Annotated in this window: 44 protein-coding genes (1 of these 44 cut by a window edge); 23 read left to right on the forward strand and 21 right to left on the reverse strand. The window is 73.9% G+C overall.

Annotation, left to right across the window (positions count from 1 at the left end):
- The 6 genes from LPA42_RS23990 to LPA42_RS24015 all read left to right on the forward strand — a co-directional run.
- Positions 1–711, forward strand: the 3' portion of a protein-coding gene (locus tag LPA42_RS23990) for a Gfo/Idh/MocA family protein (RefSeq protein ID WP_077937787.1). Its footprint begins 618 nt before the window's first position; 711 of the gene's 1,329 nt are visible here — the last part of the coding sequence; its start codon lies off the left edge, out of view; it ends in the stop codon at positions 709–711.
- A 116-nt stretch (positions 712–827) separates the two neighbouring features.
- On the forward strand, positions 828–2,258 hold the full coding sequence (uxaC, locus tag LPA42_RS23995) for a glucuronate isomerase (RefSeq protein WP_077937786.1): 1,431 nt from the start codon (positions 828–830) through the stop codon (positions 2,256–2,258).
- Complete coding sequence (locus LPA42_RS24000) at positions 2,255–3,559, forward strand: enolase C-terminal domain-like protein (RefSeq protein ID WP_077937785.1); 1,305 nt, start codon at positions 2,255–2,257, stop codon at positions 3,557–3,559. The genes uxaC and LPA42_RS24000 overlap by 4 nt, the downstream gene beginning before the upstream one ends.
- Positions 3,550–5,040, forward strand: a complete 1,491-nt coding sequence (locus LPA42_RS24005; protein WP_077937784.1) for a mannitol dehydrogenase family protein — start codon at positions 3,550–3,552, stop codon at positions 5,038–5,040. Before LPA42_RS24000 ends, LPA42_RS24005 begins: the two co-directional genes overlap by 10 nt.
- A 13-nt stretch (positions 5,041–5,053) precedes the next feature.
- Positions 5,054–6,250, forward strand: coding sequence for a Gfo/Idh/MocA family protein (locus LPA42_RS24010; RefSeq protein WP_077937783.1), 1,197 nt, complete (start codon positions 5,054–5,056; stop codon positions 6,248–6,250).
- Positions 6,251–6,503: 253 nt separating this feature from the next.
- Positions 6,504–7,856 carry a polysaccharide lyase family 1 protein gene (locus LPA42_RS24015; protein WP_077937782.1) on the forward strand — a complete coding sequence of 451 codons (1,353 nt, stop codon included), beginning with the start codon at positions 6,504–6,506 and terminating at the stop codon, positions 7,854–7,856.
- A 130-nt stretch (positions 7,857–7,986) separates the two neighbouring features.
- Here LPA42_RS24015 and LPA42_RS24020 read toward each other — a convergent pair whose 3' ends face one another.
- Positions 7,987–8,616, reverse strand: coding sequence for a DedA family protein (locus LPA42_RS24020; RefSeq protein WP_198956566.1), 630 nt, complete (start codon positions 8,614–8,616; stop codon positions 7,987–7,989).
- Between the two features lie 165 nt (positions 8,617–8,781).
- Here LPA42_RS24020 and LPA42_RS24025 point away from each other — a divergent pair, with 165 nt between their 5' ends.
- Together LPA42_RS24025 and LPA42_RS24030 are read left to right on the forward strand one after the other, a co-directional pair.
- Positions 8,782–12,096 (forward strand): ATP-binding protein, encoded by a 3,315-nt coding sequence (locus LPA42_RS24025; RefSeq protein ID WP_144082651.1) that lies wholly within the window; start codon positions 8,782–8,784, stop codon positions 12,094–12,096.
- A gap of 72 nt (positions 12,097–12,168) precedes the next feature.
- Positions 12,169–12,927: an HD domain-containing protein gene (locus LPA42_RS24030; protein WP_077937780.1), complete on the forward strand. Its 759-nt coding sequence runs from the start codon at positions 12,169–12,171 to the stop codon at positions 12,925–12,927.
- Between the two features lie 98 nt (positions 12,928–13,025).
- Here LPA42_RS24030 and LPA42_RS24035 read toward each other — a convergent pair whose 3' ends face one another.
- On the reverse strand, positions 13,026–13,499 hold the full coding sequence (locus LPA42_RS24035) for a barstar family protein (protein ID WP_228986878.1): 474 nt from the start codon (positions 13,497–13,499) through the stop codon (positions 13,026–13,028).
- A gap of 108 nt (positions 13,500–13,607) precedes the next feature.
- The gene (locus LPA42_RS24040) at positions 13,608–14,849 is read right to left on the reverse strand and encodes a cellulose-binding domain-containing protein (protein WP_091277634.1); all 1,242 of its coding nucleotides are present in this window, start codon (positions 14,847–14,849) and stop codon (positions 13,608–13,610) included.
- A 429-nt stretch (positions 14,850–15,278) separates the two neighbouring features.
- On the opposite strand from LPA42_RS24040, the gene LPA42_RS24045 reads away from it, so the two are divergent.
- The gene (locus tag LPA42_RS24045; protein ID WP_077937777.1) at positions 15,279–16,508 is read left to right on the forward strand and encodes an MFS transporter; all 1,230 of its coding nucleotides are present in this window, start codon (positions 15,279–15,281) and stop codon (positions 16,506–16,508) included.
- A 43-nt stretch (positions 16,509–16,551) separates the two neighbouring features.
- The gene (locus tag LPA42_RS24050) at positions 16,552–18,468 is read left to right on the forward strand and encodes a glycosyltransferase (RefSeq protein ID WP_077937776.1); all 1,917 of its coding nucleotides are present in this window, start codon (positions 16,552–16,554) and stop codon (positions 18,466–18,468) included.
- A 50-nt stretch (positions 18,469–18,518) separates the two neighbouring features.
- Here the strand turns inward: LPA42_RS24050 and LPA42_RS24055 are convergent, their stop codons facing one another.
- The 9 genes from LPA42_RS24055 to LPA42_RS24095 form a co-directional block, all read right to left on the reverse strand.
- A complete protein-coding gene (locus tag LPA42_RS24055) occupies positions 18,519–19,493 on the reverse strand; it encodes an isopenicillin N synthase family oxygenase (RefSeq protein WP_043963385.1) in 975 nt (324 codons plus the stop codon).
- 14 nt (positions 19,494–19,507) lie between these two features.
- Positions 19,508–20,776: a glycosyltransferase family 2 protein gene (locus LPA42_RS24060; protein ID WP_077937775.1), complete on the reverse strand. Its 1,269-nt coding sequence runs from the start codon at positions 20,774–20,776 to the stop codon at positions 19,508–19,510.
- Positions 20,777–20,876: 100 nt separating this feature from the next.
- Positions 20,877–21,941 (reverse strand): VOC family protein, encoded by a 1,065-nt coding sequence (locus tag LPA42_RS24065; RefSeq protein WP_077937774.1) that lies wholly within the window; start codon positions 21,939–21,941, stop codon positions 20,877–20,879.
- Complete coding sequence (locus LPA42_RS24070) at positions 21,938–22,492, reverse strand: NUDIX hydrolase (RefSeq protein WP_228986879.1); 555 nt, start codon at positions 22,490–22,492, stop codon at positions 21,938–21,940. Before LPA42_RS24070 ends, LPA42_RS24065 begins: the two co-directional genes overlap by 4 nt.
- Positions 22,489–23,385 (reverse strand): sugar nucleotide-binding protein, encoded by an 897-nt coding sequence (locus LPA42_RS24075; protein ID WP_077937779.1) that lies wholly within the window; start codon positions 23,383–23,385, stop codon positions 22,489–22,491. Before LPA42_RS24075 ends, LPA42_RS24070 begins: the two co-directional genes overlap by 4 nt.
- Entirely contained in the window at positions 23,363–24,430 is a 1,068-nt protein-coding gene (locus LPA42_RS24080; RefSeq protein ID WP_077937773.1) for an ROK family protein, read from the reverse strand. The genes LPA42_RS24075 and LPA42_RS24080 overlap by 23 nt, the downstream gene beginning before the upstream one ends.
- Positions 24,427–25,548: a sugar phosphate nucleotidyltransferase gene (locus LPA42_RS24085; protein WP_077937772.1), complete on the reverse strand. Its 1,122-nt coding sequence runs from the start codon at positions 25,546–25,548 to the stop codon at positions 24,427–24,429. The genes LPA42_RS24080 and LPA42_RS24085 overlap by 4 nt, the downstream gene beginning before the upstream one ends.
- A complete protein-coding gene (locus LPA42_RS24090; RefSeq protein WP_228986880.1) occupies positions 25,545–26,825 on the reverse strand; it encodes a sedoheptulose 7-phosphate cyclase in 1,281 nt (426 codons plus the stop codon). Before LPA42_RS24090 ends, LPA42_RS24085 begins: the two co-directional genes overlap by 4 nt.
- On the reverse strand, positions 26,822–27,163 hold the full coding sequence (locus tag LPA42_RS24095; protein WP_077937771.1) for a DUF4286 family protein: 342 nt from the start codon (positions 27,161–27,163) through the stop codon (positions 26,822–26,824). Before LPA42_RS24095 ends, LPA42_RS24090 begins: the two co-directional genes overlap by 4 nt.
- A gap of 342 nt (positions 27,164–27,505) precedes the next feature.
- Between LPA42_RS24095 and LPA42_RS24100 the strand changes: the two genes are divergently transcribed.
- Positions 27,506–28,987 (forward strand): S8 family peptidase, encoded by a 1,482-nt coding sequence (locus LPA42_RS24100; protein ID WP_228986881.1) that lies wholly within the window; start codon positions 27,506–27,508, stop codon positions 28,985–28,987.
- A 116-nt stretch (positions 28,988–29,103) separates the two neighbouring features.
- Entirely contained in the window at positions 29,104–31,830 is a 2,727-nt protein-coding gene (locus tag LPA42_RS24105) for a hypothetical protein (RefSeq protein ID WP_077937765.1), read from the forward strand.
- Positions 31,831–31,994: 164 nt separating this feature from the next.
- On the opposite strand, the gene LPA42_RS24110 is transcribed toward LPA42_RS24105, so the two are convergent.
- From LPA42_RS24110 to LPA42_RS24120, 3 genes are all read right to left on the reverse strand, one after another.
- On the reverse strand, positions 31,995–32,408 hold the full coding sequence (locus LPA42_RS24110) for a hypothetical protein (RefSeq protein WP_077937764.1): 414 nt from the start codon (positions 32,406–32,408) through the stop codon (positions 31,995–31,997).
- Positions 32,371–33,018, reverse strand: a complete 648-nt coding sequence (locus LPA42_RS24115) for a DUF433 domain-containing protein (RefSeq protein ID WP_077937769.1) — start codon at positions 33,016–33,018, stop codon at positions 32,371–32,373. Before LPA42_RS24115 ends, LPA42_RS24110 begins: the two co-directional genes overlap by 38 nt.
- Before the next feature lie 90 nt (positions 33,019–33,108).
- Positions 33,109–33,348 carry a winged helix-turn-helix domain-containing protein gene (locus tag LPA42_RS24120; RefSeq protein ID WP_077937763.1) on the reverse strand — a complete coding sequence of 80 codons (240 nt, stop codon included), beginning with the start codon at positions 33,346–33,348 and terminating at the stop codon, positions 33,109–33,111.
- A 215-nt stretch (positions 33,349–33,563) separates the two neighbouring features.
- Between LPA42_RS24120 and LPA42_RS24125 the strand changes: the two genes are divergently transcribed.
- The 3 genes from LPA42_RS24125 to LPA42_RS24135 all read left to right on the forward strand — a co-directional run bounded on the left by LPA42_RS24125 (position 33,564) and on the right by LPA42_RS24135 (position 34,800).
- Entirely contained in the window at positions 33,564–33,857 is a 294-nt protein-coding gene (locus LPA42_RS24125; protein WP_228986882.1) for a cell division protein DivIVA, read from the forward strand.
- Positions 33,858–33,859: 2 nt separating this feature from the next.
- Complete coding sequence (locus tag LPA42_RS24130) at positions 33,860–34,123, forward strand: hypothetical protein (RefSeq protein ID WP_077937762.1); 264 nt, start codon at positions 33,860–33,862, stop codon at positions 34,121–34,123.
- Positions 34,124–34,236: 113 nt separating this feature from the next.
- Positions 34,237–34,800, forward strand: coding sequence for a GNAT family N-acetyltransferase (locus LPA42_RS24135; RefSeq protein WP_077937761.1), 564 nt, complete (start codon positions 34,237–34,239; stop codon positions 34,798–34,800).
- Between the two features lie 6 nt (positions 34,801–34,806).
- Here the strand turns inward: LPA42_RS24135 and LPA42_RS24140 are convergent, their stop codons facing one another.
- Positions 34,807–37,512 carry an ABC transporter substrate-binding protein gene (locus LPA42_RS24140; RefSeq protein ID WP_077937760.1) on the reverse strand — a complete coding sequence of 902 codons (2,706 nt, stop codon included), beginning with the start codon at positions 37,510–37,512 and terminating at the stop codon, positions 34,807–34,809.
- Positions 37,513–37,813: 301 nt separating this feature from the next.
- The gene (locus LPA42_RS24145) at positions 37,814–39,613 is read right to left on the reverse strand and encodes an ABC transporter ATP-binding protein (RefSeq protein WP_077937759.1); all 1,800 of its coding nucleotides are present in this window, start codon (positions 39,611–39,613) and stop codon (positions 37,814–37,816) included.
- Positions 39,614–39,692: 79 nt separating this feature from the next.
- Between LPA42_RS24145 and LPA42_RS24150 the strand changes: the two genes are divergently transcribed.
- Entirely contained in the window at positions 39,693–40,142 is a 450-nt protein-coding gene (locus LPA42_RS24150; protein ID WP_228986883.1) for a MarR family winged helix-turn-helix transcriptional regulator, read from the forward strand.
- A 28-nt stretch (positions 40,143–40,170) separates the two neighbouring features.
- Here LPA42_RS24150 and LPA42_RS24155 read toward each other — a convergent pair whose 3' ends face one another.
- The 3 genes from LPA42_RS24155 to LPA42_RS24165 all read right to left on the reverse strand — a co-directional run bounded on the left by LPA42_RS24155 (position 40,171) and on the right by LPA42_RS24165 (position 42,982).
- Positions 40,171–41,202: a DUF559 domain-containing protein gene (locus LPA42_RS24155; protein ID WP_077937758.1), complete on the reverse strand. Its 1,032-nt coding sequence runs from the start codon at positions 41,200–41,202 to the stop codon at positions 40,171–40,173.
- Positions 41,203–41,378: 176 nt separating this feature from the next.
- Positions 41,379–42,626, reverse strand: coding sequence for an RNA polymerase sigma factor (locus tag LPA42_RS24160; RefSeq protein ID WP_077937757.1), 1,248 nt, complete (start codon positions 42,624–42,626; stop codon positions 41,379–41,381).
- 5 nt (positions 42,627–42,631) lie between these two features.
- The gene (locus LPA42_RS24165) at positions 42,632–42,982 is read right to left on the reverse strand and encodes a YciI family protein (protein ID WP_077937756.1); all 351 of its coding nucleotides are present in this window, start codon (positions 42,980–42,982) and stop codon (positions 42,632–42,634) included.
- 153 nt (positions 42,983–43,135) lie between these two features.
- Here LPA42_RS24165 and LPA42_RS24170 point away from each other — a divergent pair, with 153 nt between their 5' ends.
- The 7 genes from LPA42_RS24170 to LPA42_RS24200 all read left to right on the forward strand — a co-directional run bounded on the left by LPA42_RS24170 (position 43,136) and on the right by LPA42_RS24200 (position 49,219).
- Complete coding sequence (locus tag LPA42_RS24170; protein ID WP_077937755.1) at positions 43,136–43,573, forward strand: helix-turn-helix transcriptional regulator; 438 nt, start codon at positions 43,136–43,138, stop codon at positions 43,571–43,573.
- Positions 43,570–44,217, forward strand: a complete 648-nt coding sequence (locus LPA42_RS24175) for an SRPBCC family protein (protein ID WP_077937754.1) — start codon at positions 43,570–43,572, stop codon at positions 44,215–44,217. The genes LPA42_RS24170 and LPA42_RS24175 overlap by 4 nt, the downstream gene beginning before the upstream one ends.
- A 173-nt stretch (positions 44,218–44,390) precedes the next feature.
- Positions 44,391–44,942, forward strand: coding sequence for an NADAR family protein (locus tag LPA42_RS24180; protein WP_198956563.1), 552 nt, complete (start codon positions 44,391–44,393; stop codon positions 44,940–44,942).
- Between the two features lie 100 nt (positions 44,943–45,042).
- Positions 45,043–45,558, forward strand: a complete 516-nt coding sequence (locus tag LPA42_RS24185; protein ID WP_077937752.1) for an NUDIX domain-containing protein — start codon at positions 45,043–45,045, stop codon at positions 45,556–45,558.
- Between the two features lie 152 nt (positions 45,559–45,710).
- Positions 45,711–47,117, forward strand: a complete 1,407-nt coding sequence (locus LPA42_RS24190; protein WP_077937751.1) for a selenium-binding family protein — start codon at positions 45,711–45,713, stop codon at positions 47,115–47,117.
- A complete protein-coding gene (locus tag LPA42_RS24195) occupies positions 47,114–47,770 on the forward strand; it encodes a hypothetical protein (RefSeq protein WP_077937750.1) in 657 nt (218 codons plus the stop codon). The genes LPA42_RS24190 and LPA42_RS24195 overlap by 4 nt, the downstream gene beginning before the upstream one ends.
- A gap of 78 nt (positions 47,771–47,848) precedes the next feature.
- On the forward strand, positions 47,849–49,219 hold the full coding sequence (locus tag LPA42_RS24200; RefSeq protein ID WP_077937749.1) for a molybdopterin-dependent oxidoreductase: 1,371 nt from the start codon (positions 47,849–47,851) through the stop codon (positions 49,217–49,219).
- A gap of 103 nt (positions 49,220–49,322) precedes the next feature.
- On the opposite strand, the gene LPA42_RS24205 is transcribed toward LPA42_RS24200, so the two are convergent.
- On the reverse strand, positions 49,323–51,176 hold the full coding sequence (locus LPA42_RS24205) for an ABC transporter ATP-binding protein (RefSeq protein ID WP_077937766.1): 1,854 nt from the start codon (positions 51,174–51,176) through the stop codon (positions 49,323–49,325).
- Positions 51,177–51,324: the final 148 nt, after the last annotated feature.

Here is a 51,324-nt window from a genome sequence, read left to right on the forward strand (position 1 = left end):
CTCGACGCCACCCCGGTCGAGGTCTACGCCGCCGGCCGGCTGTTCTTCTACGGCGACGCCGGCCGCCGGCACGGCTACGCCCGCGACTACGCCCGCGCGCACGACGCCCCAGCCGCCGCCGACGACCCGTTCGCGCTGCGAATGGCCGAGCACCCCCGGCTGCGCGAGCTGTACCTCGACGCCGAGGCCGAGGACGGTTACCACCGCGACCAGAACGTCTTCGCCCCCGGCGTCACCATCGAGGACGACATGGCCGTGCTGGCCCGCTACTCCACGGGCGCGACGATGACCTACCACCTCACCGCGTACGCCCCCTGGGAGGGCTACCGGGTGATGGTCAACGGCAGCCGGGGCCGCCTCGAACTGGAGGTCGTGGAGAGCGAGTTCGTCAGCCCGCAGGCCGCCGGCGCGCTCAAGGGCGCGGCGCTGCACGGCACCGAGGCCGCCGCCGAGGGCGGCTCGGCCACGCTCACGCTGCGCCCCTACTGGCAGCCGCCGCAGCGCATCGAGGTCGAGGGCTACACCCGGCAGGGCCACGGCGGCGCGGACGCCCGCATGACGCAGGTGCTCTTCGGCGGCGCGACGGACCCGCTGCGCCGGGCGGCCACCGCCCGCGACGGCGCCCTCGCGCTGCTCACCGGCCTGGCCGCCAACCGGTCCTTCGAGACCGGCCAGGCCGTCCGGGTGGCCGACCTGCTCTCCCTGCCCTGACCGACCGCGCCCGGGGCGCGCCGCCTCAGCGGCCCGCCCCGCCGGGGCCGGCCGGCGCTGCCCGGCCCCGCCGGCCCGTCCCCGCACCATCGACCGCATCCGAGGAGCCATCCGACGTGCCGACCACCTCCCGACCCGACCTGCTCCTCCCCGCCGACCCGGGCCTGCGCGCGCTGGCCCGGCAGCTGTACGCGCTGGCGGCGGAGCAACCGATCATCTCCCCGCACGGGCACGTCGACCCGGCCCTGCTGGCCGAGGACCGGCCCTTCCCGGACCCCTCCCGGCTGATCATCGTGCCCGACCACTACCTGACCCGGATGCTGCTCAGCCAGGGCGTGCCCCCGGCCGAGCTGGGCGTCCCCACGGTGGACGGCAGCCCGGTGGAGACCGACGGCAGGAAGATCTGGCGGCGCTTCGTCGACGGCTGGCACCTGTTCCGGGGCACCCCGTCGCGGCTGTGGCTGGAGCAGACCCTCACCGAGGTCTTCGGGGTCGACACCCCCCTGTCGCCCGCCACCGCCGACGCCGTGTACGACCAGGTCGCGGCCCGCCTCGCCGAGCCCGAGTTCCGGCCCCGGGCCCTGTTCGACCGGTTCAACATCGAGGTGCTGGCCACCACCGAGTCGCCCCTGGACGACCTGGCCCAGCACGCGAAGCTCGCCGCCGACGGCTGGGGCGGCCCCGGCGGCAAGGTGGTCACCACCTTCCGCCCGGACAACGTGGTCGACATGGAGTTCGACAACTGGGCCGGCAACGTCGAGCGGCTCGGCGCGGTCGCCGGGGAGGACACCGGCACGTACGCCGGATTCCTGGCCGCCCTGCGGCGGCGCCGGGAGGCGTTCATCGCCGCCGGCGCGACCTGCTCCGACCACGGCCACCCGACCGCGCAGACCCTGGACCTCGACGCCCGGGAGGCCGCGGCGCTGTACGAGCGGGGCCTGCGCGGCACGGCCGACGCCGCCGACGCGGAGGCGTTCCGGGCGCACATGCTGCTGGAGTTCGCCCGGATGTCGCTCGACGACGGCCTGGTGATGCAGCTGCACCCCGGCTCGGTGCGCAACCACAACCGCTGGCTGTACGCCCGGCACGGCCGCGACGTCGGCGGGGACATCCCGCAGGCCACCGAGTACCTGCACGCGCTCACCCCGCTGCTGGACGCCCACGGCAACGACCCCCGGCTGCGGGTGGTGGTCTACACCCTCGACGAGTACACCTTCACCCGGGAGCTGGCCCCGCTCGCCGGCGGCTACGCGGCCCTCTACCTGGGCGCGCCCTGGTGGTTCCTGGACTCCCCCGAGGTGCTGCGCCGGTTCCGGGAGGCGGTCACCGAGACCGCCGGCTTCTACAACACGGCCGGGTTCGTCGACGACACCCGGGCGTTCTGCTCCATCCCGGTGCGCCACGACGTGGCCCGCCGCGTCGACGCCGGCTTCCTCGCCCGGCTGGTCGCCGAACACCGGCTGACCGAGGACGAGGCCGCGGAAACCATCGTCGACCTCGCCTACCGCCTGCCCAAGAGGGTCTACAAGATCGGGGAACAGCTGTGAGTGTCAGGATCACCTCCGTCGACGTGCACGACGTGCGCTTCCCGACCGCGGCGGCCGGCGACGGCTCGGACGCGATCAACAAGGGCGACTACTCGGCGACGTACGTCGAGCTGGGCACCGACGCCGGGGTGGTCGGCGCGGGCTTCACCTTCACCAACGGGCGGGGCAACGAGATCACCTGCGCCGCCGTGCGGGCCCTGGCCCACCACGTGCGGGGCCGCACGATCGAGGAGATCGTCGCCGAGCCGGTGGCGTTCTGGCGCTCGCTCAGCGCCGACGTGCAGCTGCGCTGGCTGGGCCCGGAGAAGGGCGTCATCCACATGGCCACCGGCGCGCTGGTCAACGCCGTGTGGGACCTGCGGGCCAAGCTCGCCGGCAAGCCGATGTGGCGGTTCCTCGCCGAGCTGCCCACCGAGGAGCTCGTGGCCAGCATCGACTTCCACCACATCACCGACGCCCTCACCCCCGACGAGGCGGCCACCATCCTCGACAAGGGATTGATCGGATGGGACGAACGGCTCGCGGTGCTAGAGCAGAGTGGCTTTCCCTCGTACACCACGTCGGTAGGATGGCTCGGCTATCCCGACGAGAAGGTCCGGGCGCTGACCCGCGAGGCGTACGCGGCGGGCTGGCGGGCGATGAAGATGAAGGTGGGCGGCCCACCGGCCGACGACCTGCGCCGGGCGCGGATCATCCGCGCCGAGATCGGCCCGGACGCGCTGCTGATGATGGACGCCAACCAGGTGTGGGACGTCGACGAGGCGATCACCAACATGACGGCGCTGGCGGAGGTCGACCCGTACTGGATCGAGGAGCCGACGCACGCCGACGACATCCTCGGCCACGCCCGGATCGCCCGCGCGGTGACCGAGCTGACCGGCGGCCGGTGCCGGGTGGCCACCGGCGAGGTGGCCGCCAACCGGGTGATCTTCAAGCAGCTGCTCCAGGCCGAGGCGATCGGCGTCATGCAGATCGACGCCTGCCGCGTCGGCGGGGTCAACGAGGTGCTCGCGGAGATCGTCATGGCGGCGAAGTTCGGCGTGCCGATCTGCCCGCACGCCGGCGGCGTCGGCCTCTGCGAGTACGTCCAGCACCTGGCCATCTTCGACTTCCTGCGCGTCGGCACCAGCCTCGACGGCCGGATGGTCGAGTACGTCGACCACCTGCACGAGCACTTCGTCGACCCGGTCCGCACCCGGGACGGGCGCTACCTGCTGCCTGCCGCGCCCGGCTACAGCGCCACCATGCGCCCCGAGTCGATCGTCGAGTTCCGCTTCCCGGACGGCCCGGCATGGCGGTGACCGTGGGCGCGTCCCGCCTCGGGCTGGCCGCGCTGCGCCGGCTGCCCGAGGCCAGCCGACCGCTGCTGCGCCCCGGCACCGTGCCGGCCGGCATCGTGCACCTGGGCCTCGGCGCGTTCCACCGCGCCCACCAGGCCGTCTACACGGAGGAGGCGGTCGGCGCGGCCGGCGGCGACTGGGGCATCGTCGGCGTCGCCCCGCGCAGCACCGACCTCGTCGAGACGCTCGCCGCACAGGACAACCTGTTCAGCGTGACCACCCTGTCCGGCGAGGGCGACAGCACCCGGGTGATCGGGGCCCTGGCCGGGGTCCGGCACGCGGCGAGCGACCCGAACGCGGTGGTCGCGCTGCTGGCCGACCCGGCGATCCGGGTGGTCACCCTGACCGTGACGGAGAAGGCGTACCAGCTCGACCCGGTGACCGGGCGGCTGAGTCCCGACGCGGCGCTCGCCGCCGACCTGGCCGGCGACGCGCCGCCGACGACGGTGCCCGGCCTGCTGGTGCGCGGGCTGGCCGCCCGGGCGGCGGCCGACGCTGGGCCGGTCGCGCTGGTCAGCTGCGACAACCTGCCCGCCAACGGCGCCCGGCTGCGCGGGCTGGTCGAGCAGGCGCTGGCCCGCTCCGGCGCGTCCGACCGGGTGCTGTCCTGGGTGTCCGAGCAGGTCACGTTCCCCGGCACGATGGTGGACCGGATCGTGCCGGCCAGCACGGCGCAGACCCTCGCCGCGGCCCGTGACGCGCTGGGCTTCGCCGACCTGGCGGCCGTGGCCGCCGAGCCGTACCGCCAGTGGGTGATCGAGGACGACTTCCCGGGCGGTCGGCCGGCGTGGGAGGCGGCCGGGGCGGTGCTCACCGACGACGCCGGGCAGTGGGAGCGGGTGAAGCTGCGCGGCCTCAACGGGCTGCACTCGGCCACCGCCTACCTGGGCGCCCTCGCCGGGCGGGAGACCGTCGCCGACGCGCTGGGCGTGCCCGGGCTGACCGGGATGCTGCGCCGGCTGGTCGCCGAGGAGGTGGCGGTCAGCTTCACCCCGCCGGACGGGGTGTCGATGGTCGCGTACGGTGACGAGGTGCTGGCGCGGTTCGCCAACCCGGCGATCCGCCACCGCACGCTCCAGATCGCCATGGACGGCTCGCAGAAGCTGCCCCAACGGGTGCTGCACACCATCGTGGACCTGCGCGCGGCGGGCCGGTCGGCCCGCTGGTCGGCGCTGGTGGTGGCCGCGTGGATGCGGTTCGTGTGCGGGACCGCCGACGACGGCACGGCGCTGCCGCTGGCCGACCCGCTCGCCGAGCGGATCACCGGCGCGCTGGCCACCGCGGGCGGCACCCCGGCCGGGGTGGTCGAGGCGCTGTTCGGGCTGCGGGAGGTCTTCCCCGCCGAGGTGGCCGGCGATGACGAGGTCCGCGCCGACGTCACCGACTGGCTGACCGCCCTGCAGCGGCACGGGGTCACGGCGACCCTCGCGGGGGCGGCATGAGGGCGGGGCCGGCGTGAGCGCGGGGGCGACCGGCGCGCCGCCCCGGGTGGCGGTCATCGGCGCGAACGGACACGGCCGCTGGCACCGCCGGGTGATCGCGCCGCTGCACGACGCCGGCCGGGTGCGCCTGGTCGCGCTTGTCGACGTACGCCCGATCGAGCCGGAGCCGGCGGCGCCGCTGCCGGTCGACGCGGCGGTCTTCACCGACCACGCGGCGATGCTCGCGGCGGCGAGGCCGGACGTGGTGGTGGTCTGCACCCCGCCGCACACCCACCTGCCGATCGCCCGGGACGTGCTGGCCGCCGGGGCGGACGTGCTGCTGGAGAAGCCGCCGGTGCTGTCGATGGCCGAGCACCGGCTGCTGGCCGCCGCCGTGGCCGAGACGGGCCGGGCCTGCCAGGTCGGCTTCCAGGCCCTCGGCTCGGCGGCGCTGGCCGAGCTGACGGCGGCGGTGACGGCGGGGCGGCTCGGCACCGTCACCGGCATCGCCACGGTGGCCGCCTGGCAGCGCTCGGACGGCTACTACGCGCGGGCCCCCTGGGCGGGCCGGCGCACGCTGCACGGCCGGCCGGTGCTCGACGGGGCGCTGGCCAACCCGCTCGCCCACGCCGTGATGCAGTGCCTCGCCGTGGCCGAGGCCGTCACCGGCGCGCCGGTGCGGCCGGCGACGATCGAGCTGGAGCGCTACCGGGTGCGCCCCATCGAGGTGGACGACACGGCGGCCCTGCGGGTCGTGCCGCGCTCCGGGCCGCCGATCGTGGCGGCGGTGACCCTGGCCGGCGAGGACTTCGTCGCCGGGGAGGTGATCGTGACCGGCACGGCCGGGCGGGCGGTGCTGGAATATCCGACGGACCGGCTGCTGCTGCCCGGCGACGACGCGCCCCGCGAGGTGCCGGGGCGACGCGGCCTGCTGGAGAACCTGCTGGCGCACCGGGCCGACCCGGCCGGGACGCCGCTGATCGCCCCGCTGGCCCGCACGGCGCCGTTCACGGCCGTGCTGGAGGCGGTCCAGGCAGCGCCCGAGCCGACGCTGCTCGGCGGCGACCTGGTGACCGTCACCGGCCAGGGGCCGGACCGGGTGCTGACCGTGCGCGGCGTCAACGCGGCGCTGCGGGAGGCGGCCGGGTCCGGGGCGCTGCTGTCGGAGCTGGGCGTGCCGTGGGCGGTGCCGCCGGTGCGCACCGAGCTGACGAGGGAGGAGGACGCCTGAGGCGGGCCCGGTGCCGGGCCAGTGAAAACGCACTGCAAACGACGGGCGACTGCCGCACCCGCAAATCGGGCGCAACCACCGCGTTCGCGACCGCGACCGGTCGGGCAAATGCCGCCTGTCACGATTTGATGCAACATAGCTGCATATAGAAATTATTGACTCACTTGAGTGATTTTCCTTACGGTCAGTCGTACCGGCATTTCGTACCCGTTACGGAATCCGCCGCACCGACAGACCCCTTCGGAGAGTCCTCATGCGCCACCGCTTTCCCGGGGCGGCCCTGGTCGCCCTGTCCCTGCTGGTCACACCGGGCGCGGCGGCCGCCGCGCCCGCCGACGCCGGCGGCCCGGTGCCCCGACCCGTCGAACGGTTCGCCCGCCAGACGCTGCCCGCCGGCGACGGCTGGGCGGCCGACGGCGTCGGCACCACCGGCGGCTCCGCCGCCGCCGCCGACCAGGTCCACCTCGTGCGCACCCGCGCCGAGCTGGTCGACGCCCTCGGCGGCGACAACGCCACCAACCGCACCAACGCCACGCCCAAGGTGATCGTCGTCGACGGCGTGATCGACGGCTTCGAGGCCGCCGACGGCGGCCTGCTCGGCTGCGCCGACCTGGCCGACCCGGAGTACTCGCAGGCGGCCTACCTGGCCGCGTACGACCCGGCCGTCTGGGGCATGGTGCCCCCGACCGGGCCGCTGGAGGCCGCACGGGTGCGCTCGGTGGCCAACCAGACGAAGCAGACCCAGATCAACGTCGGCCCGAACACGACCATCGTGGGGCTGCGCGGGGCGACGCTCACCGGGCTGACCCTGATGATCGACACCGCGAACAACGTGATCCTGCGGAACCTCACCTTCGACGACGCCCGGGACTGCTTCCCGGCCTGGTCGCCGACCGACGGCGCGACCGGCAACTGGAACTCCCAGTACGACCAGGTCTCGGTGCGCCGCAGCGAACACGTCTGGGTCGACCACAACACGTTCACCGACGGCGACAACCCCGACAGCGCGCAGCCGGTGTACTTCGGCCGCCCCTACCAGGTGCACGACGGTTCCCTGGACATCACCCACACCGCCAGCCTGGTCACCGCCTCGTACAACCGGTTCGTCGGCCGGGACAAGCTCATGCTGATCGGCTCCTCGAACACCGTCGGCCCGGACGTCGGCCGGCTCAAGGTGACCCTGCACCACAACATGTTCGACCGGGTGCTGCAGCGGCTGCCGCGCGTCCGGTTCGGCCAGGTCGACGTCTACAACAACTGGTACCGGCTCTCCGGCGAGGGCTTCGAGTACGCCGTCGGCGTCGGGGTGCAGTCCGCCGCGTACGTGGAGAACAACCACTTCACCCTCGGCGCGGGCATCGCCGCCGAGGACCTGCTCTACGACTGGGGCGGCACCGCCGTCACCACCCGCGGCAACTGGGTGCGCGCCGACGGCGACCGGGCCCGCCCGGTCGACCTGGTGGCCGCGTACAACGCGACCCACGACCCCGACCTGGGCACCGACGCCGGTTGGACGCCGGCCCTGCGCCACGGCCAGGTGCTGCCCGCGCCGCTGGTCCCGCTGGTGGTCGGCGCGCTCGCCGGCGCAAACCGCCTGCCGCTGTGAAAGGAGGGGCCCCTTGTTAACGCATACGGTAGAGAAGGGTCCCCTTCTCACCTGACTCGGCGTGCCGGGGCGGGGGCCCCCTCTCTCCCCCGTCCCGGCACGTCGACCACCCGATCAGGGCGCGCAGGGGTCAGCCCCGGCGCGCCGGACCGGTCCGCCGGGCCGCCCGGTGGTGCCGCCACAGCCGCACCGCCACCACCACCACGATCACGGCCAGCACCGCCTCCCCGCCGAGGCCGAGACGACGCTCCAGCAGCCGGTACGAGGCGCCCGCGAGGAACCCGAGCACCGCGACCGTGACCGACCAGAGCACCCCTCCGGCCACGTTGGCCAGGGTGAACGTGGCCTGCGGCATCCCGCTGAGCCCGGCGATCCCCGGCACCAGGGCCCGCAGCGCCGCCGCCCAGCGGCCGATCACCACGGCGAGCGCGCCCCGGCGGCGCACCAGATCGAGCGCGCGCCGCAGTTCTCCCGAGCGGACGAACCGCCGGGGCGTACGCGCCAGCAGCCGGCGACCGTAGCGGCGGCCGACCAGGTAGCCGGCCTGGTCGCCCAGCGCCGCCCCCGCCACCGCGGCCACGATCACGGCCCACAGCGGCAGCCGGCCGGAGTGCGCCACCACCCCGCCGACCAGCACGGCGATCTCCCCCGGCACGAACAGCCCCAGGAACGTCGACGCCTCCAGCGCGGGCAGCAGGAAGACCAGGGCGAGCACCAGCGCGGGCGGCAACGCCACCAGCACCGCCAACACCCGGTCCACCCGATCATTCTGCCCGGTCGGCAGCCGGCAGGACCCCGCGCTGCCCACTCGCCCGGATGCCGCGAATGCCGGTTCACTCCCGATAGTGACGGGTTAGCCTCGGCGCAGGACGCGTGGTGAGCAATGCTCACCTTCGGGTGGGCGCGGCGGACGGGGGTGCGGCGCATGCGCGGTCCGCTCTGGCGGGGGTGGCTGCTGACGCCCCGCGTCTGGTGGTCCCGTCTGTCGAGGCGGACGCAGGTGGCGGTGGGCGGCGGGTTGCGCCAGGATCAGGCGCCGAAGGCTCGCCGGTTCCCGACGAACGCGCGCTGGTGGCACTACCCGTGGGTGCTGGTCCTGCTCGTGTCGGGCGTCGGCTGCGTCCTGGGCGTGGTCGCCCTCAACCAGTTCTTCCTGCCGCTGATCCACCTGCTCGCCCACCACCTGCTGCACTTCCATATACGCTGGCCCGCGGGCGTGCCCAACCCGTGCGGCGGCGAGGACGCCGGCAAGGCGTGCACCACAATCACCGGCTTCCTCGGCCCGGTCACCGGCGCCGCGCTGACCTTCCTCGTCTTCTGGATCTTCACCCGCTTCCACGTCCGCCACTGGTACCAGCGCCGGGCGAAGGAGAGGCCCTACGAGCTGGTGCGCACCGCCAACGACGGCATCGACCAGGTGGTGGGCCGCGACGAGCTGTGCCAGGTCCTGATCGAGCGGATCCGCGACAACCGGGTGCGCTGCCCCACGGTCATCGTCGGCGGGGTCGGCTCCGGAAAGACCGCCACGCTGGTCGCCCTGACCAGGGAACTCGCCCGCCGGGGCATCGTCCCGGTGCCGATCCGGCTGCACGACGCGCAGGACAAGGACAAGCTCGACTTCGAACAGCTGGCCCGGGACCGCTTCCTGGAGGAGGTCAACTCCCGGCTCTACAGCGACGCCCAGGCCGGCCGGCTGTGGCGCACGCTGCGCTGGGGCAACCGGCTGGCGGTGCTCGCCGACGGGCTGGAGGAGGCAGCGAAGGCCGACAAGACCCACAGCGGGGAGAGCGTGATCCGCACCGCGATCGCGAAGGCCGCCGACGACCACCTCCCGGTGATCATCGCGTCGCGCCCCTACGACCCGCTGCGCGGCATGCCGGCCATCGTGATCGGCCTGGAGTCGCTCGGCGAGGGCGCCGCCCTGGAGTACGCGCTGACGGCGGGCGACCGGTCGGGCCCCGCCGCCTGGGGACCGGTCATCGACATGGTCTACGCCGCCGACGTCACCGCCGCCCCACTGTTCCTGCGCATCATCCGCGACCTCAACCAGCAGGGCCGGATGCGGCACCGCTCCGGTTACCAGGCGGAGCCCGACTCGGCCAGCCGCCCGATCGACCGCTACGCGGCCCGCTGGGAGCTGCTCAAGGCGTGGCGCGAGGCGCTGCTCGACGGCTACCTGCGGGAGGACTTCGCGCAGAGCCGGCAGGATCGGGAGGACACCGTGCTCGTGCTCGCCGCGTTCGCCTGCGCCGGATTCCTGCGCAACACCCTCCAGGTGACATACGAGGACCTCACCGACCACGACCGGTGGCAGGACCCGACCTCCGCCCACTGGCCCCTGTTCGACACCCTGCGCCAGAAGCTGGACGGACGCCGCAACCCCGCCGAACGCGACGACCTCACCCACGCGGCGACGGCGGGCGGCGAGCTGGGCCTCGTCGACGCGCAGAGCGACGGGGTCCGCTTCCAGCACGGCGACCTGCAGGCCTATCTCGGCGCCCAACTGCTCGTCGATCCCGACGTGCGGAACAAGCTGCTGAGCCGGCTCGTCCGGGCCGAGCCGAGCCGGGAGGTCCTGAACGCGATGCGCCTGCTCTCCCGCGAGCTAGCCGACCGGCGCACCGCGCAGAAGCCCAGGCTGACGACGCTGTCGATGGCGCGCACGATGTTGTCCGGGACCAGCGTCCAACCGGACGACGCGGCGAAGATGGTGGGCCTGCTCCAGCAGGCGGCTCCCGGCCAACCGAACGCCTGCTGGCAGCTCGAGTTCTACGCCGCCGCCCTGGAGATCGACGCCAGCGCGCTGAAGCCCCGGCACGCGAGCCTGGTCAACGAACTGGCCCGGCGGTGGCACAGCTACCAGCACGAGACGCCGGACCGGCCCCTCGACGAGGCGAAGCTCGACGTGGTGCGGCGGACGGGAGAGGCCGCCCGGTTGATCACCGACAGGCGACGCCACGGGGCCGTCGACAGGCGCCGGCCGCTGTGGGCCCCGCCGTACGCGGACCTGTTCCAGCTGGCCGCCGACGAGCACTCGTACCGCGTGCGGTTGGCCGCCGCGCGGGAGCTGGGCTTCGGCGGCATGGACGCCACCCTCGCCCTGTCGACGGCAGAGCTGCTCCGCCCCCGCTCCATGGACCTGCGCCTCGGGGGTGGCCCCAAGGCGCTGCGGGAGCAGCAGGTGCGGGGCTGGGTCGTCCCGCTGCTGCACCTGTCCACGGTCGAGGACACCGATTCCGGGGTGCCCGGCGAGGAACGGTACCACCGCAGCCGTGTCGCCCTCGCCGAGTGGCTGCGCGAGCTAACCCCCACCGGCGAGGGCCGGCGGCTCTCGATCACCTCGGAGATGGCGCTCGCGCAGGGCTTCCGCCTCGCGGCCAACGTGCGGAGGTTGCCCGTCGGCCGAGCGCGCTGGGACCGCAGCTTCCTGGTCGAGAAAGCCGAGTTCGCGCTGCGCAACTCCCGCTTCTGGTACAGCCACCTGGCACTCCTCCAGGCCCTCACCCTGCTCGCCCTGCCCGACGACCCGGCCGAGCCGCTGCCGAGGCGGGGCCGCGGCTCCAACCCCTACGGGTTGGTGCAGCACTGGACGCGCATCGCGGGGTCGGCGGTGCCGGGGCGGGAGCGGTGCGGGGCGCACCCCTTCGTGCTGGAGGTGGGGCGGCTGTGCGTGTACGCGCTGCTCACCCGGCGGCCGGAGCGGTACTGTTGGATCGACGAGCGGGAGACCGCCAGCCGGGTCGGTTCGTGCAGCGTCCCCGACCACCTGCGCCGGGAGCAGCGCCTGTGGATCCCCGACTCGATGGGCTGGAGCATTCTCGGCGGCCGGGCGCAGCGGCTGCTCGCCGACATCATGCTGCTGCTCAACCTGGCCGACCGGGGCGACACCCTGGCCGAACGCGAGGAGCGGCTGGCCCGCGCGGACCGCTGCGACCTGCCGCCCTGCCTCACCAACGACCGCTCGGCGATGCAGCCGTCGCGCACCCTGCACGCCACCGACCGGTGCGACCCCGGGGCCACCTGCCTGGACGACTGCGACTTCCGGCTGTGCCCGCTGCCCACCCGGGGCGAGCGGATGCCGCACGAGATGGACCAGAGCTTCTGCGCCCGGCAGCGGGACCTGGCCAGCCTGCGCTACGTATTCGAGGCCCGAGCGCCGTGGCAGAACGGCGACTATGTCGGCCTGCGCAGGTTCTGGCGGGAGATGTCGGAGCGGCAACTACCCAACTGGCGGCGCTGAGCAGGGCCACGGTCGGCGTCACAAGACCGACGGGAAGACCCACGGACGGTGAAGATCAGCTATAAGTGGTGGATGGACTTCCCGCCGTACCTGGCCTCGATGCCCATGCACGCGATCACCGAGATCCACGGCGAGCCCGGCCTGCGGGAACGGTTCCGGCTGGAGATCGGCGCGTTCGACGAGGACACCCGCGCCCGGCTCACCGCAGCCCTCGAGCTCGCCGCCGAGCTGCACCGCGACGACCGGCGGGTGCGCGAGCCGTACCTGAACCACCTGCTGCGGGTCGCGATCCGGCTGATGCACCACTACCAGGTGCGCGACGCGGACGTGATCGTCGCCGGCCTGTTGCACGACGCGGTGGAGGACCACCCGGCGGAGCTGGCGGGCCAGCACCGCGCGGGGCCGGCGGCCGGCGGCGACCCCACGGCCGCCGCGCTGGCGGCGCTCGCCGAGCGGTTCGGCCCGCGGGTCGCGCGGCTGGTCGGCGCGGTCACCAATCCGGTGTACGACCCGGGCCGGGACCGGCACGCGCAGTACCGGGAGCACGTGGCGGCCAGCCTGGACCGCGAGCCGTGGGCCCGGGTGGTCAAGGTCTCCGACTTCACCGACAACGGGGTCGGGTTGATCCACACCGTCGGGCCGAAGGTGCATTCCCTGGCGGCGAAGTACCGCCCGCTGGTGCCGGTCCTGCGGGAGCTGGTCGCCCGGTCGGACACCCCGCTCGCGCCGGCGGTCAAGGAGCACATCTTCGGCCAGCTCGACCTCGCCGAGGAACGCTTCGCCGCGATCCTCGACCAGCCGGTGGAAGCCGGGGCCCCGACCAGCCGGTGAGCGCGCGGGCCCCGGCGGGCGCGGGCTCCGGCGCGACCCGCTCAGCGGCGGCGGCCGTGCGCAGGCCGCCTCGGCGGCGCGGCGGCGCGCCGGCCGGCTCAGCGGCGCGGCAGGGCGCGCGCCGTGCGGCGGCGCACGTCCGGCACGCGTTCCGGCGCGTCCCGCAGCACCACCCGCAGCGGGTGCGGGGCGTCACCGGCGGCGCCGCCGAGGACCGCCAGGAGCAGGCCGAGGTGGCCGACGGGTTCGTCGGCGAGCAACTGCGCGGCCTCGTCGACCACCAGGGTCAGCGGGCCGGCGTCGAGCCGGTCGCGCAGGCTGTCGGCGAGCGCGTCCCAGTTGCGGCCGACGTGGCCGGGCAGGTCGAGCGCGCCGACCAGCGCCGTGAACAGGCCGGCCCGGCTGCGGGCGCGCGCTGCGGGCAACACGGTCCGCTCCCCCGATGCGTCCGTGGGGCCGGCATCCGCGATGCTCAGCCACGACGGCAGCCCGAAGGCGTACCCCTCGATCATGGTGCCCTCCCCGGCGCGGGGCCGGACCGCGCGGACCGGCGCGAGGAACAGTCTCGGCACGGCGGCCGGCGTAGGCCAGGGGTGGCGGTGGAACGGATCCGCACGCGGCGGTGAAATCCTCGCCAACGCGGGTCGGGCGGCCCGGTCCGGGCCGCCCGACCCGGCCGGTCAGCAGCCGATCCGGCTCGGTCCGACCGCGACGTCGTCGAACCAGAGGGTGTCGGCGCCCTCGCCGTAGCTCTCCCAGCCCAGCCGCAGGTCGGTGAGCTGCGGACGCCACGTGCGGTTGAGCCACTGCCCGTCGATGTCGTGGGTCGGGGTGCCGTCCACGGTCAGGCCGGTGACCGCCGTGCCGTCGACCCAGGTGTTCAGCCGGCCCTGCGCGCCGTCGACCATGAACTCGACGCAGGACCAGCGGTTGGTGGCCAGCGGCAGGCTCAGCGCCACCCCGGACGGGCTCTGCTCCGGCAGCGTCGCGTCGTCGGAGGCCCGGTTCCACTGCAGCGCGCCGTTCTGGCCGCCCATCCGCAGGTCCTTGCCGCCGTCGGCGGAGTCGGCCATGGCCAGGAACGTGACGTGCGAGGTGGGCAGGGCGGTGGTGTGCCGCACCCAGAGCCGGGCGTACCGGACCGCGCCGAGGGTGCTCAGGCCCCGGGTGGTCCGGGCGAACACGTGGTTGCAGTAGCCGACCGTGCCGTTGATGCGCAGGGAGCGGCTGCCGCTGTGCGTCGTGGCGGTGTCGATCGCCGCCGTACCGGTGCCGGAGCAGTCGGGGTTGACCACCGTCCAGTCGCCCGACGGCACCGAGCCGGTCTGGTTCTCGAATCCGTCGCAGAGCACGGCCGTGCCGCAGCCGGCGGGCGGCGGGGTGGTGGGCGGCGGCGTCGTGGGCGGCGGGGTGGTCGGGGGCGGCGTGGTCGGGGGCGGCGTGGTGGGCGGCGGCGTCGTCGGGGGCGGGGTGGTCGGCGGCGCGGTCGTCGTCGGGGGCGGGGTCGCGCCGTTGCACGGTACGCCGTTGAGCGCGAACCCGGTCGGCCCGGCCGTGTTCGCGCCGACGGTGCCCTGGACGCCGAACTCGGTCGAGCCGCCCGCCGGCACCGAGGCGTTCCAGGCGACGTTGCGGGCGGTCACCGTGGCACCGGACTGGCTGACCTCGGCACTCCAGCCGTTGGTGATCCGCTGGTCGCCGCCCCACGTCCAGGTGACGGTCCAGCCGTTGACGGCGGTGTCGCCGGGACTGATCCGGATGTTGGCGGTGAAGCCGCCGGTCCACTGGTTGGGCACGTAGTCGATCCGGCAGCCGGCGGCGGCCGTCGCGGGGGCGGTGGGCAGGCCGACGCCGGCCAGGGCGGCGGCCAGGACCGCCCCGGCGGCGACGATCGGGGTGAGACGGGCGCGGGAGATCCTCATCGGGTTCCTTCCGAGGGTGTGCCACCGCACGGGCACGGCCGGCGGGGGCACGGGGAACTGCGGGAACGCTCGCATGGCGACGCGACCGGCGACGCGACGCGGATGCCCGGCTCCGGGCGGACCATCAGCCGTCGGGCCGGTCGGCGATCGACGGCACGGCGGCGCCCGACGACCAATCTAGTGATGGTCGCCGATGGATAGCAAGGCGACGGGCCGCGCCGCCGCGCCACGAGCGCGTCCGGCGTGGCGGGCGGCCACGACCCGGCCCGGGTCCTGGCCCACGCCGGGATCGACCCGCCCTCCGATCCATTCCCGCCAACCTGTTCATTCCCCGTCACCCGGATACGCCAACGACGCCCCGCTTTCTCCCTCATGGCGTATCCCTGGCGGGCACGGTAGTGTCGGGGCCTGCCTTGGGTAGGGGGCCCTGTGGACAACGCACCAGTCGACCGCCGTCGGATTCGTCGCGGAAGAATCGCCACGTCCCTGGCGTTCCTGCTGTTCGGCACAGCGCTGGGAGTATGGACCGCGCGGATTCCGGCGGTAAAGGAGAAGCTCGGGCTCAGTGACGGCCGGTTGAGCTTCGCGCTCCTGGCTTTCGCGGCGGGCTGCATCGTCGGCATGGCGTTGCTCGGTCGACTCACCGACCGTTTCGGCAGCACCCGCGTGCTCATCCCCTCGGCGATCCTGGAAGGGCTGCTGCTCGTCCTTCCCGGATACAGCGGCACCCTGGTGGTTTTGTGCGTCGCCCTGTTCCTCTTCGGCGCGACGCACGGGACGCTCAACATCGCGATGAACGCCAATGCCCTAGAGGTCCAGCGGGCCTGGGGTAAACCGATCATGTCGTCGTTCCACGCCATCTACAGCATCGGCGGTTTCCTCGGGGCGATCGTGGGCAGCTTCTTCGCGCGCAGCGGGGCAAGCGTCGGCACCACCTTCCTCACCGTCGGCGCGGGGGTGCTGGTGCTGGCCGTCTGGGCTGCGCTGTGGGTGCTGCCCGCGACGAGCGCCCCGGAGGCCGCCGCTGGCTCACCGGACACCGGGCAGGGGCCCTCCCGCCGGTCCCTGCTGCTGGTTTTCTTCGGCGTGCTGGTGCTGTGCACGCTCGTCGGCGAGGGCGCGGCGGCCGACTGGAGCGCCGTCTACCTGCGGGACAACCTGGAAACCAGCCCCGGCTTCGCCGCGTACGGCTTCGCCGCGTTCTCGATCATGATGACGGTGGGCCGGCTCTTCGGCGACCGGCTGGTGCGCGCCCTGGGGCCCGTCACCCTGGTGCGGTTCAGCGGCGCGCTCGCGGCATGCGGCCTCGGCGCGGCCCTGCTGGTGCACCATCCGGTCGCCGGTGTCGTCGGGTTCGGGCTGCTGGGCGCCGGCCTGTCGTGCATCGCCCCGCAGGTCTACTCCGCCGCCGGAAACCAGGACCCGAGCCGCGCCGGCCGGGCCCTGTCGACCGTGGTCAGCATCGGCTATCTGGGATTCCTGTTCGGGCCTATTCTCATCGGCGCCGCGGCGACCGTGGTGGGATTGCCGTCGGCGTTGTGGATTCCCGTGGTGCTCGCAGTTTTCGTCGCGGCGGGCGCCACCGCGATGCGTGCACCGAGCCGCTCCGGCGAAAAGCAGGACAATGCCCCGGTCCCGTCAGCGGGGGTCGAGCGCTGACGGTTGTCCGCCGGGGACGGATGTCACCTGGAAGGAACCGCGCTTGCACATCATCGAATGCCATTTCGAGTGCACCGGATTCGACGACTCCCTGGTGCAGGCGGGCACCTCCGTCTACCTGTGGAATCTGGTCCGGCAGTTCCGCGACCGAGGGCACCGGGTCACCGCGTTGACCGCGGCGCACGGGCTGATCCCACTCCTGCGGCGTGACCACGACGTCGTCGAGACGGATTGGCGGTCCACCGGCGAGATAACCATTCCTGTCGACCCCGACAGATGGCCGGGGCACCCCGACGGCGTCACGGTGGACGGATCCGCACGCGCCTATCAGATGACCGTCGAGGGAATCGACGTGGTCCTGCTCAGCAACGAGATTCTCGACAGCCACACCGACACCCTGCACCCACCGGCGGGCGCCGAGGGGACCGACCCGACGTTCCTGAAGCCGCTGGTGTTCCAGGTCCTCGCCGCCCGCTTCCTCTCCGGCCAGGAAACCGCGCAGACCGTCGTGCACCTGCACGAGCCCGTCCTGCACCACCTGCTGCCCGCGGCGCTGTCGGCGTACGGCTTCCCCGTCGTGTCGACCGTGCAGACGAACCTGCCGGTCAACACCAAGGTCTACGCGCCGCAGGCCCGGGCCCTGCTGCGCGACCTCGGCGCCGACCCCACGGTCGTCGACGGGCTCGCGGATCCACCCCTGGACTCGCCGCTGCACCGGGCCATGCGGGCGTTCCTGCCGCAGACCCTCCTCTACCGCGACCAGCCGCAGCGGCCGGGGCACGACTACATCAGCGCGCTGGCCCTGGTGGCCCGCTCGGCGGACGCGGTGGACTTCCTCTCCGAGGGGCAGCTCGAACACGCCCTCACCCAGGCCGAAACGCCGTTCGCCCAGCTCTTCGCCGAGCTGGCCGTCCGCCGCGAGCTGTGGTCGCGGGCGGACCGCCTGACGGTCGGCGGGTGCGCCATCGGCGACGAGTGGCTGGACGTGGCGCGCGGCGACGAGCGACGGCGGCGGACCCTGACCGCGCTCGGCCTCGACCCGGCGCTGCCGACCGTCTACCACAACGGGCGGTACTCGGTGGAGCACAAAGGGCTGCGGGAGCTGTTCCGGGGGGTGCGGCGGCTGCTGGACGAGGGCGAGCGCTTCAACCTGCTGCTGCACTGCCTGGCCCCGCACCCGCCGCAGGACCCCGACCTCGCCGCGCTGGCCGCCGACCACCCCGGGCAGGTCCGGATCCGCACCGGGCCGATGCCGCCCGCGGAGCTGATGGACTGGGCGGCCTCCAGCGACCTGTGCGTGTTCCCGGCGAAGTTCGAGATGGACACCTTCCTGATGGCGATGGGCGAGGCCATGGCCAGCGGCGCCGTGCCGGTCGCCACGGCGCAACGGGGCATGCGCCACTTCCGGCACTCCTTCGACCTGGCCGCGCCGACGGCGACGGGCCTCGCCCTGCCCCGCTCCTTCCGGGTCGCCGACCCGGACCTGACCGACGCGGTGCACGACGGCCTGGCCCGCATGCTGGCGCTGGTCCGCGCCGGGTCGCCGCTGGTGGACACGCTCCGCTCGCGGGCCGTGGCGACCGCCCGGGAGTTCACCTGGTCCCGGGCCGCCGACCGGTTCCTCGCCGTGTTCGCCGCGTGCGTGGCGGGCACCTGGCCCGGTGGGCGGTCGGGCCCCGCGGCCCTGTCGCCGACGCCCGCCCCCGGCGACGACGGCGGCGCCGGCACAGCGGTCGCCGGCCCGGACGGGGTCGCGGTGCGCTGGGCCCACCCCGAGGCGGTCCGGGTGGAGCTGGTGTATCCGGGCGATCCCGTCGAGGTGATCGCGCTGGCCCGGCAGGACGACGGGTCGTTCGCCGGCACCGGCCCGGCGACCGCGGGCCCGGTGGCCGTGCTGGTCACCTGCCGCGACGGCCGCTGCGTGTGGGCCGGTGCCCCGGTCGCGGCCACGACCGGCTGACATCCGGCCGGGGCGGGGCCCGCGCCCCGCCCCCGGCCGTCGGTGGCGCGTCAGTCGGCGAGGGTGAGGGTGACCCCCACCTTCTCCAGGATCGACTCGCCGGCGATGACCGGCGCCATGCCCGCGCCGCCGCCGGCGGGCGCGGGCAGCGGGCGCACCTCGGCGTCCGGGTCCGCCTCGAAGAAGAAGACCAGCGACACCAGTTCCTCGTCGGGGTCGCTGGCCGGGGGCGCCAGGACGCGGTGGCGCAGTGCCCGCCACCGGCCGTCGGTCCAGAGGTTCATCATGTCGCCCAGGTTCACCACCAGCGTGCCGGGCACGAACGGGGGCTTGAACCAGCCGTCCTCGGCGTTCCACGCCTCCAGCCCGCCGACGCCCTGTTGCCGGTCGAGGAAGGTGATGGTGCCGAAGTCGGCGTGCGGCCCGACCCGCATCTGGCCCTCCTCCAGCCGCCCCACCGCCGTCAGGGGCGGGTACCAGTTGACGTTCTGCGTCCACGTCGCCCGCTGGGAGCGGGAGGTGAAGTGGTCGGCCGGGACGCCGAGGGTGACGGCGAGGACCTCCAGGACCTCCAGCGCGAGCCGGTTGAGGTGGCCGGTGTACTCGGTGGCGACCTCGCGCAGCTCCGGCAGCTCCGCCGGCCACTTGTTGTCCGGGTAGTAGAGCCAGTCGAACTTCGCGTCCCCGGTGCGGTGGGTGGGGCCCATGTGGTACGCCTCGTGCAGGTCGGGGGCGCTGGCCATGCCGTCCACCGCGCTGGCCTGCAGCGCGCCGAGGCCCCGCCACCCGTTGTCGTACGGGCGGCTGACCGCGTACCGGCGCTTCTGCTCCGGGGTCAGCCGCATGAACGCGTGGCCGACGGCGCGCATCCGCGCGGTCAGGTCGGCCGGCACGCCGTGGCCGGCGAGGAGGAACATGCCGGTCTGCCGGAGCGCGGCGTCCAGCTCGGCCGACGTCCGGGCGCGCTCGTCCGGGCCCGCCGCCCGCCAGCGCGGCAGGTCGAGGGTGGGAATCGCGGTCGTCATGTGCTGCTCGCCTCTCACTCGGTGATGCCGGTCATGACCTGGGTCGCGAGCCGCACCTCGCCGGTGTAGGAAGCGGGTGCGTCGCCGTCGACGAAGCGCTTCGGGTCGCCGATCGGCGTCTCGGCCCGCCAGGTCAGCGCGGGGATGTGGGCGTTGATGAGCTCGCCGTCGGCGCGCAGCAGCGCCGACGACGGGTGGTACATGTGCAGCAGTGGGTCGTCGTAGGAGTCGAACGCCGAGTTGGTGTCCATGCGGTAGCTGAAGTCGTTGTCCTCGCCGCCCCAGCCCTCGAACCGTTCGTCCATGCCGTCGATGCGCAGGAACGCAGACCTGCGCACCCAGACGCAGCAGCCGGGCGGGCGGCGCAGCACGAAGGCCCGCAGCCGGTCCGGGTCGACCTGGGCGCTGCCCTGGGCCAGCCGCTGCTCGATGGCGTGGGCGGTGGACTCGGCGTCGAGGCACCACATGTCGCGGTAGCTGAGGTGGCCCATGGTGCCGGGACGGTTGAACCTGCGCGCGTTGCGGGCGACGAAGTCGCGGTCGGCCAGCACGTCCGCGTCGAGGATGCACACCACCTCGGGGTCGCAGGGGGCGTTGACGACGCCGACGTTGACCGCCCACGACTTGTTGAACAGGCCGTCCTTGTGCACCCACAGGTAGTCGTCGGCGTACGGCTCGATCACCTGCTGCGAGCGCGGCTCGGTGTCGGCCTCGACGACGAGGACCCGGTACTCGTCGCGCGGGGCGGACTGGTCGCGCAGCGAGGCGAGGCAGGCGAGCAGGTTACGCAGCCGGGTCCGGTCGGGCGTCCGGTCCCGGAACGGGACGACGACGAGGATCTGGGCCCGTGCCGGGTCGCCGGGCGGGGGCCCCGGCGGGAGCGCACGCAGCTCCTCGAAGGACGCCCAGCGCCGCACCGGCCGGGTGCCGTACAACGCGCCGAGGTGGCTGCCGAGGCGGCAGTTGGACTCGGCCCGCCAGCCGTGGGCGAACAGCGCGGCCACCGTGTCCGACGGTGGCGCGGCGGCCAGCGCGGTCAGGGCCCGGTGCAGGGCGGCGTACGCCTGGGGGTTGCGGGTGTCGGCGAGCAGGGCCTCGGCGAGCCGGCGGACCTCGGCGTCGTCGACGTCGCGCACCGCATCCACCACGGCCTGGGTGTAGGGGCGTCCGCGTTCCCAGTAGAAGATGCTGGACTCGGGCGCCTGTGGGTCGGCGGCGACGACCAGGCTGTCCGCGACGGCCGACGCGAGGGTCTGCGGATGCGACGGTTGGACGAGGGACATCGTCAACTCCCCGGGTAGTGGCCGAAGGTCGGGCCGGTCGGCGGGCCCCCGACGCCGGTGCCCCGGCGTGGGCGCGCGGTGTCGACCCCGGCGGGGCGGGTCACCGGTCCGTCCAGCTCAGGGCGCCGGCCGGGGCCCGCCGGGCCGCCGTGGTCCGCTCGTAGGGCAGCGCGCCGTCGGGCATCCGGACGACCTCGACGTGCAGGCCGATCGGGCTGCGCACGTAGACCCACCGGTCGCCGGCGATCGGCCCGTCGTCGATGGTCTCGGGCGCGCCCAGGACGGTGAACCCGGGACGGGCCGCGAGGTGGCGCGCGGCGGCGTCGACGTCGCGCACGTGGATGGCGAGGTGCCGGCCGCCGACGTCGCAGTTACGCGGTGGCGGGGCGGCCCGGTCGGTGTGGGCGAAGGTCCGCAGTTCCACGTTGTCGGTGGGGCCCATCCGCAGGGCGGCGACCTCCACCGGACCGTCGGGGTCGGCCTCGACGCCCCGGTGCAGCAGCTCTCCGCCGAGCACGTCGGCGAACACGGTGAGCGCCTCGTCCAGGTCGGCGACGGTGTAGCCGATGTGGTCCACGCCGCGCAGCCCGGTGATCGGCGGTGGACCGGGCGGGCGGGCGCCCCGGTTGGTCCAGGGCCCGTCCGGGCGGTGCCGGGCCGCCGGGGCGGGTGGCCCGTGCGGCGTGGGCTCCGGCGGCGACCGCAGCTCGAACGCCAGCCCCCACGGCGTACGGAAGCGGGCGCGGCACGCCCCGGCGAGCGGTGACCGCCCCCCGGCGGCCGAACCGGGGTCCTGCGGGGTGAGTCCGCTGAGCCGACCGACGGCGGCGGTGGCCTCGGCGACGTCGGCCACGAGGAAGCCGAGGTGCTGGTGGCCGGGGTCGTGGCGCTGCGGCGGCGCGGTGACCTGCCCGGCCACGGCGTACTGGAAGAGTTCGAGGTTGGTGGTGGGGCCGAGGCGGATCAAGGCGATCTCCGCCGTGGCCCGGGGCGGCACGTCGAGGTGTTCGCTCATCCAGTCGTCGGTGCGGGCCAGCGGCGGCAGGCGGTAGACGACCTCGCCGCCGAGGACGTCGACGGCGAACGCGGTGGCCGCGTCGAGGTCGGCGACCGTGAGCGCCACGTGGTCGACCCGCTGCGCGCCGGGTATGCCGGGGCCGGTCATCGGTATCTCCCGTCGAGCAGGGTGAGCGCCGCCAGGGAGACGGCGTCGGTGAAGCTGCCGTCGGCGACGAGCTGCCGCAGCTCGGCGTGGGTCACGAACCGGTGCACCAGGTCGCTCTCGCTGGCCTCCCGCGCGGGTGGCCCGGCGACCAGGTCGGTGGCGAGGAAGATGTGGCAGCCCTGGCTGGCGTAGCCGTAGGCCACGTGGACCCGGCCGAGGTGGCGCATCGTGCCGGCGGTCAGGCCGGTCTCCTCGCGCAGTTCGGCGGCGGCCAGTTCCTCGGCGCCGCGCCCGCCGGCCGGTTCGGACCACGAGCCCTGCGGGAACTCCCAGTACCGGCCGCCGACCGGGTAGCGGTACTGCTCGACGAGGTGGAACCCGCCCGGCTCGGCGGGGACGACGAGGGCGAAGTCCGGCTTGTCGACCACGCCGTAGACGCCACGGGACCCGTCGGGGCGTTCCACGGCGTCCTCGCGCACCGTCATCCAGGCGTTGCGGTAGACGGTGCGACCGGTGATCCGGCGGGTCACCGGGCCGTTCGCGGCGCTCACCGCGCCGCCCGCACGCCGTCGGCGACCAACAGCCGGGCGGCCTCGCGGACGCCCCGGACGGGCACGCCGGCGGTGGCGGGTATCCGGGACAGCAGGGTGCTGGTCAGGCAGGTGTTCTCCGGCCGTCCCGCGTAGCGTCCGGCGGCGCGCGGCTCGGCGACGACGAGCCCCGGGTCGACGCCGAGTTCCGCGGCGATGAGCAGCGCCCAGTCGGCGCGCGAGATCCGGTCCGGTCCGCCGAGGTGCAGCAGCGGGACGTCGCGGGCGGTCAGCACGGCGGCGGTCACCGCGGCGACGTCGTCGACCAGCACCGGGGTGGTCCACTGGTCGTGGGGGACGGCCACCGGTTCCCCGGCGAGCAGGCGGTGCGCGCAGGCCGCGAAGAAGTTGAGCCACTTGGCGCTGTCCGCCGGCTCCCAGCCGTAGACGAGGCTGACCCGCAGCACGGTCGCGGCGGCGTGGCCGGCGAACACCTGTTCCGCGGCGAGCTTGGCCCGGCCGTAGGCGTTCGGCGGGGCCGTCGGCGTCGCCTCGGCGCAGTCGGGCCGGCTGCCGTCGAAGACGTTGTCGGTCGAGATGAGCACCAGGCGGCGGTCGCCGGCGGCGGCGAGCATGTTGCGGGCCGCCGTCTCGTGGCCGGCCATCGCCTCGGCCGGGTGCCGGTCGCACCAGGTCACGTCGGACGGCCCGTGGACCAGCACGACCTGCTCGGCGGCGGTGTCGGCGAGCGCGCGGGCGCAGGACGCCGGGTCCGTCACGTTCAGCGGAGTCCACGGCGCCGCCGCGTGCGGCGGCGGCCGCCTCGACGCGAGGACGGGTCGCTCGCCCGCGCGGGCGAGCCGGTCGGCCACCGCCCTGCCGACGAACCCGCTACCGACGATCAACGTACGCATGCGCGGCCTCCGCTGCGAGTCGGGGATCCGCGCCGGCCGCGGCGAGCATCCGGCCGACACCGATCAGGCTGTGGTCGTCGTCGGCCGCGCCCAGCGTGAGCATCGCGCGTACCTGGGTCGGGGTCAGGCCGAAACAGCCCAGCTCGGTGAGCTCGTCGCCGAGGATGTCCACGAACGGCTGCCCCACGGCCACCGCGAAGCCGCCGATGAAGATGAACCGGCGGATGCCGATGGAGGAGAAGACGCTCGCCACCGCCAGCGCGAGCGGCCGGAGCGCGGCGCGCAGGACGTCGACGGCGAAGCTGTCCCCGCCCCGCACCGCGAGGGCCACGGCCTCGTTCGTGATGCCCTCCGGGCGGCCCGCCGACGACGCCGCCAGCCCCGAGACGCCGAACTCGCCGGGCCGCTGCCGGGCGGCGACCCGCACGGCCCGCAGGATGCCGCGTCCGGAGGCGATGCCGCCGAGGTGCCCGCGCCCGCCGCAGTCGCACGGCGGCGCGGTGCCGCTCCAGTCGACCCGCCAGTGGCCGAGTTCGCCGCCGAAGCCGGCGTCGTCGACCAGCACCTCGCCCCGGCGGAAGACCTTGCTGCCGACGCCCGAGCTGACGGTGAACAGGCAGAAGGCGTCGTCTGCGGCGCGGGCGTAGCGCCACGCCGCCGCCGTGATGTCGTTGACGGTCAGCACCGGGACCCCGAGCCGCGCGCCGAGGTGGGCGTTCAGCGCCACGGACCCGCCGCCCTCGCCCCAGATGGTGGGGGCGGCGAGGGCGACGCCGTCGGCGGTGGTCGGCCCGGCGAACGACAGGCCCACCGCCCGGCTGCCGGCGGCCTCCGACCTGACCAGGTACGCGGCGAGTTCCGTGGTGAGCTGGCCCAGGACCCGCTGCTGGAGTTCGGTCACGGGCGCGCCGGGATGGCGGGCCAACCCTTCGGTCGCGACGCGGCGCACCCCCCGTACGACGGGATCGCCCGCCGTCACGTGCCCGATTCGCAGGGTCGTCCCGCCGATGTCGGCGACGACGAACGTGTCGTCCCGGTCGGTCATCGGTGGGCCTCGGCGACGGCGTTGCCTCCAGCGGCGCACTGCGCGACGGTGCCGTCCTCCAGGACGATCGCCCCGTCGATCCGGGCGCCGGCCGCCACCGCCGCCCCCGGCAGCAGCACGCTGTCGTGCACCACCGCGCCCGCGCCCACCCGGGCCCCGGGGTAGACGACGCTGTGCGTGATCTCGCCGTGGTTGACCAGGTCGGCCGGGACGAGCGAGCGGCGGATCCCCGGCGCTTCGTCGACCACCCGCCGCGCGACCTCCGGCCGCACGGTGGCGGGCAGGTCGGCGAGGGGGATCGACGGCGGCTGCCGAAGCAGCGAGCGGTGCGCCAGGTGGTAGCGGTCGACGGTGCCGATGTCCTCCCAGTAGCCGGGCACCCGGTGGCCGCGGATGAGCTCCCCGCCGGCCAACATGGCAGGGATCACGTCGCGGCTGATGTCGTGCTGCCAGGCGGTGCCGGCGAGGTGTTCCAGGTAGCGGCGCAGGACCCCGGCGTCGAACAGGCAGAACGCCGCGAACACCAGGTCGCTCGTGGGCTCGGCGGGTTTCTCGACGAACGCGGTGAGGCGGCCGGCGTCGTCGAACTCGACCATGCCGAACAGGTGCACGAAGCGGCGTTCGATCCGCTGGTACGCGACCGTCAGCGCGGCCTTCGACGCCCGGTGCTCCCGCAGCATGTCCCGGTAGTCGAAGCGGTAGACGTGGTCGGCGTGCAGCACCAGGACGTCGCGGGGCGCGCCGCCGAAGACCCAGCGTTCCTTGCTGATCAGGGCGTCGGCGGTGCCCCGCTCGGCGGGCCAGGTCCGCTCCGGCAGCGCGCCGGGGACGGTCCCGGGCGGGACGCTGCGGTACGCCTCGTCGTAGGGCCCGAAGTGGACGCGGAACCCCGGCGTCCGGTTCCAGACCCGGTGCAGGTCGTCCATCAGCATGCGTTCCTCGTACTGCGACAGCAGCAGCACCTCGTCGAGGCCGGAGTCGCAGGCGTTGCGCAGGCTGAAGTCGATGAGCCGGCTCGTCCCGCCGAACGGGATCAGCGGCTTGAGCCGGCCGACGCCCAGCGGGCCCATCCGCTCCCCCCGGCCACCGGCCAGCAGCACCGCGCGTACGCCGTTCATCCGTTGCTCCCCTGCGTCGGCGCGGACGGGGCCGCCGCCATCGACGTCCAGTTGGGTTCCAGGCGGGCCAGGGCCGCGGCCAGCTCCGCGGGGGTCACGTCGTCGACGAAGCGGGCCTGGCCGATGCCGGCCGTGAGGGGGATGAGCTGCCGGCCGTCGCGGTGGCGCACGGTGTCGGCCAACGCCTCGGTGAGCAGCTCGGTGGAGCAGACCGGGTGCCAGGTCGGGAGGCCGAGTTCGCCCATGACCAGGCGCGCGCGGCTCAGGTCCTCGGCGGAGAGCAGGCCCCGGTGGTGGGCGAGCACGAGCGACAGCGCCATGTCCACGGCGACGGCCTCGCCGTGCAGCAGCTCCGGCAGCGCCCGCATCTCGATCACCGGCGAGAACGAGTGCCCGTAGTCGACGACCCGTTCGAGCTGGTGTTCCCAGAGGTTCGGCTGCAGCTCCTGCAGCATGCCGCCGATCGCGAGGCGGATCACGGCCAGCGCCGCCGCGCCGCCGTCGGCGCTGCCGACGGGCTGCATCCGCTCGGCGATGATGCGGGCGCCGTGGACGGCGAGGAGCTCGAACAGGCGGCGGTCCTTGATCAGCGCCATCTTGAGCACCTCGGCGAGCCCGTTGCGCAGGTGCCGCACGGGCAGCGTGACCAGGAAACCCGGGTCGATCAGGGTGGTCGCGGAGGGGTGGTACGTGCCGAGCCGGTTCTTGTGGTCGCTGAAGTTCACGCCGGTCTTCGAGCCGATCCCGGCGTCGACCATGCCGATGAGGGTGGTCGGCACCCGCACGTACGGCGTCGAGCGGCGGTAGAGGCTGGCGGCGAGCCCGACGATGTCGGTGAGCACTCCCCCGCCCACCGCGATGACGGGCTCGCGGCGGCGGGCCACGCCGAACGCGTCCATGGCCGACACCACGCGAAACACCGACGTCATCGTCTTGCGGCGCTCGTCGGCCTCGACGACGCACAGCTCGTAGGTCACCCGGTGCGCCTCCAGGTACGCCCTGATGCGTTCACCGAACAGGACGTCCACCTGGGAGTCCAGCACGACCAGGCGGCGTCGGCCGGGGCCGTCCCCCGTGCTCGCGGCGGTCACCATCAGGTCGGAGGCCGGGTCGAGCAGCCCCCGGCAGAGGCGCACCTCGTAGCTCACGGCCTGGGAGGCGTCGACCCGCCACCCCGGGTCCCCGTCGTGGCCCAGGGTCGACAGCCCGTTGCCGGTGGCGGCCTGCCCTGCGGATACCGGCGTCGTCGATTCGATGAGTCCCTCCTCCGTCGTCACTGCGGTTGCCCTGGGGTCACCGGCGGAGTCACTGGGGTCAGCAGCTCGATGGTGACGCTGGACGGGTCGAGGGCCGGCGTGGTCGACATGGTCGGTCGGGCCTTCTCGAACCGCTCCATGGTGGCCGCGATGTCGTCGGTTTCGACCTCGTAGATCGCGACGTACCGCCGGCGTTCGCCCGCGGCCTGCGGGGCGACGAAACGCTGCGCCCCGACGAAACCGGGGACGGCGAGAACCTCGGCGAGATGAACACGGTCGTACCAGTGGTTGAACTCGTTCTCACAACCATGGAACGGACTGGTGTGGATCAGCAGCAGGTGACGATTGTTCACGGCCATCGCGCATTACTCCAGCTATGACGAGGATGGCGGTTACGTGGCCTGGATCGCCGGGATCGGCAGCAATATCCATCAATGCAGACATGGACCATAACCGATCGCCCTGCACGCGGCAATGCCCTGCGAAAAGGATCTAGCCGGCATCGTCAGTGCACCGGGTTCCTACACCTGACCAGCAAAGTCATTCTAAAATATTGACACCTGGCTATTGGTCCTGAATCATGCACCACCATGGATCATTCCCGAGTGCGTCGACCGAATGTGGTCGGTCTCGCCGCGTTCGCGGCAGCGACAACCATCCTGGCAATGGGAATCGCATCTCCGGCAACTGCTGCGGGACAGGTGCGAGGAACCGGAGATCCGGGTGCCATCGACGGCAGTTACCTCGTCGTGTTCGACGACCGGGTCGCCGCCGACAATCGCGCGGACATCGCCGCCCTGACCGGACGGCTGGCCGCGAAGTACGACGTCGGGGTGGAACACACCTACGAGCACGCGCTGCACGGTTTCGCCGGCACGATGAGCCGCGGCGCGGCCCGACGCCTGGCGGCCGAGTCCGGCGTGTCGTACGTCCAGCAGAACCGCGCGGTGCGGGCCCTGGACACCCAGCCCAGCCCGCCGTCGTGGGGCCTGGACCGGATCGACCAGCGCGACCTGCCGCTGGACGGCAGCTACTCGTACCCGACGACGGCGTCCACCGTGCGCGCGTACGTGATCGACACCGGCATCCGGACCACCCACACCACCTTCGGCGGCAGGGCCACCTGGGGCACCAACACCACCGGCGACGGCCTCGACTCGGACTGCTCCACCAACGGCCACGGCACCCACGTCGCGGGCACCATCGGCGGCTCCCAGTACGGCGTGGCCAAGGCGGTCTCCCTGGTCGCGGTCAAGGTGCTCAACTGCGGCGGCAGCGGCACCCTGGCCGGCGTCACCGCCGGCGTCGACTGGGTGACCGGTCACCACGCCGCCGGCGTGCCGGCTGTGGCCAACATGAGCCTCGGCGCCAGCGGCGCGCAGGGCGCCCTCGAGGACGCCGTGCGCAACTCGATCGCCGACGGCATCGTCTACGCCATCGCCTCCGGCAACAGCAACCTCGACGCGTGCAACTACTCCCCCGCCCGGGTCGCCGAGGCGATCACCGTCAACGCCAGCACCACGGCCGACGCCCGTGCGTCGTTCTCGAACTGGGGCACCTGCACCGACATCTTCGCCCCCGGCGACGGCATCGTCTCGGCGTCCAACGGCAGCGACACCGCCACCGCCACGCTCAGCGGGACCTCGATGGCCACCCCGCACGTCGCGGGAGCCGCCGCGCTGGTCCTCGCCGGCAACCCCGGCCTGACCCCGGCCCAGGTCGCCAGCGCCCTCTTCGACGCCTCGACCCCCGGCAAGATCACCAACCCGGGCACGGGCTCGCCGAACCGCCTGCTCTACACCGGCTCCGCGCCGCCCTCCCCCGGCACCGCCACGCTCACCCGGTACTACGGGGCCGGCGACCACGTCAGCTCCACCACCCACCCCGGCGGCAGCTACCAGGCCGAGGGCCCGCTCGGCAAGGTGCACACCAGCGCCGTCGCCGGCACGCACGCCCTCTACCAGTGCCAGGTGGGCAGCGACAGGTTCACCTCCCTGTCCGCCGGATGCGAGGGGAAGACCTTCCTCGGGGTGATCGGCTACGCCTACGACGCGCCGCCGGCCGCCCCCAGCCAGGTCTTCTACCGGTGCCGGGTGCGCAGCAACGGGGAGCACTTCGACTCGCCGGACGCGAACTGCGAGGGGCAGATCGCCGAGGGGTCGCACGGCTACCTGCTCCTCTGAGCCGCCCGCCCCACCCGCCCGCCCACTGACCGACGGGCGGGGCGCGACCCGGTCCCGTGGCCGCGCCCCGCCCGTCCCACCTGACCCCACCGCCCCACGCCGCGTCGGGAGGACGCATGAGACGACTGCTCGCCGTTCTGGCCGCGCTCATCGTGCTGCCGTTCACCCCCGTCCTGCCCACCGCGTACGCCCACGCCGACGGCTGGTCCGGGCCGCAGTCGACGATCGTCAACCGCAACGGCCGCAAGGTGATCCAGTTGTGCGACCAGGGCGGTGGCTGCCGGACGACCACGCCGTTCTTCATGGCACTCAACACGCAGAGCACCCCGATCGGGCAGAACAACTGGTCGTACTTCAACTACCAGGCCCAACTGGCCGCGGCGAACACGGCCGCGCCGGAGATGAACGTCGCACCCATGCTCCAGGTGCACCTCAACAACACCAGCGACGCGTTCATCGACCAGCTGGCCGGGCGGCTCAACCAGCTCAACCCCCGGCCGTACCTGATGGTCCGCATGTACCTGCAGGACGCGCCGCCCGGCGCCGAGCCCATGCGGATGAAGGACCTCCAGGGCAACGTCCGCGACGACACGAACGGCGCGGGCCACCCGTGGACGTTCAGCGAGGCGTGGCTGGCCTACCAGGAACAGCAGATCAGCCGGGTGCTGACGCGGATGGACGCCCAGTATCCCGGCCGGGTCATGGCGGTGCTGATCGCCTACGAGAACGGCGGCGAGTGGTTCTACCGGCCGTACGGCTACGACGACACCACCAACAAGATGCTGGACTGGGGCAGCCCGAACCTCTGCGCCACCGGCCCGGACGGCGTGCGGGTCTGCCAGCTCTACCCCTGGACCAACGACGCGGGCACCCGGCCCGGCCCACGCGGGCGGCACTCGTTCTACCTGGACGACTACTCCGCCAGCGCCGAGGCCGGCTTCTGCGCCTGGAGCGCCCTGCCGGCGAGCCTGGTCCCGGGCTGCCGGTCGGCCACCCCCACCGAACGCAACAACGCCATCCCCGGCCAGTCTCCGCCGGCCTCGGGGGCCGCACGCGGCACCGTGCTGGACCCGGCCGACGTCAACTCGCTGCGGGCCGCCAAATACCAGCAGTACCTGTCGTCGCGCAACGTCGCCGCCATCACCCGCCTGCTGGCCAGGGCCAAGCAGGCCACCGGCAACCGCATCCTCACCGCCGTCTTCTACGGCTACCTCTACGGCCTGCGCGCCGAACTGGGCATGAGCGGGAGCAACGACCTGGCGACGCTGGTCGACAGCCCGTCCGTGGACATCATCGGCGTGCCCTACTCGTACGGCGACAGCCGCAGCCTCGGCAACGGCTTCGTCCAGCAGGGGCCGCCGGACACCATGCGGCTGGCCAACAAGCTGTGGCTTGACGAGGACGACACGCGTACGCTGCTGGCCTGCGCGCCGACGAACTGCCAGCCCGTCCCGTTCCAGACCGCCACGAACCTGTGGGACAGCATCCGCCTGCTGCGCCGCGACCTGACCACCGCCGCGATCGGCGGCCGGGCCCTCCACTTCCTCGACCTGCAGGGGGTCGGCTGGTTCGGCGACCCGGCGCGCGCCGGCGACTCGGAGGCCATGTGGGCGAACCTCCAGTCGGTGTTCCGGGCCGCCGACAAGATCCAGCACGGCGGGGCGAACGCCTACCAGCCCCAGGTCGCGGTGTTCGTCGACGACGTGTCGGCCAACTACCAGCCCGCCCTGACCCCCGCCGGGGAGAACTCGTACGCCTTCGCCAGCGACCAGCTCTCCAACCTGGTGGACGACCTGACCCGGCTGGGCACGCCCGTGCGGCACTACCTGCTCAGCGACCTGACCAAGGGCAACCTCGACCTGAGCGCGATCAAGCTCGCGGTCCTGCCGAACGCCTACGCGGTCTCCCCGACGGTGCGCTCGGCGATCGACACGAGGCTGAAGACCCCCGGCCGCACCGTGCTGTCGCTGTACGCCGCCGGGTACGTGCAGGGCGACCAGGCCGCCTCCACCGCCTCGATGGCCGCGCTCACCGGCATCACGGTCGCCAAGGGCACCGGCACCCCCAACCTGGGGCAGAACTACTCGTTCGTCGGGCAGAGCGGCGGGCCGGCGTACCCGCTGACGCCGTGGTTCACCGTCACCGACGCGGGCGCGACGACGCTGGGCACGTACCAGGCGGGCGGGGTCTCCCTGGCCCGCAAGTCCATCCCCGTCGCGGGCGGAAGCTGGACGTCGGTGTACGCCGCCGCGCCCAAGCTGCCCCTGGCCGCGCTGCGCAGGATCAGCGAGGACGCGGGCGTGCACCACTTCGCGCCGGCCGGCGACGTCGTGGAGGCCGCCGGCAACACGCTGATGGTGCACGCCGGCACCACCGGCACGAGGAGCGTCCGGCTGCCGCAGGCCATGCCCCGGGTGTACGAGACCGCCCTGTACCCCAGCGACGTCGAGCTGTGCCGCAACTGCTCGCAGCTGGCGAGCCTGCCGTTCAACGCGGGCGACACCCGGGTGTTCCGCTGGACTACGCCCCCGCGCGGCAACTTCGAGCTGCTCACCGGCTCCACCGTGGAGGGCTGGGCGGTCGACCCGGACCAGCCGGGGACCTCCTCGACGGTGGCCGTCTACCGGGGCGGGCCGGCGGGCGTGGGAACCCACCTGGGCGACTTCCCGACCGCGACCAACCGGCCGGACGTGAACGCCTACTTCGGCATCAGCGGGGTGCACGGGTTCCGGTTCACGCTCTCCGGGTGCACACCGGGCACCCAGCTTTACGTCTACGCCCTCGACCCGGAGGGCGGCACCGGCGACGGCAGCACCTACCTGGGGGCACGCCCCTGCACGTGAGGCGAACCGGGCGCGGCTACGATCACATCGGGCCTCCGGGCGGGGCGCGTCGCGAAGTCGGCCGGCTGCTCGGAGAACACGACGGCCTTGCCTTGGCCCACGGCCCAGCCCCACTTCGACGCAGACGCTCACAGGCCCAACGTGGGTGGGCGGTGGTTCGCCACCTATGGCCAACGCCGAACGACTGAGTCCTCGTAGACGACATAGAACCCGGGTGGCCCCTCAGTCCCGTATCGCCAGATCCTGTCGCGGTGGCGCTCGAAGCGCTCGGCACGCTTTGCCGGCGACAACTCGGCGCTGCTCAGGCAGTGGATGGTAAGCCCCGAGGCAGCCAGACGGTCGAGGACCGGAAGCTGGTTGCGGATGCGCTTGTCCTGGGTCAGCATCGTCCAGCCCTGCTTCAGGCCATACTCGATCCACTCGTCGTCGCCGGTGAACTGGCCATCGGCAGGAAATACATCGGTCACCAGGTGCAGGGGCCAGCCCGCCTCGATCAGCGTCCGAGGCGTGGTCTTACCCAAGCAACGATCGACGAAGAACTCAGGCAGCGACTCGAACGACGGCTTCGACCTCGTCAACGGTCAGCCCGTACTCGTCAGCAACAGTTTCGGACGACTCACCAGCACGCCACATCCCCACAACCGCCTCGACCGGGACCTTGTTGCGTGCGACGACAGGAGCACCCCAACCGAATCGCGGATCGATGACCACCTGGGCAGTGTCGGGATACTGACGCAGCCGCAGCCGGGCGGGATACGCGTCGGAGGGCTCCCACACGATGTAGTTCAGGTAGTCCGAGATCACTTCGCGGATGGGCATCTGCCGGTCACCGGCACGCGCAAGCTCGTCGGTGTCCACGTAGTGGACGAACACGTCGATGCCATCCGTGGCGATCCTTCGGTCCGCCAGGCCGTACGGGTTGCCGAAGACGTTGCGAATCTCGGCTGCCGCGTCCCTGATCTTGTCCTTCCCGAGCTTCAGCTCACGAAGGGACCGCAGGACGTACGCCTCGATCACGGCGACGAACGGCACCGAGGGCCATCCGCGCTTGACGGGCGGCACCGTGTGCACCAGGGGCGCTCCGGCTGCCTTCTCCGCCAACCACGAGTGCATGGTGCTGCGGGGTATGCCCAGATAGCGGGCGGTGTCAGACGGCGTCAGAAGCGCATCCTGAACCTTGTCGATCAATTGCGCCTCCCTCCGTCGCACAGACCCCAGCATCGCATCGCACCCAACGATTTACACGATCCGTTGAGGTATCGCTACCCCGTGTCGCAGTCAAGGCTCCCGCATCCAGGTCTTCGGGTCGGTGACGAAGATGCCCTTCCCCTGGTGTCGCCGGATGACGCGCAGCGCCTCCAGTCGCACGTAGACCATCTGGATGGTGGACGTGCCGACCTTGTTGTCTGCCGCCATCTGCGCGATCGATGGCAGCTTGTCCTCGGGCTTGAGCTTGCGCGCCTTGACGGCAGCAACGATGTCGTCGGCGATACGGATGTAGTCGGGTGTCGTAGGCATGGCGCTCCTTGCGTGGCTCGCCAATTCGATCACGAAGCGCCCAGAAACGACAACAGCCAGTGGTTGACTTAAACGGCTAAGCCGTTAGTGTTGGTGCCGGGCCGCTCCTCGCGTGGCAACGAGATCGGCTCTCTCCCTGGTCGGGGCGGGTGTGCACGCCCGCCCCGGCCCATCGCACGGCCCTCGCCCGCTCCCCTGCCCCGGAAAGGACCGTCGTGGCCCACGTGTATCGAGGCGGCCGGCTCTACGGAACGGGCCGGCCCGACCGGCTGACCCCGCACGAGGTGCGTACCTGGGCGTTCGACCCGCGTCGGCGGGGCGTCGACGCCGACCAGGTGCGCGAGTTCCAGACCCGGCTGGCCGACGAGCTGGCCGGGCTGCACGAGGACGTGCGGCTGCTGACCCAGGAGAACGACCGGCTGAAACGGGCGCTGCGCGACTGGCAGGTCATGCACGCCCGGGAGTGCGTCCCGCCGGACGACGCCCGGCCCAACCGGGGTCACTGGTAGCGGTGCGCCCGGCCCCCGGTGACCTGCTGACCGTCGACGGCCGAGCCTCGGTGCAGTTCGCCGGGGACCGGGCCGTCACCTTCCGCGTCGTGTCGGTGCCCGACCTGTCGACCTACCACGGCTGGATCTGGCTCGCCGGCTACGTCCTCGACCAGCGCGGCCTGGCCACCGCCAAGCGCGAGATCTACGTCCAGCTCGCCGGGCTCCGGCCTGCGGCCCGGGCGACGGCGGCCGTCCCGCGTGGCTCGTCGTCACGCCCCGCGTAGCGGTCCGCGTCGACCCCCTCGCGAGCCGGTCGGGTCTCCGGGCGGCGGAGGTGAGGGGGCTGCGTCGGGAAAACCCGTTGGGCTGCCCGCCGCGACTCGGGCACGATCGGCGCGTGGACACCTATCTGGACACCGAGCGCCTGACGCTGCGCCACTTCACCGCCGACGACGCGGACCTGCTGATCGAGCTGGACAGCGACCCGCAGGTGATGCGCTACCTCAGCGGCGGCGAACCGACCGCGCCGGAGATCGTCCGCGAGCGCTACCTGCCGAACATCCTCGCCGGCTACCGGAAGTGGAACGGCAACCTCGGGCTGTTCGCCGCGTACGAGAAGGCCGGCGGCGCGTTCGTCGGCTGGTTCATCCTGCGCCCCGCACCGCAGGGCCCGCTGGACGAGGTCGAGCTCGGCTACCGCCTGCGGCGGGCGGCCTGGGGCAACGGCTACGCCACCGAGGGCTCGCGGGCCCTGCTGGGCAAGGCGTTCACGGAACTCGGCGTGCGCAGGGTCTGGGCGGAGACGATGACCGTCAACCGGGCCTCGCGCAACATCATGGAGAAGCTCGGCATGACGCTCACGGAGACCACCCCCGTCCCCGACGACATGGCGATGATCGAGGGCGCCGAGCACGGCGGCGTGCTCTACGAGATCACCAAGGAGCAGTGGGCGCGGCGGTAGCCACGCTCACCCCTGCGTGGTGCACGCCCGGCGGTCGGGTGGCGGGGTGCCGTACAGCTTGTTCTCCGCCGGGTCGATGGGGTGCCGGTCGATCTCCCTCGGCACGTCCGACGGCGAGTCGAACGCCTTGCGGATGTTGGGCACGCAGAGCAACGTGAGCCGCTTGCCGACCGCGATGCCGTTGGCGTCGAACCGGATCAGCCCGGTCACCCCCCGGTACGCGGGGTCGGCGACGTCGCGGATGGTGACGTACACCGTCGTGGGGGTGACCTCCCGGGGGTTCCACTCACGGCCGGCGGGGGCGGAGAGGTTGCCGGCGATGGTGCGCACCGCCCGCAGGTGCAGCCGGGTCGCGTCGTAGGCCAGCCCGACCCGCTCCCCGATGGGCGAGTTGGACTGGCACAGCGACAGCACCGTCCGCACGTCGGTGAGGAAGAGCTTGCGCTCGATGTCGGTCGCCCCGATGACCCGGTTGCAGTAGGCCAGCTCGCCCTTGACCACGTACGCCAAAGGCAGGTTGTCCGGCGCGGGCCGGCGGGCGGCGGTGTTCGCCAGGTAGCGGTTGACCGAGTCGTCGCCGATGAGCAGCGGCACCCGGCCGCTGCAGTTCTCGGCCAGCCGGGCGGCGAACGCGCCGAACTCGGTGTAGCGCCCGCCGAAGAAGACCACGCCGTCGCCGAAGCGGTCGGCGCAGACCGGGGTCAGGTCGACCCCCTGCCGCCAGTACGTCTCCTGGTAGGCGTCGCCGCCGAAGCGGGACCGCAGCCCGTCGCGCAGCGTGTTGACGTACAGGTCGCCGCGCGCGCCCTCGTCCGGGTCGACGTTGCCGTACGTGTAGAAGTTGAAGATCCGCTTTTTCTTCAGCACCTCGGTGACGTGGTCGTGCACGAGGGTCGCCTCGTCGATGTTCGGCGCGGAGATCTGCAGGTAGCGGCTGGAGGCGTCGGCGATCCGGTCGGCCGACAGGGTCGGCGCGAGGACGGGCAGGTTGAGGTCGCCCAGCGCCTTGATCGCGTCCTGCACCGCCTTGCGGCTCTCCACCAGCCCGACCACGCCGAGCACCGTCGGCTCGTCGCGGGCCAGGTCGGCCAGCATCCGCACCACGTCGCCGGCGTACCGCATCTCCTGGCCCGCGTTGGCGACCACGATCCGCAGGTACGGGTTGGCCCGGTCGTCGTTGGCCTCCAGGTACGCGCGGCGCTGCGCCGCCGCCATGCCCTGCAACTCCTCCCGTTCCCCGGCGAACGTCTCCTCCCCGGGCAGCGCGTCGGGCTTGGTCAGCGACCCGAAGTAGACCAGGGTGACCCGGGGCCGGTCCCGGCGGACGGCCCACGCCGCCTCGACCTCCCGGTTCTGGTCGAAGATCTGCCGCTGCACGGCGAGCAGGGACGCGTCGCGGCTGAAGAGCTGCCGCCCGTTGTCGCTGTAGCCGATGCACTGGCCGTCGCGGACCGCCGTGTGCACCAGCCCACCCGTGGCCGACGGCGGCCACTCGCAGTCCGCCCGCCACCGCTGCACCTGCCCGGGGATCTGCCACACGCCGAAGGTCGTCAGCACGACCGCGACGAGCGCGACGAGGGCGACCGGCCGGGCCAGCCACGGCGGGCGGGGCGGCACGATCCGGGACAGCCGGTTGCGGAACGGGGTGAGGTCGGCCGCAGGGACCTCCACCTGGAGATACCAGGCGTTGTCCTCCCGCGCCCGCCGGGCCCGCGCCAGGCCGCTGCGCCACGCCCGGTACGCCCCCTCCACCCCGTCCAGTGGCACGAGCTGGCCGGCGACGGCCGGGTCGGTGGGCGACAGCCCGTCCGGCGGCACGTCGTGGCCGTTCGCGATGACCAGCAGGGGATCCGAGCGGCCCGTCTCGTCGCGCACCGCGTTGATGAGCCTGACCAGGGCGTACCCGCCGTTGCCCGGGGCGAGGCCGTCGAGCAGGAGCACCGGGCAGGCGGTGCGCCGCCACGGCTTGAGCCGCCACGGCCGGCGGCGATACTCCACGCGCAGGTCCTGCAGGAACGCGTGCACGAGCAGCAGGTCGATCTGCTCCTGGTCCTCCGTCTCGCGGGACGGGACGGTGAGCCGGCTGGCGAACGCGACGAAGTCGCCGGCCGCGAGCTCGGGGGCGAGATACTGCTGGCGCAGGAACCAGCGGAACCGGCGACCCGCCCCGAACAGCCAGCCCTTGGTCAGCAGCCAGAACATCAGGCGGGGCAGGACCCGCAGGGTGAACCACAGCAGCACCCCGAGCCAACCGCCCGGGTCCGGCGGGGCCTGCTGCCCGTCCGAGGCCGCCCGCTGCGAGATCCGCTCGCGCAGTTGCCGGATCAGCTCCTGGCGTCGCCGGTTGGTCGCCACGCCGGTCAGGTCCACCTGCATGAGCCCGTCGGCCAGCGCGTAGTGGCGGAACGCCAGCCGGTCCGCGCCGCCGAAGTTCCCGGCGACCAGCCCCGTGTACGCCTCGTGCAGCAACGCGCGCACGTCCCGGCCGGTGGCATCGAGGCGGACGTGCGGCACCCGCCGCTCCTCTGCGGCGAACACGTGCGCCAGCATGGCCAGCGGCGACGGCGTGCCGGGCCGGGACACCAGGCACAGCAGCGGCAGCCGCCAGCCGCGCCGCGCGGGCCGCAGCACCATCGACTCGATCAGCTCCACCAGCCGGTGGAATTCGGCGTACGCCCGCCGGCCCTGCTCGGGCACCCTCTCCTCGGTCATGTCCCCCCGCCCCGAAGCCGCCGAAGAATCCGCGAAATCGTCGGTCCCGCCGCCTCGCCGGAAAGGAACACCCCGTCGTGCCGCACAACGAACAGTGAAACCGGTCGCTCGATGGTAGGCGGTGATCGGGCCCCCCACCGCAACTGTCAACTTCCCGATCCCACCCGCGATCGCCCGGCCCCACGTTCTGCCCACCCCTGGTGACCAAGAGGTTTGCGCCATCGTCGAGATCAAATCTGACGCTCTTCTCTTGATCACCGGCGCGAACGTGGGGCGGACGGGAGGGAAGGGGGTTCGGGGGTCAGGCGGCGAGGGTGGCGTAGCGGCCGGCGCGGTCGAGCAGGCTCGCGTGGGTGCCGGACTCGACGATGCGGCCGTGGTCGAGCACGGCGATCTGGTCGGCGTCGCGCACCGTGGACAGCCGGTGGGCGATCGTGATCGTGGTGCGTCCCCGGGCCAGTTCGTCGAACGCCCGCTGCACCGCGCGCTCCGTCTCGGTGTCCAGCGCGCTGGTGGCCTCGTCGAGGATGAGAACCCGGGGGTCGCGCAGGAGGGTGCGGGCGATGGCGAGGCGCTGCTTCTCCCCGCCGGAGAACCGGTGCCCGCGCGAGCCGACCATGGTGTCGTACCCGTCGGGGAGGGCGGCGATGAGATCGTGGATCTGCGCGGCGCGGGCCGCGTCCTCGATCTCGGCGTCGGTGGCGTCCGGCCGGGCGTACCGCAGGTTTTCCCGCACGGTGGTGTGCAGCAGGTAGGTCTCCTGGCTGACCACGCCCACGACGGCGGCCAGGTCGGTCAGCCGCAGGTCGCGCAGGTCGACGCCGTCGATGGTGACCCGGCCCGCGGTCGGGTCGTGCAGGCGGCTGACCAGGGCGGCGAGGGTGCTCTTGCCGGAGCCGGTGTGCCCGACGACGGCCAGGCCGGTGCCGGCCGGCACGTCGAGGGTGATCCCGGCGAGGGCGGCGGTGTCGCTGCCCGGGTAGGTGAACGTGACGCCCTCGATCCGCACGTGGCCGCGCACCCGGCGCGGGTCGATGTCGACCGGGTCGGCGGGGTCGTCGACCTCGACGGGCAGGTCGAGATATTCGAAGATCCGGGCGAACAGCGCCATCGACGCGGTGACCGAGACGCCCACGTCGAGCAGGCCCATCAGCGGCCGGAACAGCCCACCCTGCAGGGCGGTGAACGCGACCAGCGTGCCGATGCTGAGCGTGCCGGCGGCCCCGGGCAGGCCCGCGCCGAGGTAGATGAACGCGGGGATGGCGGCGAAGATGACGCTCATCGAGGCCATCCGCCAGCGGCCGGCGAGGTCGGAGCGCAGTTCCAGGTCGACGAGGCGGGCCGAGGAGGCGGCGAACCGGTCGACGAGCGCGCCGCCCGCGCCGAGGGTCTTGCTGAGCTGCACGCCGCTGATCGACAGCCCCTCCTCGATGGTGACGTTGAGGTCGGCCAGCTCGCGCTGCCGCTGGGCGGTGATCTCCCGCCGCATCCGGGCGACCCGGCGGGTGAGCCAGATCGACGGCGGCAGCACGACCAGGGAGATCAGCGACAGCCGCCAGGACAGCGCCACCATGGCCACGGCGGTGGCGACGACGGTGGTGAGGTTCGACGCGATCGAGGTGGCGGTGGAGGTGACCACCGTCTGCATGCCGCCGATGTCGTTGGTGATGCGGGACTGCACCTCGCCGGTGCGGGTGCGGGTGAAGAACGCGATGGACTGCCGGTGCAGGTGGGCGAAGACGTCGGTGCGCAGCCGGTGCATGACCTGCTGGCCGACGCGGGTGGAGAGCCACGTCTGGACCACGCCGAGGGCGGCGGTCACGACGGCGACGGCGACCATGCCGAGGACCAGCCGGGACAGCAGCGTCAGGTCGCGCTCCGGCAGGGCCCGGTCGATCACGGCACGCAGCAGGAACGGCGAGGCCATGGCGACGATCGAGGAGACCACGATGATCGCGGTGACGGTGGTGAGCTGCCAGCGGTACGGGGCGAAGAGCCGGCCGACCCGGCGCAGCGGCACCTGGCGGGCCTGGGCCTTCTCGGCGGGGCTGACGGTGCGGGGGCCGCCCCGGCCCTCGCGGTGGGTGGTGGGTGTGTCCAAGGGACCGCCCTTCGTCGGGAACAATGCTGAGGTTACCTCATCATGAGGGAGCAACAGCATTCTCTGCTACCGTATTCCGGTGAGCGCCGACATCCCGGTGAGCCCCGCCACTGCGGTGAGCGCCGACGAGGAGGGACTGGCCGAGAGCTTCTGGGCCGTCGCCCGCCGGCTGCGCCACCTGTCCCGGCAGACCCTCGAACCGTGGCAGGTCAACCCCGGGCAGGCGCGGGCGCTGGGCGTCCTCACCCGGCACGGCGCGCTGCGGCTCAGCGCGCTCGCCGAGCACCTGCGCATCGCGCCGCGCTCCGCCACCGAGGTCGTCGACGGCCTCCAGGAGCGCGGCCTGGTCGCCCGTCGCCCCGACCCGGCCGACCGGCGGGCCACCCTGGTCACCCCCACCGACGAGGGGGTACGCGTCGCCGCGGCGATCCGCGCCGCCCGGCACGCCGAGGCCGAGCGCCTCTTCGGGGGGCTCAGCCCCGCCGACCGGGCCCACCTGGCCCGCATCCTGCGGACCCTGCGCGACTGACCGCCGGCCTCCCCACGCCGGCGGCCCGTCAGCCCGCCCGGCGGCTGGCGAGGATGGCCAGCACCTCGGCGCGTACCCGGTCCGGCTCGCGCACCAGCCGGCGGTGGGCGAAGCGGACCACGAGGATGCCCCGGGTCGCCAGCAGCGCGTCGCGGCGCAGGTCGATCTCCCGCTGCCGGGGGTCACCGTGCGCGGTCGCCCCGTTCAGCTCGAAGTCGACCCGTTCCCGCTCGGCGTAGACGTCGAGATACATGGTGCGCCCCTCGATCCGTACCCGGAACTGCCGGCGCAGCCGGGGCAGCTGCGCCCCGGTGAAGACGTGGTCGTGTCCCCACACCTCCAGGGGACTGCGGCAGCCGGCGGACAGTCGGTCCAGCAGCACGCGCAGCGCGGCGCGGCGGGCCAGCCGGGGCGCCTCCGCGAGCGCTTCCCCGACGCGCGCCGGGGTGGTCAGGCCGTCGTTGACGGCGCGGATCAGCGGGGCGGGGCGGTCCACGGCCGGCAGCAGCGGCCAGGCGTCGACCAGCGCCCGTTCCAGCCGGACGACGGGCAGGCCCCGGCGGGTCACCGCCTGCGGCGGCTCGGGGCGGAAGCCGTGCCGGTGGTGCAACACCAGGCGCGGTGGCCGGGAGCGGAGCCCCGAGCGGGCCGGCACGTCGAGGTGCACCGGCTCGTCGTCGGGTTGCCGGCGCACGCCCCAGGCGTGCAGGGCGGTGGGTCCGCCGAGCGCGCCCCGCCCCTGGGCGTACGCCACGGCGGCACGGTGCCGCAGCTCCGGCGGGAGCACGGCGAGCCCAGCCGAGCCGGACAGAGGCGCAGCCAGCCCAGCCGAGCCGGGCGGGAGCACGGCAACTTCAGCAGAGCCAGGCGCGGGCGCGGCGAGCCCAGCACGGCCCGGCCGCGTCCGGCACGACTCGACGTAGACGCCGGGCAGCACGCGGAGCAGGTCGCCGGTGTCCACCGCGTGTCGCAGCACCCAGGCGGGCACCACCTGGGTCGCCAGCGTCCGGGTGAGCAGGCCGTCATGGCGGTCCAGCAGCGCTCGAAGCGGTTCGTCCACGGCATGGACGGTGTCGGTGGCCGTCCCCGCGCCGCAACCCCGCCGGCCGCCGGCTGTGGACAGGGGCTCCGCTGTGGACGAGGCCCGCTCGGGGCGAGGATGTGGTAAGGCGTCCTCGATCGTCTGCTGATTTCGGAGACGATCGTCGGCGTGTCGGCTCACTTCTCGACAGACGATCACGGGGGTGCGAGCGCCGCCAGGCGGCGAGCGAGGTGGGTGCGTTCGCGGGTGTTGGCGGTGTGGGCGATTGCTGTCTCGTACGCCTCTTGGGACTCCTCGGGGCGGTCCAGGCGGCGCAGCAGGTCGGCGCGGACGGCGTGGTAGACGTGGTAGCGGAGCAGCGGCGAGGCTGCGCCGCCCAACTCGTCGACGACCGCCAGGGCCTCGGCGGGGCCGCGTACCTCCGCGAGGGCCACCGCCCGGTGCAGCGCGACGACGGGGCTCGGCGCGAGGGCGGCGAGGTGGTCGTACAACTGGAGGATCTGGGCCCAGTCGGTGTCGGCGGCGCTCGACGCGTCGCCGTGCACGGCGGCGATCGCGGCCTGGAGCTGGTACGGGCCGGGGCGGGCGCGGCGCAGGCAGCGGCGCACGAGCGCGTGCCCCTCGGCGACGAGGGCGTGGTCCCAGCGGCTGCGGTCCTGCTCCGCCAGCGGGACCAGATCCCCGTCGGGGGCCGTGCGGGCGGGGCGGCGGGACTCGGTGAGCAGCATCAGGGCGAGCAGGCCGAGCGTCTCGGGCTCGTCGGGCATCAACTCGACGAGCAGCCGGCCGAGCCGGATCGCCTCGGCGCACAGGTCGTCGCGGACGAGGTGCTCCCCGGCGCTGGCGGTGTGCCCCTCGGTGAAGATCAGGTAGACCACGGCGAGCACCGCGCGGAGCCGGTCGGGCAGGTCCGCGTCGCGCGGAATGCGGTACGGGATGGCGGCGTCGCGGATCTTGGCCTTGGCGCGGACCAGGCGCTGGGCCATGGTGGGCTCGGGCACCAGGAAGGCGCGGGCGATCTCGGCGGTTTTCAGCCCGCCGAGCAGCCGCAGGGTCAGCGCGACCCGCGCGGCCGGGGCGAGCGCCGGGTGGCAGCAGGTGAAGAGCAGCCGGAGCCGGTCGTCGCGCACGGGCCCCTCCTCGGGCGGTTCGGCGGGGGCGTGCAGCAGGGCCGCCTCGGCGTGCCGCCGCGCCCGGGTCGCCTCCCGGCGCAGCCGGTCGACGGCCCGGTTGCGGGCGGTGGTGATGATCCAGCCGTCGGGGCTGGGCGGCGTGCCGTCGACCGGCCAGCGCCGCGCCGCCTCGACGAACGCCTCCTGGACCGCCTCCTCGGCGAGGTCGATGTCGCCGAGGAGGCGGATCAGCACCGCGACGGCGCGACCGTGGCCGGCGCGGAAGGCGCGCTCGACGTCGGTGGACCCGACGTCGGTGTGCCCGGGCACGCCGGTCAGGATCCGCCCGCGAAGGGACGGACCTCGACCGGCAGGGTGGTGGCCCGCGCGTAGCGGCGGCCCCAGTCGAGGGCGACGTCGAGGTCCGGCACCGACACGATGGTGATCCCGCCGAGGTACTCCTTGCCCTCGGCGAACGGACCGTCGGTCACCAGCATCCCGTCGCCGTCGGCCCGCAGCACGGTGGCCGTCTCCGGCGCGTGCAGGCCCTGCCCGAAGACCCAGGAGCCGGCCTCCACCAGCTCGTGGTGGATCGCCGCGACCTCACGCATCACCCCGGCGAGGAACTCCGGGTCCGGCCGCCCCGTGTCGGCCGGGTGATAGATGCTGATCAGGTACTGCCCCATGTGGTCCTCCTCGGTCGCGCGGCCGGCACGCTGCCGGCCTCCATGTCCACCCTTCACCCTCCATACGAACGGGACCGGCCGGGATCGACACGCCGCCCGAGGAGTTTTTGGTCAACCTCGGCTTATATAAGGCGGCTCTGATATAAAAGGTGGGTGCATGCCTTCGACGTGCTGGGCGAGCCCGTACGCCGGCGGATCCTCGAACTGCTCGCCGAGGGCGAGCGGAGCGCCGGGTCCGTCTGCGAGGTGATCCGGGCCGAGTTCGGCATCTCCCAGCCGGCCGTGTCCCAGCACCTGCGGGTGCTGCGCGACAGCGGCTTCGCCACGGTGCGCCCGCAGGGGGCCCGGCGGCTGTACGCGGTCAACCCGGAGCCGCTGCGCGAGGTCGACGACTGGCTCGGCCACTTCCGCCGGTTCTGGACCCCGCCCCTGCACGCCCTGGCCACCGAGCTGGCGCGGGGTCGCCGGGAACGCCGCCTCGCCGCGGAAGCCGACAGACCCGGGGAGCCCACCGGGGCCACGCAGGCCGCCGGGGCCCAGGAGGCCGCGGCACCCGAGAACGAGAGAGCCGAGAAGAGGAGACCAGGATGATCGACGCGACGCACCAGATCAGTGCCGTGGAACGTCGGGTGGGCAGCCGCGTGCTGCCCACCGGGCAGGCCCGGGTCATGACCATCAGTCAGACGTACGACGCGCCGGTCGAGGACGTCTGGGACGCCTGCACCAACGCCGACCGCATCCCGCGCTGGTTCCTGCCGATCAGCGGCGAGCTGCGGCTGCACGGCCGGTACCAGTTCGAGGGCAACGCGGGTGGCGAGGTGCAACGCTGCGACCCGCCGGAGAGCTTCGCCGCCACCTGGGAGATGGGCGATCAGGTGAGCTGGATCGAGGTGCGGCTGTCCCCGGAGCCCGGCGGCCGGACCCGGTTCACGCTGGAGCACGTCGCGCACGTCGACGACGCGATCTGGGACCAGTTCGGGCCGGGGGCGGTCGGGGTCGGCTGGGACATGGGGCTGGTCGGGCTGGCCACCTACCTGCACTCCGGGGACGGCGGTGACGACAACCCGGCCGCGCGGGGCGCCGAGTGGGCCGCCTCGGCCGAGGGCCGGGAGTTCCTGGTGACGGTCAGCCGGCTCTGGGGCGAGGCGAGCGCGGCGGCCGGCACCGATCCGGCCCAGGCCGCCGCGGCGGCGCGGCGGACCACGGAGGCGTACACGGGGGCCCCGGCCGGGTGACCGCCGGGGCCTGCGGCCGGCAGGTCCGCTCGGTAGATCGGCCCGGCAGGTCGGCCTGGCCGGCAAGTACCACGGCCGGCTAGGGCCGGACCGGCCGGGCGGGTCGACCCGCTCAGGCCGGCCACGGGTAAACCGGCGGCGCGGTGTCGGGGGCGTTCGGCAGACTGTCGGCCATGTCGCCCCGCTCAGTCGCCGATCTGCTCGCCCTGGGCGACGCCGGCACCCGCGTCCGCTACCTGCACTTCTGGGGGCACCGCCCCCGGCCGGACGGCACGGCCGGGGCCGGCTGCCTGAGCCAGTGGTGGCCCGCGCCGTTCACGGTGGACGGCCGGGTCTACGCCACCGCCGAGCACTGGATGATGTGGCACAAGGCCATCCTGTTCGGCGACCACGACACGGCGGCGCGCGTCCTCACCGCCGGGCACCCGCAGCGGGCCAAGGCGCTCGGGCGCGCGGTCCGCGGTTTCGACGAGGCCGCCTGGGCGGCGCACCGGTACGACATCGTCGTGGCCGGCAGCGTCGCGAAGTTCGCCGCGCACGACGACCTGCGCGCGTTCCTGCTCGGCACGGGCGAACGGGTGCTGGTCGAGGCGAGCCCGGTGGACCGGGTGTGGGGCATCGGCCTGGCCGCCGGCGACCCCGACGCGCAGGACCCGGCCCGCTGGCGCGGCGACAACCTGCTCGGCTTCGCCCTGATGGCCGCCCGCGCCGCCCTGCGCCCCTGACCCGCCCCCACCAGCGCCCCGCACTGCCCCGGCCAGCCGGCTGGCACCCGGGCCGGCACCCGGGCCGGAGGCGCGCGGCCGACGCGGTAACGTGCCGGGCGTGACCGGCGCACCGTACTCCCACTGTTCCTACTGCGGCGCGGGCTACCCGGCGGCGGCCGACTGGCCCCGGGTGTGCGCGGCCTGCGGCCAGACCGTGTGGCGCAACCCGACGCCGGTGGCGGTCGCGGTGCTGCCGGTGCGCACCGACACCGGCCTCGGCGTGGTCGTGGTCCGCCGGGACATCGAGCCCGCGCGCGGGCTGCTCGCCCTGCCCGGCGGCTTCATCGAGTACGGCGAGGCGTGGCAGGAGGCCCTGGTGCGGGAACTGCGGGAGGAGACGGGGCTGGTGGCGTCCGCCGACGACGCGCAGCTGTTCGCGGTGCACGGGGCGCCGGCGGGCGGCACCATGATGGTCTTCGGGACGCTGCCGGAGCAGGCCGCCGGGCAGTTGCCTCCGTCGGCGCCGACGGAGGAGGCGACCGAGTGGCTGGTCGTCACCGAGCCGGTCGAGCTGGCGTTCTCCACCCACACCCAAGTGCTCGCCGACTTCCTCGCCGCCCACCGGCCAGCCTGACGGGCATCCGGCCGACTGTCGCCTCCTGAGGGGTGGGACGACCACGCCGGCACACTACCCACATAACCTATCGGGTTAGTAGGCTGCTCTCGCCCGCGGCCGCCTCGGCGTGCCCGCACCTGGAGCCGCCCACCACCCGACCCGGAGACCCGATGACCCGCTGGACCCCCGACCCGTCGTTCTACCCGTCGCCGCGCGAGGCCGCGCAGGCCCCGGCCGAGAAGCTGGCGTACGTCGCCGCGTTCGACCGCGCCGCCGAGCGGCCCGACGCGCTCGCCGTGCTCGACACCGACCCCGACTCCCCCGAGTACGGGCGGGTGGTCGGCTGGACCGACCTGCCGCACACGGGCGACGAGCTGCACCACTTCGGCTGGAACGCCTGCAGCAGCGCGCTCTGCCCCACCGCGCCGCACCCGCACGTCGAGCGCCGCTACCTGATCGTCCCCGGGCTGCGCTCGTCGCGCGTGCACGTGTACGACACCAAGCCCGACCCGCGCGCGCCGAAGCTGGTCAAGGTGATCGAGCCCGGGGAGCTGGCCGAGCGGGCCGGATACTCCCGCCCGCACACCGTGCACTGCGGGCCTGACGGCATCTACCTGTCCGCCCTCGGCGGGGCGGGCGACGCCGACGGCCCCGGCGGCATCGCGATCCTCGACCACACCACCTTCGACGTACGCGGGGCGTGGGAGGCCGACCGGGGCCCGCAGCACCTCGCGTACGACTTCTGGTGGCACCTCAACCACGACGTACTGGTGACCAGCGAGTGGGGCACCCCGTCGATGATCGAGGACGGGATCGTCGGCGAGCTGCTGCTCGGCCGCCGGTACGGGCACGCGATCCACTTCTGGGACCTGGCCAGGCGGCGGCACGTGCAGCGGGTCGACCTCGGCGACGCGTACCAGATGCCCCTGGAGCTGCGCCCCGCGCACGATCCGACGCAGACCTACGGCTTCGTCGGCGTGGTGATCAGCGTCGAGGACCTGTCCGCCTCGATCTGGCTGTGGCACCGCGACGGCGAGGCGTGGGCCGTGACCAAGGTGATCGACATCCCCGCCGAGCCGGCCGACGCGGCGGACCTGCCCGACCTGCTCAAGCCGTTCGGGGCCGTGCCGCCGCTGGTCACCGACATCGACCTGTCCGTGGACGACCGGTTCCTCTACGTCTCCTGCTGGGGAACCGGCGAGCTGCGCCAGTACGACGTCAGCGACCCGTTCCACCCGGTGCTGACCGGCTCGGTGCGCCTCGGCGGGATCGTGCGGCGCACCCCCCACCCCGGCTTCCCCGACGAGCCCCTGGCCGGCGGCCCGCAAATGGTGGAGATCAGCCGCGACGGCCGCCGGGTGTACGTGTCGAACTCGCTCTACGGCTCGTGGGACGACCAGTTCTATCCCGACGGAGTGGGCGCGTGGCTGGCCAAGCTGGACGTCGACACCGAGGCGGGCGGCCTCACCCCCGACGCCCGGTTCTTCCCGCGCGGCGAGGAGTTCCGGGGGCTGCGGGTGCACCAGACCCGGCTGCAGGGCGGCGACGCGTCCTCCGACTCGTACTGCTTCCCGTGACCGCGACGACCTGGCTGACGCTGGCCGGGCTCGGCGCGTTCCACGGGCTGAACCCGGCCATGGGCTGGCTGTTCGCGGTGGCCCGCGGGTTGCAGGAGCGCAGCCGGCGGGTGCTGCTGGCGTCGCTGCCGCCGATCGCGCTCGGCCACCTCGTCTCCGTCGGCGTGGTGGCCGCGCTGGTCACGGCCACCCGGTCGGTCGCGGCGAGCACCGCCGTGGCGGTCGCCGGCGGCGTGCTGCTGGTCGGGTTCGGGCTGTGGCGGCTGCTGTCGCGCCGGCACTTCCGCTGGGCCGGGATGCGGCTGTCGAACGCGCAGCTCGCCGGCTGGTCGTTCCTGATGTCGTCGGCGCACGGGGCGGGGCTGATGCTGCTGCCGGTGCTGCTCGCCGAGCCGGTCGCCGGCGGCGGGCACGCCGGGCACCTGGCGGCGGCCGGGGCGCTGCCGGGGCAGGCCGCTGCCGGGGCGCTGCCCGGGCTGGCCGCCGCCGGGGCGCACACGGTGGCGATGTTCGGCGTCGCGCTGGCCGCCGCCGTGGTCGTGTACGAGGTGCTCGGCGTCGGCGTGCTGCGGCGGGCGTGGTTCAACGTGGACCGGCTGTGGGCGGGGGTGCTGGTGGCCGCCGGTGTGGTGACGCTGGTCGCGGCGACCTGAGGAGCACCGCCGGCGACGCCCCGCTAACTCCTACTGGTTCAATAGGAGTTAGTTGTCGCCGAGCCGGAGGGAACCCCGATGCCGCACCACCTGTCGCACGACGACGCCGACCACGACGCCCGGCGGGCCCGCCAGTGGCTCGCCGGGCGGGCCCGGGGCGCGGGAGTCCCCCGCCCGCGCCTGCTCGAACTCGGCGCGGCGATGACCGCCCTCGCCGCCGCCGCGGCCGAGCGCGAGCCGGTCGCCGTCGCACCCCAGCCGGTCGGCACCGACCCCGGGGCGACCGACTCCGGGGCCGCCGGGCCCGGCTCCGGGTCCGGCGCGCCCGACTCCCGGCCCGCCGCGGACGCGGGCGACGGCCCGCCCGGCATCGTCAAGCCGCTGCCGCCGCAGCTGTTCGCCCGGCACGACACCAACGCCGAGATGCGCTGGGAGGCGATGGCCGGGCAGGGGTACGTCGTGCCGACCGACCGGTTCTTCGTCCGCAACCACACCCACACCCCGCGGATCGACGCCGGGACCTGGCGGCTGAGCCTGTTCGGCGACGGCCTGCGCGGCGCGCCCACCCGGGACCGGCCCGTCGAGTTCGGCTACGACGACCTGCGCGGGCTGCCCGCCGAACGGGTCACCGCGCTCGTCGAGTGCGCCGGCAACGGCCGCCGGTTCTTCGCCGGTCAGCAGGGCCGGCCGACGCCAGGGGTGGCGTGGGGGCTCGGCGGCGTCGGCGTGGCGCACTGGCGGGGCGTGCGGCTCGCGGAGGTGCTGCGCCGGGCCGGGCTGACCGGCGCGGCCGTCGACGTCATGCCGGAGGGGCTGGACCCGGAGTACGTCACGGGCGGCGTGAACCTGGGCCGGGTCCGCCGCCCCCTGCCGGTCGGCAAGGCCCTCGACGACGTGCTGCTGGCGTACGAGATGAACGGCGAGCCGTTGCCGCCCGACCACGGCCACCCGGTGCGGGTGGTGGTGCCCGGTTGGATCGGCGTCTCCTCGATCAAGTGGGTCGGCCCGGTCGAGGTCTCCGCGACCGCCCTGTTCTCGCCGTGGAACACCCAGCTCTACCGCATGTTCGGCCCCGGCTACCCGGCCGACGGCGCGGCGCTGGGCGCGCAGTCGGTGAAGAGCGCCTTCGAGCTGCCCTGGGACGCCCGCGTCCCGGCCGGCGCGGAGGTGCTGCTGCGTGGCCGGTCCTGGTCGGGGGCGGGCCCGATCCGGTCGGTGCAGGTGCACACCGGCGACGGCGGCTGGCGACCGGCCGAGCTGGTCAGCGCCGACGCGGGCGGCCCGTGGCAACGCTGGACGGCCCGCTGGCGGCCGGCGGGGCCCGGCCCGGTGACGCTGCGCGCGCGGGCCACCGACGCCACCGGCGCCGGCCAGCCGGGCCGGGCCCGACACAACGACCTCGGGTACCTCTTCGACGGCGTCGTCCGGCACCCGGTGACGGTCTGCTGACGCCACTGTCCCGGCGGCCGGTGAGCGGCGCTTCCGGTGTCGACGGCCGGTGCGCGAAGCCTTCCTGTCGCCGGCCGCACGGCGGCGCCTTCGAAGGCGGCGGTCAGGGCGGCGGGGCGACGCCCTCGGTGTCGGCGACGTAGCCGCTGGCCTGGAGGTGGAACAGCTCCCGGTAGAGCCCGTCGGCGGCGACCAGCTCGTCGTGGGTGCCCTGCTGCACGAGTCGGCCGCGTTCCAGCACGAAGATCTGGTCGGCGTGCCGGACATTGGCCAGCCGGTGGGTGATCAGTACGACCGCCCGGTCCGGACGCCGCCGCAGGTGCTGGAAGAGGGAGTGCTCCGCGCGGGCGTCGAGCGCCGCCGACGGCTCGTCGCAGATCAGCAGCGGGGCGTCCCGGTAGAGGCCACGAGCGGCGACGAGGCGCTGCCACTGGCCGCCGGAGAGGTCGTGGCCGTCCTTGAACTCGCGGTCGAGCAGCGTGTCGTAGCCGAAGGGCAGGCCGACGATCATGTCGTGCGCGGCGGCGGCCCGGGCAGCGTCCTCCACGCTGGGCCCCCGGTGCCCGGCGGGCCGGTCGTGCCGGCCCACGCGGATGTTCTGCCCTGCGGTGAACGGGAACTTCCACCACTCCTGGGTGAGCACGGCGACCTGCGCGCCGGCCTGGCGCGGGTCCAGCTCGGCCGCGTCGACCCCGTCCCAGCGGATCGTCCCGCCGGTGGGCTGGTACAGGCCGGCGATCAGCTTCGCCAGGGTCGTCTTGCCGGAGCCGTTCTCGCCGACGAGGGCGACCACCTGCCCCCGGCGGACGGCCAGGCTGACCTCGTCGACGGCCAGCCGGTCGGTGTCCGGGTACCGCAGGCTCACCCGGTCCAGCTCGATGACGTCGAACCCGCCGGTCGGCCGGTCGCCCCCGGCGGCGGTCCGGCCGACCGCGCGGTCGAGGAAGTCCCGGTAGTCCTGGTAGTAGAGGGCGTCCTCGTAGAGCGAGTTGGTGGCGAACACCGCGACGCCGAGGCTGGACCGCGCGGACTGCAGGGCGATCAGCGCCGTCGCGGCGGCGGCCAGCGCCACCATGCCGGCCAGCAGCAGGCCGGCGAGGACCGCGTACACGCCGAAGGTGGCCAGGCCGGCGGTGGCGGTGCCGAGCACCCTGGTCCGGGTCTGGACGCGGACCAGGCGCAGGTGGGCCCGCGTCTCGGTGGCCATCATCTTGCGGTATTCGCCGAGCAGGAAGTCGCGCATCTGGTACGCCCGGATCTCGGCGGCGGTGTGCCGGTTGGCCATCAGGTTGGCCAGCATCCACATCCGGCGACGACGGTTGAACCGGGCCAGCATCTCCAGGTATTGCCGGCGGGCCGTCTTCACGGCGGTCGCGGCCTCGGGCACGGCCGCCAGCAGCAGGCAGGGCAGCAGCAGCGGCTGGATCACGGTGACCGCCGCGGCGGTGGCGAGCACCCCGACCACACCGGTGATCAGGTTGACGGTGTGGTCGACGACGAACGCCGCCTCCGTCACCCCGCGTTCGCGGGCCCGGTCCATCTCCTCGGCGAACCCGGCGTCGTCGAACGCGGCGAGGTCGACGGCCGTGGTCGCCTCGAACAGCCGCAGCTCGACCTGGTAGTTGATCTGCGGCGTGAGGCGGGCCTGCGCCCAGCCGGCCGCGATGGTCAGCGCGCCCTTGGCCGTCACGGCCGCCGCCGCCAGGGCCAGGGCCGGCAGCGCCGCCCGGATCCGGTCCGGCGTCGGGCCCGCCGCGAACAGCTCGCGCAGCACGCCGGTGGTGGCCAGCAGGCCGAGGGTGGTCATCACCCCGGCGGCCACGTTGAGCCCGATGGACGCGGCCGTGTCCCGGCGGTTGGTCGCCCAGGCCAGGGCGACCGCCTCGCGGACCAGCCGGGGCAGCCGGCGGGCCACCGCCCAGAAGGTGGTGTGGGCGAACTCGGTCGCGTGGTGCATCCACGCCCGGTCCTCCAGCTCGGGCAGCACCGACGCCTCGGCGGTGTCGGGCGCGCCGCCCGCCGGCGCGGCGCCCTCCGCCGTTCCGCCCTCCGGCGGGGCGCTTTCCCGCGCGGGGTCCCCCGGCGTGGGGGTCGTGCCGGGGGAC

The sequence above is a fragment of the Micromonospora sp. DH13 genome, assembly GCF_020873825.1.
Lineage (GTDB): Bacteria > Actinomycetota > Actinomycetes > Mycobacteriales > Micromonosporaceae > Micromonospora > Micromonospora haikouensis.

What these genes read in the sequence shown, in the direction of transcription:
- LPA42_RS24060 (WP_077937775.1), bottom strand. Translation starts at nt 20,776, where the DNA reads ATGTCCCTCGTCCAACCGTCGCATCCGCAGACCCTCGCGTCGGCCGTC.
- LPA42_RS24030 (WP_077937780.1), top strand. Translation starts at nt 12,169, where the DNA reads ATGGACTTCCCGCCGTACCTGGCCTCGATGCCCATGCACGCGATCACC.
- LPA42_RS24075 (WP_077937779.1), bottom strand. Translation starts at nt 23,385, where the DNA reads ATGCGTACGTTGATCGTCGGTAGCGGGTTCGTCGGCAGGGCGGTGGCC.
- LPA42_RS24120 (WP_077937763.1), bottom strand. Translation starts at nt 33,348, where the DNA reads ATGCCTACGACACCCGACTACATCCGTATCGCCGACGACATCGTTGCT.
- LPA42_RS24180 (WP_198956563.1), top strand. Translation starts at nt 44,391, where the DNA reads ATGTCGCCCCGCTCAGTCGCCGATCTGCTCGCCCTGGGCGACGCCGGC.
- LPA42_RS24085 (WP_077937772.1), bottom strand. Translation starts at nt 25,548, where the DNA reads ATGAACGGCGTACGCGCGGTGCTGCTGGCCGGTGGCCGGGGGGAGCGG.
- LPA42_RS24005 (WP_077937784.1), top strand. Translation starts at nt 3,550, where the DNA reads ATGGCGGTGACCGTGGGCGCGTCCCGCCTCGGGCTGGCCGCGCTGCGC.
- LPA42_RS24065 (WP_077937774.1), bottom strand. Translation starts at nt 21,941, where the DNA reads ATGACCGGCCCCGGCATACCCGGCGCGCAGCGGGTCGACCACGTGGCG.
- LPA42_RS24015 (WP_077937782.1), top strand. Translation starts at nt 6,504, where the DNA reads ATGCGCCACCGCTTTCCCGGGGCGGCCCTGGTCGCCCTGTCCCTGCTG.
- LPA42_RS24080 (WP_077937773.1), bottom strand. Translation starts at nt 24,430, where the DNA reads ATGACCGACCGGGACGACACGTTCGTCGTCGCCGACATCGGCGGGACG.
- LPA42_RS24055 (WP_043963385.1), bottom strand. Translation starts at nt 19,493, where the DNA reads ATGACGACCGCGATTCCCACCCTCGACCTGCCGCGCTGGCGGGCGGCG.
- LPA42_RS24190 (WP_077937751.1), top strand. Translation starts at nt 45,711, where the DNA reads ATGACCCGCTGGACCCCCGACCCGTCGTTCTACCCGTCGCCGCGCGAG.
- LPA42_RS24165 (WP_077937756.1), bottom strand. Translation starts at nt 42,982, where the DNA reads ATGGGGCAGTACCTGATCAGCATCTATCACCCGGCCGACACGGGGCGG.
- LPA42_RS24205 (WP_077937766.1), bottom strand. Translation starts at nt 51,176, where the DNA reads ATGCACCACGCGACCGAGTTCGCCCACACCACCTTCTGGGCGGTGGCC.
- LPA42_RS24140 (WP_077937760.1), bottom strand. Translation starts at nt 37,512, where the DNA reads ATGACCGAGGAGAGGGTGCCCGAGCAGGGCCGGCGGGCGTACGCCGAA.
- LPA42_RS24200 (WP_077937749.1), top strand. Translation starts at nt 47,849, where the DNA reads ATGCCGCACCACCTGTCGCACGACGACGCCGACCACGACGCCCGGCGG.
- LPA42_RS24040 (WP_091277634.1), bottom strand. Translation starts at nt 14,849, where the DNA reads ATGAGGATCTCCCGCGCCCGTCTCACCCCGATCGTCGCCGCCGGGGCG.
- LPA42_RS24095 (WP_077937771.1), bottom strand. Translation starts at nt 27,163, where the DNA reads ATGGCCGTGAACAATCGTCACCTGCTGCTGATCCACACCAGTCCGTTC.
- LPA42_RS24105 (WP_077937765.1), top strand. Translation starts at nt 29,104, where the DNA reads ATGAGACGACTGCTCGCCGTTCTGGCCGCGCTCATCGTGCTGCCGTTC.
- LPA42_RS24175 (WP_077937754.1), top strand. Translation starts at nt 43,570, where the DNA reads ATGATCGACGCGACGCACCAGATCAGTGCCGTGGAACGTCGGGTGGGC.
- LPA42_RS24025 (WP_144082651.1), top strand. Translation starts at nt 8,782, where the DNA reads ATGCGCGGTCCGCTCTGGCGGGGGTGGCTGCTGACGCCCCGCGTCTGG.